The organism is Fibrella forsythiae (genome assembly GCF_017353175.1).
Classification (GTDB): Bacteria; Bacteroidota; Bacteroidia; order Cytophagales; family Spirosomataceae; genus Fibrella; species Fibrella forsythiae.
This window is the reverse complement of the sequence record NZ_JAFMYW010000002.1, coordinates 692058-749728: the sequence shown is the minus strand read 5'-3', so window position 1 is coordinate 749728 and position 57671 is coordinate 692058. Positions and strand designations below refer to the sequence as shown.

Here is a 57671-nt window from a genome sequence, read left to right as displayed (position 1 = left end):
TTCCGATAAGCCCGAGGCCGTGGTAACGATCTCGCCCGTCAGGCGCGCAGCCAGGTAGTCGCCGGGCAGCATGAAGTGAGCCACGTTGGCGTATACGTCGGGCTGATTTTCTTTCACCCAGGCCAGTTTGGCAGCGGTGAAGTTGCCCGGCGAATTAAGCAAATGACGAAGAACCCGATCCTGCCCAAGCGCCTCAAATGCCCGTTGCCCGTAGGGTACGGCCCGGCTATCGCACCAGATAATGGCGGGCCGCAACACGTTCAGATGAGCATCGGTAACAACAAGGCCGTGCATTTGGTAGGAGATCCCAATAGCCAGTACGTCGGTGGCCTTTGCGTTGGCAGCCTGCATAACGGCCCGGATCGCCTGTGTGGTGTTATGCCACCACAGGTCAGGCTGCTGTTCAGCAAAGCCCGGTTGCGGCGCATCAATGGCCATTTCTACGTCGGGGAAAAAGGCTGAAGCAACAGCGGTGTTCGTGTCGGCGTCTACTAAACAGGCTTTAACAGATGAGCTACCGAGGTCTAATCCAAGAAGAAACATGGGGGTGGTTGTATAAGACCATTCATGGTAATTGTGTGGGCATCCATCGCAACAGCAAGAAATAACCACCCAACGACTACAAATGACTACGTCATGACTATAAAATTAAAATGCTATTTTCGGGTGATTATACCCGCTTCATGCACAAACAAGCAGTTTTTATCGGAGATGTTCACGGTCGCCATCACTGGCAGAGCGTGGTAAAAACCTGGCTCAACCACGCCGACCTGATCGTTTTCCTGGGTGATTATCTGGATACGCACGACCCGAACATGACTACCGATCGGATTGACGCTAATTTCAGAGCCATCATTAAACTGAAACAGGCGCATCCCGACAAAATTAGGCTTCATCTGGGTAACCACGACTTTTATTATTTCTATAATAATCCGATGTTCATCGGGTCGGGTTACCGGGAAGATGCCGCCGATAACTGGCATCACTTGCTTCAGAAACATATCGATCTGTTCAGGCTTGCTTCCCGCTTCGACCAGACACTGGCCAGCCATGCCGGCTTCACTAACTGGTGGATCGAGCAATTCCAGAAAGCATACGAACGGAAGACCCGCCAGCCCCTGGAAATGGATAACCTGGTTCCAACGCTGAATAATTGCCTGAAGATTGTGTCGCCGGATGCGTATACCAATCTGATTGCTACGGTTGGTCTGAAACGCGGTGGCATGTCGCCTTCAGGTGGCCCCATCTGGTGCGACCAGCGCGAACTTCAGGCCGATCCGCTTACCGGTTTCAACCAAACCGTAGGACACACGCCGCAGCCGGGTGGGCATTACACCCAGACACATGCGCCCGGTGGCGAGTGGCTCACGTTCAACGACCTCGGCGAAGCGCCCATAACGCAACCGTTCGTTTTGCTCTACGACAAGGCCGACTAGGCACCAGAATTCGTACTTTTGCCCCTTCAATTCAGACTTACTCATGCAGCAATACCACGACCTGCTTCGTCATATCCTGGCCAATGGGGCGCGTAAAACCGACCGAACCGGCACCGGAACCCTCAGCGTATTTGGTTACCAGATGCGGTTCAACCTTCAGGAAGGCTTCCCGCTGTTAACGACCAAGAAAGTCCATACCAAATCGATCATTCATGAACTGCTCTGGTTCATCAAAGGAGACACCAACATTAAGTATCTGAAAGACAACGGTGTTAGTATCTGGGATGAATGGGCCGATGAAAACGGAAACCTGGGACCGGTCTACGGCAAACAATGGCGCAGCTGGCCCGACCCTTCCGGTGGCAGCATCGACCAACTGTCGGACGTGCTTCGGCAATTAAAAAACTCGCCCGACTCGCGGCGCATGATCGTTACGGCCTGGAACCCGGCTGATATTCCAGACATGGCACTCCCGGCTTGTCATGCCCTTTTTCAGTTTTATGTAGCTCCGCCCGATCCGGAAAAAGGCGAAACACGAAGCAAACTCTCCTGCCAGCTCTATCAGCGCAGCGCCGACGTGTTTTTAGGTGTACCCTTCAATATTGCCTCCTACGCCCTGCTGACGATGATGGTAGCGCAGGAATGCGGGTACGAAGCCCACGAGTTCATCTGGACAGGCGGCGATACACATTTATACAGCAACCACTTAGAGCAGGTAGAAACGCAGTTATCCCGCCAGTTCCGCCCCTTGCCGACCATGCGGCTCAACCCCGGGGTTACTTCTATTTTCGATTTCACCTACGCCGATTTCACCCTGGAGAATTATGACCCGTGGCCGGCAATCAAGGCGCCAGTGGCCGTTTAGTGCTTCATTGTTATACTTATGAATATCCTGCTCATCAAGGTTACGCTGATGCCTTTTGTGATTGGTCTGGTAACCCTGGTTAGTCGGAGATGGGGAAATAAAGCGGGTGGGCTCATTGCCAGCCTGCCGTGGATAGCAGGGCCAATTCTGCTCTTTCTGATTCTCGAACAGGGCAAATCGTTTGGTATTCGGGCCGTGCCGGGCATTCTGATTGGCATTGCTTCGCTGATTGGTTTCTGCCTGTGCTATGCCTGGCTAGCCCCGCGCTTAGCTGGTATCTGGACGCTTCTGATTGCCTATATCGTCTTTGTGGCGATCGCGCTGCTGTTCACCAGCATCAACCTCCCGCTGGTTCCCTGCTACGTGCTCATCATGATCAGCGTGGTGCTGGCCCTGCGTTTTTTTCCGGTCCCGGTGATGGGCGAATCAACGGTAAAACGACTACCGTACGATGTGCTTATCCGGATGGTCGTGGCAACACTGTTCGTGATCGGCATTACCGGCCTAGCCACCGCGTTAGGCCCAACCTGGAGCGGTATCCTAACGCCGTTTCCGATCATCACCTCGATTCTGGCCGTTTTTACGCATTACCTCCAGGGTAGTGGTGCTGCCATAACTACCCTACGCGGAATTGTAATGGGGCTATTCGGTTTCACCACCTTCTTATTCCTCCAGGCGTTTCTTCTTCCGGCCTTTTCAATCGGCGAATCTTTTTTTTACGCGTTACTCATCAACGGAGCGATCAATGTACTCGTCAGCAAAACAGTATGACCGAACGTACCTGACAGCTGACTCACGACTTATCTCCCTATGCAGATTCATCTTCATACTACAGCCCCAACAACTACAGCCACGATATGGCCATTACTGAAAGAGCAACCATTACCCGAACAGGTGCAGGCGGCTCAGGGCGACTTCAAGGGCGACCTGAACGAAACCCAACTGGTATATAGTGCCGACGGGCAGAAGCACTGGCTCCTCGGCCTTGGCGAAAAGCCTTCGAGTCACGATTACCTGCGTGCCATCAGAAAGCTGACCTATACCCAGAAAAGTAAATTTCCGGCCGCTGTTTCGCTAAACCTGACCGGCTTGCCAGTAGACGCCATAGAGGCCATTGTGCTGGGTACGTTAGGCGGGGGATACAACCTGAAACTATACCACACCACTACGCCAGAGGTTAGTCCATTTTACAGCCAGCTCGGCCAATTGAACCTGACGGTAGCAGCGGCAGACCGTGAAGCAGCTCAGCAAGCCATTGACCGCGCCACCATTATCTGGGAAGCCCAAAAGGCGATGCTTGACCTGATGAATGCACCGTCGAACTACAAAACGCCGCAGGTACTGGCCGATTGGGCCGTAGCGTCGGGACGTACCTATGGTTACAGTGTCACCGTTATGGATCATGACGAACTGGCCCGTCTGGGATACAATGCCCTGTTGAGCGTTGGGCAAGGCAGCGAAAATCCACCGATGATGCTGGTACTTGATTACAACCCCGCCAACGCCACCGGATCGACGGTAGGCCTGGTGGGCAAAGGCGTAACCTTCGATACTGGCGGTATCTCGATCAAGCAGTCGACGAATATGCACCTGATGAAAAGCGATATGGGTGGAGCTGCCGCTGTACTGGGTACGTTGGAAGTCGCTGCCCGGCTAAAACTTCCCCGGCGTGTGGTAGGGGTGGTACCAACAACCGAAAACGTGGTCGATGGCATGGCCACAAAGCCCGGCGATGTCATCACCTCGTACCTCGGCAAGACCATCGAGATCATCGACACCGACGCCGAAGGCCGCGTTATATTGGCCGATGGACTAGGCCACATGATTCGCCACATTCAGCCCGACGTGTTGATCGATCTGGCCACGCTCACGGGGAATGTTATTGCCGCGCTGGGGTATCAGGCTGGCGGATTATTCACCCAAAACGACGAGTTGTCGGCGCAGTTACAGGCATCGGGCGACCGTACCGGCGAGCGGCTCTGGCGGCTTCCCCTTTGGGACGTCTATAAAGATGATCTGACCTCGGATGTGGCCGACGTGAAGAATTACAGCGGCAAGCCCATCAACGGGGCCATTGCAGCGGCTAAATTCCTGGAAGTATTCACAGAAAAACACCCGGCCTGGGCGCACCTCGATATTGCGGGTATGGCTTTCGCCGACACGGAATTTGGCCAGCAGAAGAACGCCACCGCTTTTGGTATTCGCCTCCTTATCGACTTTTTAACGCGATGAACACGGTACCGTGAATACGTACCTCTATAAATACAACACCCGGTATTTAACGGAGCCGTATAGTCGCCAGAAGACCGATAAAAACGGTATGGCCACTGCCGTGAGCATATCCTCCTTCAACGCCTCCCACGTACCTGATTCTGAACCGGTAGGCCAACGGTTAACAGCCAGCCAAGCCGTCAGGCCCACATAGATGATTGCACTTGTCAGCAAGAGAGGAACGTACCCAACAGCCGCCGCAACCAACACAATAGCCAGGCTGATAATGGTTGTGTAATACCGTAGCACCATCACCTCGTCGCGGGGAATTCGTTGGCGAAACAAGTCAGGATGACGTTTGTAGAGCAGCGCATCGTACCGGTTCTGCCGTTCATTGGTCAATACGGCATACCGATTAGCAACCCGGAATGAACGAACAACAACAGCTTCAGGGCATTTCAGAATCGGTATGCCGATTTCGAGCAATTTAAATTGAAGATCAGCGTCAACGCGCCAGGCCAGATCAAACGATTCTTCGAAACCTCCCGCCCGCTGCAAAGCCCCTGTCTGGCAAAAGCAGTTCGCCGCCAAAAAATCGCTGGATTCAACTATGCGATTTACTACGCGCCGCGCACCTGCCTGCCGAATAGGCAGCGTGGTACGAACCGTACCCGTCACCACCTGTGCGCCGCGCATGAACATTCGTTGAGCCACCAGCAACCAGCCGGGTTGTGGCACGCAGTCATCGTCGGTAAAGGCAATGTATTGTCCCCGTGCGGCTCGCCAGCCCCGGTTTCGAGCGGCAGCCAGCCCCATTGGGTGAGGCTGCGCCAGATAACGGATTTCGATATGGTGGCGATGGGCAAACGAGTGCACCAGTGATGCCGTTTCGGCATTATTGGCGTCGTCAACAACAACAATCTCAAACTGATTACGAGTCAGTTGCTGCTGGGCAATAGCCTCTAAGCAGTTTGGTAACAAAGCAGAATGATTACCTGTGGGAATCACCACAGTAAAATACGGGTTCATAGTGGTTGAGCGGGCATTGGATGTAGCTAAAGCAGGCAATAGGCATGCCGGATTAGTTATCCATAAACGTTTCGCCAATTTACTTCGCCAAAACGTGCGTAAAATCTGAGTCAATGGTTCATCATCGATGAATTTTAACTTGATAACTACTTGGCGGTTTTGCCTAAAACACCTTTCCAGGTAGTAAAAACAAGCGGATCAGGCTACATTATTGACAGACATGATACACAAATAGTACTAGCCAATTACCCAATGAAGAGAAGAACGCGCAGTCGTACTTCATAAAGTGATATTTTTGAGCTAAAATTGCATTGTTATTTTCGCTGGAAACGTGATGGCTGTCTGTCCATTTTTTTGATTGCTCAGATAAACATCTATCCGAACAGCAATGCGTTTCTGCTTTTCCCTAACTAGTCTTCTATGAGCGGCTTGTCCGTAATTATTCTAACGCACAACGAGGAAAAGCACATTGCCCGCTGCTTAGCCAGCCTGCACCCTATCACCAGTCAGGTCTTTATCGTTGACTCGTTCTCAACCGACCGGACGGTAGAAATTGCTCAGGAAATGGGGGCGGTTGTCGTGCAGAACCCCTGGTCAACGTACGCCGTTCAGTTCAACTACGGGATTACCCATACGCCATTCCGCAGCTCATGGCTCATGCGGATGGATGCCGACGAATACATTCTACCCGAGTTGGCTACCGAGATCAACCAACGGCTGGCAACTATTCCTTCAGACGTTAGCGGTGTATACGTAAAACGGCGGGTTATGTTCATGAACCGCTGGATCAAACACGGCGGCTACTACCCTATCTGGCTACTCCGGCTGTGGAGACAAGGACAGGGTATCTGCGAACAAACATGGATGGATGAGCATATTAAGCTGAATGACCAGGATGATTCGGGCAACAACGTACCCGGTCACGGGACCGCTGCCAAAACGATCCGGTTTGATCATGATCTGGTAGACCACAACCTCAATAACCTGACCTGGTGGACGCAAAAGCACAATAATTACGCCACTCGCGAGGTTATCGACCTGTTGAACATCCGGTACAATTTCGACAATACGGTACGGGTAGCTCCCCGTTTATTCGGCGCGCAGGAAGAACGCAAACGCTACCTGAAAGAGCGCTATGCTTCGTTGCCGCTATTTACGCGCCCCATTATTTACTTCCTGTTCAGGTACATTGTCCAGTTCGGCTTTCTGGACGGGCGAAAAGGATTTGTCTGGCATTTTTTGCAGGGCCTCTGGTATCGTTTTCTGGTTGATGCCAAGCTGATGGAGGTCTACAATCGGGCCGGTTATGACAAAGATGCCATTATTGCTTATTTTAAAGATGAGTACGGAAGAGACCTCACCACCGGTGTTCGGTAACCGGCAGGGGCAGACAGACCTGTCGCGGTATAACAACGACTGGTTTCGGCCCGGACCACGCTGGAAAATTCTGCTCTGGCATTTCACCAACGCGTGGCTTTTCAATTCATACGCTCCGCTTCCATCCAGTGTAAAAGTCAGTCTTCTACGGTTATTTGGTGCCAGAGTGGGGGCAGGCGTCATGGTAAAACCGGGCGTTAACATTAAATATCCCTGGTTACTTTCAATTGGTGATCACGTCTGGATTGGCGAAGGTGTCTGGATTGATAATCTAACGAATGTGACTATTGGTAGCCACGTGTGTCTCTCTCAAGGCGCTATGCTACTCACGGGCAATCATGACTACCGATCAGCAACATTCGATCTGAACGTGTCGGCTATTACTCTCGAAGACGGTGCCTGGATCGGAGCTAAAGCTACTGTTTGTCCTGGTGTCTTAGTGAAATCACACGCTGTTCTGGCGGTTGGTTCTGTTGCTGCCCGACCATTAGACGCGTATACCATTTATCAGGGCAACCCGGCGGTGGCCGTCCGTAAACGCCAGATTGATATATGACGGTTTCAATTATCACAGTGGTCTACAACGGAGCCGACACGATTGCTGACGCGATAGACTCGGTACTTGGTCAGACCTACCCGATGATTGAATACATCATCATTGATGGCAATTCAACAGATGGTACACAGGCCATCATAGCTGGATACGGCAACCGGATCAGCCAATTTGTCTCTGAGCCTGATAAAGGATTATATGATGCCATGAACAAAGGCATACAACGGGCAACAGGCGATATCATCGGTATACTGAATGCCGACGATCTGTACCGTCATACCGAAGTCATCAGTCGAATCGTAGATACGTTCAGCCAATATCAGGCAGATGCAGTGTATGGCGACCTTGTTTACTCCCAACGTGAGTCGCCGGAACGGATCATGCGCTATTGGCGGGCAGGTACGTATAGGCCGGGGGCTTTTCTGCGCGGTTGGATGCCCCCTCACCCTACATTTTTTGTTAAGTCTAATGTGTACCAGCAGCATGGCTACTTTACCACCACCCTGCGCTCTGCTGCTGACTATGAATTGATGTTACGCTTTGTGCATAAACACCAGATCCAGATTGCCTACCTCAACGAAGTTGTTGTTGTTATGCGGCTGGGTGGCGTTAGTAACAGTAGTCTGACAAACCGACTGCGCGCCAATCGCGAGGATCGGGTTGCCTGGCAGATGAACGGAATCAGGCCCGGCTGGTTCACATTATGGCTCAAACCACTGCGCAAAATCGGGCAATTCTGGCAACGAAAACACCCGACCGTTCGATAAGCGCCAGTCAAACATTGGTCAGAGCAGCTTGTCATTAACATAAAAAGTACAATTTTTGTAGCTTGAGTACTAGTGATTAAGTACCAACACACAGCCTCCCACTCTACATGAATCCTGATCTACTACTTGCCTACATACAGCAGAAGCTGGCAGAGGCGGCCTTCCAGCAAGGCCTCTACCATGCTATAATGGCTTTCCTGGTGGCTAGTTTCGTTGCTGTTGTGTCTATTCCGGTGATCATCAAAATCACGGAAATGAAATCGCTGATGGAGAGTCCTGACGATGCCCGTCGTGCTCACAAAGTGCCTACCCCCACTTTTGGCGGCGTCGCTATCTTCGCGGCCGTGTTGATTAGCTACTTCATCTGGCCCATAAGCGACCAGCATGACCTATATTGTACAAACCTATCGATCGTTGGTGCGTCTATCCTGTTTTTCATCGGTATGAAAGACGATCTGGTTGGCATAGACCCTAACAAAAAGATCCTTTTCCAGTTATTAAGCGCTTGTAGCCTGATCTTTCTGGGCGATCTGAAGCTGGATTACCTCTACGGTATTTTGGGGTTCCACCACATTGCCGATGTGGTTAGTATAGCCTTGACCTGTTTTGTCTTCATTGCCCTCACCAACGCGATCAACCTGATCGATGGAATCGATGGTCTGGCTGGCGGCATCGCCACAATAGCCAGTCTCACCTTTGGGAGCTGGTTTCTTCTCTCAGAACATTATGCTATGGCTACGATGGCCTTTGCCCTGTCGGGCGGTCTGGTTGGCTTTCTCCGGTTCAACTTCTCAAAAACCAGCAAGATCTTTATGGGCAACACAGGCTCGCTGCTGATCGGCTTTTTCCTGGCCTTCTTTGCGGTGCGTTTTGTAAACCTCAACGCCGCCTACCGGTTTGAGCCACGGGCGTTCTTTAATGCGCCGATCATTGCTATCGTTGTGTTGATTGTGCCCATCTTCGATACGTTGCGGGTGTTTATGGTACGGCTGCTTAATGGCAAATCGCCTTTCTCAGCTGACCGAAACCACATGCATCATATTCTGCTCGATAACGGCCTGACACATGCTGGTGCTACAATGGTTTTGTGCGGCGCCTCACTCCTGAACACGCTATTGTTCCTTTTTCTACATCAAAATATCTCGAACACCTTCTCGCTGATCATTCTGATCGGCTCGTTCTTTATCTACCTGTTCATCGGTTCGATGCTCAAAATGAGGGCGGTGTATGTTTCTACACACCCCCGCCGACGCATTGCCGCACTCCGGCGCGAATTCCAGAGCGCTATTACAGGCCGCGATGGCCGCCGAATCACCGATCTGCTTTAATAGAGTAGTACTCGTTGACTGGTCATTCGCTACACTATCATTCGTGTAGTGATTTACAGCAGCAGCAATGAATGACTTTCGTCTTAACAAAGAAAGCCAGCCCGGATTATCTGGGCTGGCTTTCTTTGTTAAGACGAAAGTCGGATGCTAAACAAGCATCTTCATTGGATCTTCCAGGAAGCCTTTCAACGACTGCAGGAAGGCAGCCCCAGTTGCTCCGTCTACCACGCGGTGGTCGCAGGATAGCGTCACTTTCATTACGTTTGCGGGCTTCGGCGTTTCGCCGTCGAATACGACTGTTTGTTTGATAGCGCCAACAGCCAGAATGCACGAGTCGGGCGGATTGATAATGGCGGTGAATTCTTCGATACCAAACATGCCCAGGTTCGAGATCGAGAAGGTGCTTCCCTCCCAATCTTTAGGCTGTAGTTTCTTGTCTTTCGCTTTACCAGCCAGCACTTTTACTTCGCCCGCAATAGTCGACAGTGTTTTCTGATCCGCATTACGGACAACTGGCACCAGTAGACCTTCATCTACGGCTACAGCAACACCAATGTTCACGTAGCTGTACTTCCGAATTTTATCGCCTAACCACGATGAGTTTACATTCGGGTGCAGTTTCAATGCCAGCGCCGATGCTTTGATCACGAAATCGTTGAACGACACTTTCGCCGTAGCCACCGCATTCACCTGTCCACGTAACGCCATCGCCTTATCCATGTTGATTTCCATGGTCAGGTAGAAGTGCGGTGCGGTGAACAGGCTCTCGCTCAGTCGGCGGGCAATTGTCTTCCGCATTTGGCTCACAGGTACGTCCTCGTACTCGCCAGCCGGTACAGGAGCCGCTGGTTGCGGGGCCGGAGCAGCAGCAGGGGCCGGAGCAGCCTGTGGTTGTGGGGCAGGTTTCGCCGCGGCTGGTGCAGCCTGTGGACTGAACGACTCAACATCTGCTTTAACGATACGTCCCTCAGGGCCAGTACCCTGAACCTGCTGTAGATTGATGCCTTTCTGTTCAGCAATCGCTTTAGCCAGTGGCGACGCTTTCACTCTACCGTTCGCTTCGTGACCATTGGTTGCCGGAGCAGCAGCCTGCGCAGGTGTTTCAGCAGGCGCAGGTACGTTTGCTGGCTGCTCGGCGGGGGCAGCTGCGTTACCATCACCATCAATCAATACTTTGAAATTGGCACCCTTCTCACCAACAACGGCGATAACGGCATCTACGGCAACAGAATCACCTTCCTTAACACCAACATACAGCAGCGTACCTTCTTCGTAAGCCTCAAGGTCCATGGTAGCCTTATCGGTTTCCACTTCAGCCAGTACGTCGCCCGATTTTACGGTATCACCTTCTTTTTTGTGCCAGGCCACGATGGTACCTTCCGTCATGGTGTCACTCATTTTAGGCATCCGGATCACCGTTGCGTTAACGGCCTCGGCGGGGGCAGCTGATATGGCTTTCGGATCAGCCATATTGGTATTTACCTGAGCGGGGTCAGCCTCTTTAGGGGCCGGATTATCGGCAGGCTTAATCGTCTCTTCTGCCTTAGGGGCGGGAGCTGCTTCGACACTGCCACCCGAATTGCCGGATAACAACGCCTGGAAATCTTCGCCCTGCTGCCCAATAACAGCAATGATGCCATCAATCGGAACGGCTTGGCCCTTCTCTACGCCAATAAAGAGTAACGTACCTTCATCATAGGCTTCAAGGTCCATAGTGGCCTTGTCAGTTTCTACTTCAGCCAGTACATCGCCCGATTTTACGGTATCGCCTACTTTTTTATGCCATTCTGCGATCACACCTTCAGTCATGGTGTCGCTCATTTTGGGCATTCGGATTAATTCTGCCATATACAATCAGGGAGATTCAACGTATCAACAACGGAGCGTCAAAATTAGCTGAAAAAAGGGTTTAAAGTTTACTGTCTAAATGGCAAAGACCACGGCAGCCACTTTATATGTGGTAATGCGTGGTCTTTCCTATTCAGACGATAAACGTTGAACCCTTTTTCTTATACCCACTCCCAGCGGTGGCGAGGGCGACGACCCGTTCCGGGTGTTTGGCGGAGGAAGCGGGGGCGGCGGAACCGAAGCACCATCAGGCCAAGCAATTTTGGTACTGGCTGACCTTTTTGTTCGCGTGTCAGGTCTGTTGAGCCCGAAATTGGGTCGGCACTGGCATAGCTTGCCGCAGCCAGCAGAATATCCGCCAGTGAGGGTGCACTCAGAAATGATTCACCTGTACGGGGGCCCCAGGCCGGATCGATATTCTCGATAGCGGCCAGTTCAGAGTCGTCACCAACGGCAGAAACCGATGAATTGGTGGTGCCGGGCAAGGCCTTTAACTTACTGGGCAGCGGGCGAGTTAAATACCCAATCACGTCGCTGGAAAGCAACATTTTATATTGCTGCGGATTTGTCAGCAATTCTTTGTAGGCCAATACCCGATATAGGTACGTACTGGTTTCGCGGTACAGTTTCAGGCTGAAATAATTGTTTTCCCGCTGCTGAATCATACTACGCTGTATGTGGCCAAGCCCACTGTTGTAGGCGGCAGCTACCAACGCCCACGAGCCCAGCTCCTGGTGAAGGTCGCGCAGTAAACGGCAAACAGCGGCCGTTGACTTTGCCAGGTCGTAGCGTTCGTCAATCTCGCCATTGACGATCAGCCCCAGATCGCGGGCTGTTTGTGGCATCATCTGCCAGTAGCCAGATGCACCCTTCGGCGAAACGCAGTCGTTAACCAGTGCGCTTTCGGCAAGTGGAATGTACCGGAAATCGGCGGGAATATTAAACTTACGCAGAATCGGGTCGATAACTGGGAAGAATACAGCTGCCCGTTTCCGGATGATGTACAACTCCTCACGTTGCGACTGGCACTGCATTAATGTACGCATCCATTGGCGCGATACATATGAGTTATCAATGGGAACAGCTTCCCCACAAAAATAGATGGGAACGAACCGACGATTTGTGTCGGCGTTCAGCATGAGGGGCGTATTTAATTGACTCGAAATCGCCACCGAATTGTCGGACTGTCGGCTGGTATCAACGGGCATGCCCGGTTCGTTCAGCGCGGGAGCAAAGGTCGGTTTGACCAGTGCCATCAGAGCAGAGAATCCTACGGTTTTTATCAAAATAGAATGTATTTGTTGACAATCAAAACATTTAGGCAATTACCAATAACTGATATAATGCAAAAATGACAGACTGCAAAAATACCTAATTTTGCGCGATCCTCCTATTCCTTGCTCTACGAATTATCCAATGGCCAATCGGCTCAACCTAAGAAAAACCCAATTTTATTAGTTTCCGGTAGCCAAAACAACGCTTTATCCCCAGCATTAGCCAAATCTGCGACGTGATTATATTGATTTAGCGGATCCGGAAAAATTCCAATTTGGCCACTTAATCTACGCCCTGATCAGTCACAAATTCCTGCTCGCCAATGCGGTCTGTAGTTGGCTGGCCTGATTCGTTTTCGGCCGTCTCATCGTGGCCATTCGTTACCAGATTTGGGTCTAAACCAGCCTCCTGGGTGCCCTCTTTTTCGGTATCGCCGTGTTGCTGATTGCGGGCCATTGTGCCCACTACGCCCTGGTTCTGGTCTTCGCCGGGTTCATAATCCATCGGTTCATTTTCCATAAACATTGAGATTTTGTTTTAGCTATAACTGCAGGTACGTCCAAAGGTTACGGAAACGTAAGAACGTTATGCGGGCTCAATGCCTACCATTGCTGCTACGCGGAAACTGGTCGAGGGGGTTACCCGGCTGTTTGGGAGTGGCCCTGGTGAATCTCAATTTCCGTCGACCTAATATCCGCACGACGACGAAGATTAACAGACATACAATGAGAGCAAAAGCAAACAAAGGCAAGAAGACCGTCAGAATTGATAGCCCCAGCGAAGCCGCGTTTTCGCCCGTTGCTACTACCGGATTAGCCAGTCCGCCTGTAGTAGTAGCGGAACCGAGGCGTAATAAACTGGTACCGGCCTGTATTAAACCGGCGGCCCCGCCTCCCAACATAAGGCTCAGCGCCCAGCGAACCATTTCGTCATTGACCCGCAGGAAAGATGTCGACATTAACGTACCTGCCACAATAGCTACTGGCATGGCAACGGTGTCGAGTAAATTATCGAGCCAGGGAATATAGTAAGCCCCCAACTCAAAAGCAGTAGCGATGCACAAGCCGATGATGGCCGTCCAGCTACCTATAAATTCATAACCGGGCATAGGGCCGATTAAGCCCAATTTTGTACCCAAAGCAGCGATCAGCATGGGGACAAAAACCCGAAATCCGCAGCAGGCTGCCAGCCCCAGGCCCACACATGCACCCATTATCCAGTCTATCATGATCGTATCGTAGAAGTAGTTTCCTGAACTTGATAACTCAATATTGCTGTTAGTGGTGAGACGAACGAGCTGTTATGTCGAAATTTTTTCCCAGTGAGCGACGAAAAGAAGAGTGGCGAATTGCCGGCAGCCGGCCGACTATTTGATATAGCTATCCTGAAACGGCTTTATGCGTTTGTGCGACCTTATCAGGCCCGTTTCTATTTGCTGGTAGGTGTCATCCTGCTTGGCGCTTTGTTAGCGCCGGTTACACCACTGCTCATCCGGCGTACGATTGACACCCAAATTGCCAGTTCCGATTATTGGGGGCTTACCGTTATGCTTAGCCTTATGGTGGGCGTGCTGGTTATTCAGGCCTTTATTCAGTTTGCCAATGCCTACCTTTCCGGCTGGATGGGGCAGCACGTTATCCGTGATATTCGGGTGCAGCTTTACAGCAAAATCCTTGGCCTTCGCCTGAAATTCTTCGACAACACCCCAATTGGCCGGTTAGTAACGCGCACCATCTCTGATATTGAAACCCTGGCCGATGTCTTTACAGAAGGTATGGCGGCTATTGCGGGAGATATTCTTCAGCTCGTTCTGATCATCGGCGTTATGTTTTACACCGATTGGCGGCTGGCAAGCATCAGCCTGTCTATGGTGCCGTTGATGTTGTTCAGCACATACGTTTTCAAAGAGAAAATCAAGGCCTCGTTCAATGAGGTTCGTACGGCCGTAGCCAACCTGAACGCCTTTGTTCAGGAACACATCACAGGCATGAACATCGTACAGATTTTCAACAGTGAACATATTGAAACGCAGAAGTTTCGGGCCATCAATGAGGTTCATCGGAAAGCCAATATCCGTTCAATCTGGTACTACTCCATCTACTTCCCGGTAGCCGATATTCTGGCCGCCGCTGGTACGGGTCTGGTAGTCTGGTATGGAGCGCGTGAGATTCTGAATGAGCAGGTTACTTTTGGTACCGTTACGGCGTTTGTGATGTTCATTAACCTGTTCTTCCGCCCTATTCGTATGCTGGCCGACCGGTTCAATACGCTGCAAATGGGCATTGTCAGCGCCGATCGCATATTAACGCTGCTCGATAGCGACGATTATACCGTTAATGACGGTGATTATGCGCCAGCCAAACTTCGGGGCGATGTATCATTTCAGAACGTATGGTTCGCTTACAACGACGATAATTATGTATTGAAAGACGTATCGTTTGAGGTACGTGCCGGCGAAACAGTGGCTTTTGTTGGTGCCACAGGAGCAGGCAAATCGTCGATTATTAACTTGTTGAGCCGTTTCTACGATATCAATCAAGGGAAGATCACCATTGATGGGCATGATGTTCATGAGTATGAACTGGCCGCATTACGGCGTCAGATTGGCGTGGTATTGCAGGATGTATTTCTCTTCTCAGACACCATCGAAAACAACATCACCCTGGGCGACCCGGCCATTAGCCGCGAACAGATCATTGAGGCAGCCAGGCTGGTGGGTGTTCATGACTTCATTATGCAGTTGCCTGGTGGCTACGATTACAACGTGCAGGAACGGGGCGCAACGCTATCGGTTGGCCAGCGGCAGCTCATCTCGTTTGTCCGGGCTATGGTGCAGAACCCCCGCATTATTGTGCTCGACGAGGCGACTTCGTCGGTAGACACAGAAACGGAAGAAATGATTCAGGACGCAATCAGCAAACTTATGCGCGGCCGTACGGCCATTGTAATTGCCCACCGATTGAGTACGATTCAAAAAGCCAACCAGATTATTGTTGTCGATAAAGGCGAAATTAAAGAGCAGGGAACCCATGAGCAGCTATTGCAACAGGAAGGATTTTACGCCAACCTGTACCGGATGCAGTACAAAGAAATTGCCTAATGTCGCTGACGCGTTAGTTTAGCAGCGATTACCAGCCGTAATTTTACATCATGGGTTTGCTTAAAGTATTGCTGGCGGCAATGGTCGTTTTTGTCCACGCGGGGCAGCTCCCCGGTTTTCCAACCATGGGGGGTAGCATTGCCGTTCAGGCCTTCTACATCATATCAGGCTTTTATATGGCCCTGATCCTGAACGAGAAATACGTTGACCAGCCCCACGCCTACCGCCTCTTCCTGACCAACCGGGTGCTGCGGCTGCTGCCCATCTACTACGTCGTGGTGGGCCTCACCCTGCTGGTGGCCCTGGTGATGACGATCACCTTAGGAGAGCCCAGGATGGAATTCTTCCAGGCTATTCGCACTAATGGTAACCGCCTTGCGCCCTCTACCAGCGCCTTGTTACTAATTACTAACCTGACCCTGGTTGGCCAGGACTGGCTCAGTTTTCTGACTGTCAGCCCGGCCACAGGTACGTTGGTGTTCACCGGCGATTTTAGCCATGCGTGGATCAATTTGAACAGCTTTTTGGTGGCCCACCCCTCCTGGACGGTGGGTCTGGAGCTGACCTTCTACCTGATAGCCCCCCTGCTGGTGCGACGACCCCTCTGGGTCATGGTCCTGGTCATGACCCTCTCCATTGCCATCCGAGCCGCCCTGCGCTACTTCGCCCACCTGGACTCCATGGCCTGGACCTACCGATTCTTCCCCGCCGAGTTGCTCTACTTCCTGGCGGGCGGGCTGGCCTACAAAGCCTACCGGCACCTCAAAAACAGAACACTGCCCGGTTGGCTATGCCCGGCGGCCATCGCCATCGCCCTGCTCTACACGGCCTTCTTCGGGCTGATCCACCAGCAGCTGACCCAGCAGGGAGTGCCCGGCGGGCTCTCCTCGGCCGTCTACCGGCTGGTCATCACCGCCACCCTGCCCCTGGTCTTCATCGGCAGCAAGCACAACAAGTTCGATGCCAGCATCGGGGAGTTGTCTTACCCCCTCTATCTGGTCCATTTCCTGGTCTGGGAGACGCTGGGGGCCTGGCATATCGGGGGGGCCTACATCAACCTCTACACACTGGTCATCGCCACGGGGCTGGCCTACGGCATCAACCAGCTGGTGGGCCAGCCCATCGAACAACTCCGCCAGCGGATATTCAACAAAAATTCACCAAAGAAACCAGTTGCCAGCCGACGTATGGTGGTTTAGCGGTCATTGGTTAGCTGCTCTTCCTCATCTTCAGGGCCAGCGCCGGTAATGCCTTCGCTAGTTAGTTTCTGCGGCTCACCAACGGGCGGAGCTGCGGGCGGAGCGCCAGCCATACCAACGCCACTTCCATCGAGGGCATAGGCCAGGGCATTGGCTAAGTCGTCTTCCGGTCCTGTTCCTTCTTCAGCCGTTGGCTTTTCAAGGCCAGACGGGTTTACGTCATCAGGTACGTTCGTTTCCTGCTCATTGGTTTGGTCAATTACCTGCTCGTCGGCATCAGGATCCTGTTCCATTCCTGTGGGTACGTTGCTCAGGTCTCTATCATTAGTTGGGTGGTTTTCCATAAAAAAAGGCGTTTAGTGTTGACTAAGCGTGCATCAGAAGCACCGTCAATCACTAAACGCCAAACAAAGAGCCAGAATAAAAACCTCTAGCCTACGGTCTTGGTCTATTGGATGTATCGGCCGGGTCGGGCACCACTACCGGTGGCGGAACAAACAGCGAGTCGGTACCACCTTCGCTACCCGCTGTTGAATCTGTGGATTCGCTACCGTCTCCTTCATACTCATCATAATCGCTGGCACAGTCCTGATATTGCTTCTGGATATCGACAGTAGCTTTCGGGAAAGGTCCCTGGAGATCACGGAAACGAGGATCTGCGTATACTTTTTCGAGGAACCCCCCCACCAGTGGTAACGCCGTTTTGGCCCCTTCGCCCATATCCGTTGACCGGAAGTGAATGCTTCGGTCATCGCCACCAACCCACGCGCCTACCACTAGTTTGTCTGAAACGCCGACAAACCAGCCGTCGGAGTTGTTGGACGTAGTGCCGGTTTTGCCGCCCATCTGGTGGTTGTGCTTGAACAGATCGAACGACCATAGGTTTTGTGATGTGCCGCCCCGTTCCTGCAAACCACCCTGAAGCATATACAGCATCAGATAGGCCGATTCAGGGCTAATAGCTGGCCGCCGCTCCTGCTTGAACGATTCGATTTCGGTACCATTCCGGTCTTCAATGCGCTGTACGATCATCGGTTTGGTGTACTGCCCTTCATTGACAAATGAGCAGTAGGCCGATACCAATTCGTATAGAGACACGTCGGATGACCCCAGGCCGATGGATGGCACAGCAGCCAGCTTGCTCGTAATGCCGAGCTTGTGTGCGTATTCGGCAACCCGGTCGGGACCAACCATATCGGTTAGTTGGGCCGTAATTGAGTTGACCGACCGGGCCAGGGCACGGCGCAGGGTCATGTTTGAGTACGTGAAGCCACCGCCCGAGTTTTTGGGTTCCCAGACTTTCTCTTCCCCGTTTTCGCGATACGGTTTGCGGAAAGGCTGATCCCGAATGCGGTCGCAGGGCGTCATGTTGAAGGCCGTATCGTCAATGGCAGTAGCGTATACGAATGGCTTAAACGTTGAGCCCGGCTGGCGTTTGCCCTGCTTTACGTGGTCATATTTGAAATAGTCGTAGTCGAGGCCGCCAACCCAGGCCCGGATATAGCCGGTATGTGGGTCCATGGCCACCATACCCGCCTGCAGGAATTTTTTATAGTACGAAATCGAGTCATACGGCGTCATGTTGGTCCAGCGGGCACCTTCCCAGTCAAAGACTTTCATACGCTGTTTTTTGACCTTCATGTAATACTCAACCGAGTCGGGGTAGAGTTGAAACCGCTTCACCAGGCCCTTGTAACGCTCGGTGCGCCGGGCCACCGAATCGATAAAGCCGGGCAGTTCTTCGCCGTTTTCGTCGGCCCAGGGGTTACGGTCGCGCCAATGGTTGTTGAACGTTTTCTGCAGCTTCTTCATCCGCTCCTTCACGGCATCCTCGGCATATTTCTGCATCCGGGAGTCGATCGTAGTATGGATTTTCAGTCCGTCGGTGTAGAGGTTATAGCCGTTTCGATCTCCCCATTCCGTTACGAATTCAACAACCGCATTTTTCAGGTAACTGGCCGGGCCCGCATAGGGATTTTCCGGGGTGTAATCCGTTTTCAACGGTAATTCGCTGATCGAGTCGGCCTGGGTTTTAGTCAGGAACTTATATTTGGCCATCTGCCCGATAACCACATTACGGCGAGTCAGCGAGTTTTTCGGATTCCGGAGCGGGTTATAACTGGTTGTCGCTTTCTGAAGGCCCACCAGCACGGCTCCTTCCTGCACATTCAGGCTGTCGGGCGATTTGTTGAAGAACGTGCGTGCGGCCGTTTTCAGTCCGAACGAGTTCTGACCAAAATCGACGGTATTGAAATAATACGTAAGAATCTCCTCTTTAGTAAAGTTCCGTTCGAGGGTCATTGCCATCAACCACTCTTTCGATTTATAAATAACCTTCCTGACAAACGGAATTCGGTTCAGAACGCCGTCTCTGGTGCGGCGGCGGGTCTTGAACAGGTTTTTGGCCAGTTGCTGCGTAATAGTTGAGCCGCCGCCATCGCGACCGAAACTAAAGACTGCCCGGCCAATAGCGCGTGGGTCGATACCGCCGTGATCATAAAAACGGGCATCTTCTGTGGCAACAAGGGCCTGGATCAGGTGTTTCGGAATGTTCTTATATTCAATCGGCGTGCGGTTTTCGGCGTAAAACTTGGCGATCATCTGACCGTCGAGCGAATAAATCTCCGACGCCTGATTCAGCTTGGGATTCCGAATATCTTCTACCGTAGGCATAGCCCCGGTGAGGTATAAAAAATTGGTCTGGAGCACAAAGACGTACCCAATCAGGAATAGCAGCAGAAACAGACTATACTTTGCTGCCCCCCGCAGGTACGGATAATACCAGCTTTCGGGATCGATATATTGATGAACGAAACCCCGAAAATCCTCCCGGCGGGCCATTAATTTATCCTTCCAGGTTTCCACGCGCTCTTCGCCTACAAGGCGAACCACGTGGCCTCCCAACTGCTTACGTCGGCTCCGTATCCGTCGCCGAAATTCGCCAAACGCGTGCCGAACCGACCGTAGCCGGTTTATTTCTTCACTCATACATCAACGATTGGTACTAACAGGGCTTATTGGCCACTCTTTCTTGACGGCCAACCATGAGCAAAGATAACGCAAACGAGCCCGATTTTAGTGAAAATGCCCCTCACTTGACCGATATCTACGGACGAAGCGAGGGGCATTTAACTGTTTACTACCTTCTGTTTTCCGTTGCCCTGCTCAGGTACGTTGCTTATCCTGTCAGCGCAACGAAAACTTATTTCTTCTGAAACGTCATGGCTACGCCGTTCATGCAATAACGGAGGCCGGTTGGTTTGGGGCCATCGTTGAACACGTGGCCCAGGTGCCCGTCGCACACGGCGCAAACGACTTCATCGCGTTCCATGCCGTAGCTATTGTCTTTGGCAACTTTCACCGCGTTTTTCGTGATGGGTTCATAAAAGCTGGGCCAGCCGGTACCCGACTCGAACTTGGTCTTCTCGGCAAACAACGGGTTCTTGCAGGCAGCACAGTAGAAGGTGCCGTCTTCATGCACGTTCAGCAACGGGCTTGTTCCTGCGCGTTCGGTACCGTGCTCACGCAAAACAGCATACTGGTCGGGCGTCAGGATTTTCTTCCATTCGGCGTTGGTTTTAACCACCTTTTTTCCACCCGGCGGCGTCTGTCCCTGTTCGTAGAGCGCCGTGTTTTCTTTAGCCGACGAATTGGTCTGGCAAGCCAGTGAAATGAATATAGCAACTGCCGTTAGGCTACTGATGATGAGTTTCATGAATGATTCTGATAAGTCTCTACCTCTATAAACGTAAAATCATCTGTATCAGTTTTTCACCACCAGCCAAACGCCCGCCAGGATCAGCCCGATACCCAGTAAACGCCACGTGTTGGCCGGATGCTGCGTGAACCCCAACAACCCATAATGGTCAAGTACTACTGCCGCAATGAGTTGACCCGCCACGCTCAGGCTTACCAGATTGGCCGTACCGATGCGAGGAACTGACAGAATGACCGTGGTTACGTAAAGGGCACCAATGACCCCACCTGTCCATTTCCACCAGGTTAACGAGCGAAACAAAGCCATTGGTGGTATAGATCCCCTGGTGCTCAGATGCACAACCAGCAGCGTGAAGAACCCCGTTCCGAATGAAATCAGCGAAGCCAGCAACGGATTATTCAGCGCCAGACGCAGGTTCGAGTTTACACCCGCCTGAATGGAAATGGCGATGCCCGTAAGAAAAGCAAGAAAGAGAAAGAGGTACTGCATAACAGAGCGAACATATTTGGCGCAAGTTACAACACCGGCGGCAGCCTTACCCTCTTCGTGTGCGTTCCCACCAGCGTACGTAGTCGTCTTGTTCGAAGGGAGAAAACTGATTGGTTAACAATACCGCCTGCGACGCAGAATTGGTCAGGGCTGTTTCGGCAGTTACCCGATTGATGCCCGGCTGCGAGAGCGCCCAGTCGGTTAACCCGCCAACAATTTCGGTCATGTAGCCCCGCTGCCGAAAAGCGGGGTACGTTCCGTAGCCGATCTCAACGGTCTGTTCGTCATCCGGTGCGCCTTTAAATTTCATATCCGCCACAAACTGGTTCAGTTCCCGGTCGAGCGCCACCCAGATGGTATCGTAGATTGGCTGCCGTTCGGGCTGTTGCAGGAAGGGTATTGTGAATGCCTTGATAATACTCAGTAACGGTTCTGTTACCTCGCGGTGGCCGGGCCGCACGCCAAGTTCATCTTCCAGCCATGTACCGCCAGCGATGTGCAGACGTACCTGATCAAGCGTCAGTGGAAAGAGTGTCAATCGGGTCGTTTCAATCATAGGTGCCTCGTTATAGGACATGGCTACAGGAAAATGATGGTTTTCTGTTACATCATATCGTGCTCTTACAGCCTACCGGATCACCTTCAGCAGTTGATCACTCAGTTGCTGAAACTCTTGCTCCAGCTTATGTTGCGTGGCGAGCGAAGGCTCCAGCAACGCCTCATCGGCACCTAGCGTCCGTTGCTGAGCAATTATCTCTTTGAACTGCCGAATCTTACGTGCCGTCACCACCAGCTTCACCTCATTGGGCGTGAGTTCCTCCAAGTGTTCCATAATCAGTTAATTTTCAGGCTTACAAACCCCTTGGGCAATCCATTTCTGTCACTGTTAAACAAGGCAAACCACTTCATGCGTTCAAGCGCGTTGATGGCAGCTGAATGGGAGTCAGAAGCATCAAGAACGGGAATCCACTTTACATCCAGTTGAACGAAAGAGGTGCCCAATGCGTCAAGGACAGCCCGCATAGGTATATAGGCGGCATGACTTATGAAGATTACGACATCTACATCGTCAGGGTCTGTTTTCTGGCTGATAAAGCTACCATCAATCCAAACCTCAACCACAGGCAGCAGGTAAGATGAAAGAATCTCCATCAACTTTTCTACATCGTTCCATAAACTCCTCCTCAGCACAGACGAACAACCAAACTGGTGGTTGACGCTTGCTTTATCGGCCAATATGGGTTCATCATTCGGGATCAAATAGCCATGGCTATCGAATACAAATTCGGTCATGTTTTACTGGTATTAATAGCCCCACACCAACCAACTACGCTGGCAGGACCTGACTGACGGGCCCCGGGCGATTACCAACAAAGGTAATCGGCTCTCCTCTTGCTTTGCCTTACCTTTGGGTACTGGTTTTGCCGGTTACTCACCACTAACCTGACGCGCCCAACAATTCGATTATGCCCATTATCACCCGGAAAAAGCTGGTTTATCCGATCCGTTCGACCCTGCGGACGTACCTGACGCAGTATAACCGCGAACACAATCTGCCCATTCAATATGCCGATCTGCTGCGGTACGATAACTCGGCGGCCCTATTTGATAAGCGAAACCGCGATACGCTCTGGGAAACGGTGTACTACCCTGCCTCGGAAGCCAACGAGATGCTATCGGCCCTGAAACAGATTTATGCTATTCTGAAAGCCGATGGTGATATGTCGGTCACGGGTCACCTGACCATTGACCGGGTCGATCTGTGCTGCTACGGAAACACCTCGCCCTTTCGGGTGCGGGTGCGTAACCTGGTGAACGACAACTTTGATTATTTCTACATCAAGAACGCCGACGCCTCACGAATCTACGGCCTTGAACTAGAGCACATTCTGTCGCCCAACCGTATCAGCTACCTCACCAGCGGACAAACGCTGATTGAAGAACATATTGCGGGAATTCCGGGCGATATGTTCTTCGAGCAGCGCATGAGCGAAGAAGGCATGAACCCTGTTCGGCTCTGCAAAGAATTTGTGAAGTTCAACGAGCGCTGTTTCGTGCGGCTCCTGGGCGATATGCATTCCAGCAATTTCGTGATCGACGTGACGCCCGATTTTGATGAGGTGTATTATCGAATCAGGGCCATCGATTTCGATCAGCAATCGTACGAAGGGCGCAAATCAGTGTATATGCCGCAATATTACCGACAGAACCAGCCCATAATCGACCTGGGCACTACGGTGCTGACTCCCGAGAGCGTGCGGCAATATCAGATCGAAGAACGGTCATTAATGGCCGGGCGACTTCGCGTTGAACAAACCCGAATTGGCGACCTGATGGCTGCTATGCGCTTCGACCTGATTGCACCGGAAGAAAACGTAGTCCAGTTAATCGACTCGCTTAACCGGCACTATGGCGTCAGAAGTTTCGACGGTTGCCGCACCATGGGCGATATTGTCTGGCGCAGTCTGGAACTAGTCACGATGCATTGATAGGAATGGTCTTTCCAACATCCGCGTCAGAACGACCTCAACTAACTTTCTGAATGCAATTTCTATATAATCTCTCCATTTTTCTTTATTCGGCCCTGATCAGCCTGGCGGCTCCGTTCAACCGGAAAGCGCGGTTGCTAGTCAGCGGACGCAAAAACTGGCGGCAACCGTTTCTGGCGAAACCGCTCGACCCTTCGCGGCCAGTGGCCTGGTTTCATGCGGCGTCGCTGGGCGAATTCGAGCAGGGGCGGCCGGTCATTGAGGCCTTCAGGGCAACGTACCCAGCCTATCAGGTGGTGCTGTCTTTTTTCTCACCATCGGGCTATGAAGTGCGAAAAACCTATGCCGGCGCCGATGTAATAACGTACCTGCCCGCCGACACCACTGCCAACGCCCGCGACTGGATGCAGCAGGTACGTCCTCAACTTGCTTTTTTCATCAAGTACGAATTCTGGTTCCACTACCTCCAGGCTTTGCAGACCGACAACGTACCCACGATCTCATTCTCAGCAATTTTCCGCCCAAATCAGCTTTTCTTCAAGCCATATGGGGGTTTCTACCGAAGCCTGCTGACCTATTTCAATCATATTCTGGTGCAGAACCAGGAATCGGTCGATCTGTTGAGCGGCATCGGCATCAACCGGGTTACGCTCGCCGGCGATACGCGCTTTGACCGGGTTGCGCAGGTGGCCGCTACCAAACGGGCTATCCCCGAAGCGGCCGCGTTTGTTGCGGATCTGCGTACGCTGGTTGTGGGCAGTGCCTGGGCCGCCGACATGGCTGTGCTGATTCCGATGCTCAATGCCTTCACGCAACCGCTGCGCGTCATTATTGCCCCTCACGAAATTCACGATGACGAAATAGAGGGGTGGCGGGCGCAGTTAGCGTCTCCGTCTGTGCGCTTCTCAACGCTAAACACGGCTCCCGTTCCTTCTGACGTGCGGTACCTGTTCATTGATAACATTGGTATGCTGACGTCGCTGTATCAGTATGGCACAGTGGCCTACATTGGCGGGGCATTTGGCAAAGGTCTGCACAACTGCCTAGAAGCAGCCACGTTTGGCTTACCGCTTTTATTCGGTCCCAATCACCAAAAATTTCAGGAAGCCCTCGATCTGGTTCAGCAGGGCGGAGCGTTTCAGGTACGTTCGGTTAAAGAACTGACAACAGCGTTCACCAAGCTATACGCCAGTGAATCGGACCGTGAGCGGGCCGGTGCTGTTTGTCGGAACTATGTACTCAACAATGTGGGCGCTACCGGTTTGGTTATGCATGCGATTGAAGCAGCGATGCATCCGGCATAGCCCTAAGCCGTTCATTCATCACCATGCGCCTCAACGACAGAGGGTGAACCAAGCCCTGTTTAAAACTGTAAAATAACAAACACGAAACCACAGTCAATGATCATTCATGCCACTACCGTTGTGGGCATCCGGCACAATGGCCAGGTTGCCCTCGGTGCCGACGGCCAGGCCACCATGGGCAATACCGTTGCCAAGAGTAACGTAAAAAAAATACGCCGGCTGGCGGGGGGAAAGGTGCTGGCAGGCTTTGCCGGTTCAACGGCCGATGCGTTCACGTTGATCGAGCGCTTCGAGGAGAAGCTGAGTAACTACAACAATAACCTGCGTCGGGCTGCCATTGAATTGGCTAAAGACTGGCGAACTGACCGGTTTCTGCGCAAACTGGAAGCTATGATGATCGTAGCTTCACAGGATGATTTATTGATCATTTCCGGTACGGGCGATGTGCTTGAACCAGATCTCGACGTAGCGGCCATTGGGTCGGGCGGGGTGTACGCGCAGTCAGCGGCACTGGCTCTTAAGAAGCACGCCTCACACCTCTCAGCTGCTGACATGGTGACGGAAAGTTTGCATATTGCCGCCGACGTTTGCATTTACACCAACCATAACCTGGTGATTGAACGGATCGATGCTGTTTAATCGAGGCTGATTCAACAAAGCGGCAGATCGAACGTTATCCAACCACCTATATACGTCTGTTGAATGCGTCTTTTCCCAAACTTATCGGCAGAGAAGATTAACCGCAGAATTGCGTTAAGCTTTATATTGGCTATTCTGCTGATAAGTATGGGGTTTGCCTTGTCATTTTACAGTTATACCCAGTCGCAAGCAGCCAATGAGCGAATTGCGCATACGTTCCGGGTTATCAACTCCCTGGAAGATGTGTTCTCGATGGCTAAAGATATTGAATCGGGTACTCGGGGCTACATGGTAATCAGGGATAGCCTGTTCCTGGAACCCCGAAATGCAGCACTGGTTCAGCTTGGGCCCAAACTAGAGCAGTTCCGCAAGTTGGTGGCCGACAACCCACAGCAGCAACAGGCCGTTGACACACTAACCAAGCTAATCAACGCAAAAATCGAGATATCAGACCGGCAGGTCAGGCTTAGCCCCGAAGCAGACATTTCAATCAGGCTGGCGTATCTGCTGACGGGCAAAGTGCGGATGGATGCCATTCGGCAGCATGTTGCCCATATGACGGCCATTGAACAATCGTTTATGCTCCAGCGTGGCGACGAGGCCCGGCAGTCGTTCAAGAATACACTGGTCATCATTTTTGCCCTGTCGCTGCTGACGTTCGCAGTGCTGCTGATCACCTACAATCTGCTCGACCAGGAGCTTCACCGACGAGCCAAAAATGAATCCCGATTGCGGCAATATGAGTCTGAACTTCAGGCTAAAATTCAGCAACTCGAAGAATCGAACCAGGAACTGGAGCGTTTTGCGTTTGTAGCCAGTCACGACATGCAGGAGCCGCTCCGCAAAATTCAGACGTTCGGCGATCTGCTGAACCAGCAATACCCGCCTCAGGTAGACAACAATGGCCGACTGTATCTCAACAAAATGCTAACCTCGGCCGATCGAATGTCGAAGTTGATTCGCGATCTGCTGAGTTTTTCGAGGCTCAAAAATCAGCCCGATGCATTTCAGCGCATTTCGATTGGCGATGTGCTGGACCGGGTACTGGTAGACCTTGAGCTACCCATTAAGGCCACCAACGCAGCCATTACAGCACCTGAAATGCCTGTACTGGATGCCGTTCCTTCTCAGATCGAGCAACTGTTTACGAACCTGATCAGTAATGCGCTTAAGTATACACAGGCTGGTGTTCCACCAATCGTTAGCATCAGGGCTGAACGCGTATCCGGTTCGTCTTATCCCGGCCTACAGAACAACCAGCCTCATTATCAGCTTTCTATCACGGATAACGGAATTGGTTTTAACGAAAAATACCTCGACCGGATTTTCGATGTATTTCAGCGGTTGCATGCCAAAGCAGATTACGAAGGTACCGGCATTGGCCTGGCCATCTGCAAACGTGTGGTGGCTTACCATCACGGTTATATAACCGCCCGTAGTCAAGAGGGTTCAGGAACGACATTTATCATCGTTTTACCTGAAAATCAGACCAATACGATCATTGGCGATGCTGACCCGGTCAGCATTACAACACAATGACAGTGGTGAGAGGTGTCTGCTTATAAGCTTACCAGCAGCACAAACAGGCGTTCGATCTGAGGGGTCAAGGCGGCATATTTGCCTTCAGCGTATTTGTTGATCATCAACGAAAAAGCCATTAACGTACCGTCGCTGGCGGTGAAATAGCCGGCATAGGCCCGCACACCTTCAATGGTGCCACTCTTGGCCCGCACGTTACCCGCCGCTTTCGTATTTTTTGCCAGCCCCCGAACCGTACCCGTTTGCCCTACTACCGGAATACTGGCGTAGAAAGCCGGGTAAGCACCTTCCCGGGTCATGGCAGTCAGAATAGCCGTCAGGTTATTGGTCGTCAGAGCACCGGTTGTTGACAGACCGCTCCCATCGCGGGGGCGAAAACCGGACAGGTCTACGCCTTTGCTTTTCCAGAAACCCGTAACCGCCGAGATAGACTCCGGCCAGTTAGCTGGTACCTGTCTGATCTGCCTCGCCGCCGACCGCATCAGGGCTTCAGCATACAGATTAATGCTTTGAAAATTGGTCTCACGCACCAGATCACTCAACGGCGGCGATACGTACCTGGCCACTTCTGTACGGGGCAGCGGCTTACTACCCAGCGCATCATTACCTACACCCGATACAATCACGCCCGAAGGTATGGTTCCGGGCCGATACGAAGTGGCTGGCCCGGCAACGCGAACGCTGTCGCGGCGAAGTTGTTCCGTGATGGCATAGGCCGTGAAGTAAGCCGGGTCGGGCATGGCTCCCTTCACCGCAAACTCGGGGCTGTTGGCCGGAATGGTACCGTCGAGCGTTGCCACATTCTGGAAGGGAGCCCCGTAAATGTTCACTTCGTCGCCCGAATTCGACGGCCCGGTGGTCACCCGGTTGTTGAACGTCAGCAGCGGCATATACGGGTCGGTTCGCAAGACGGGGGCCGGGGCAGCCAGGGTTGGGCCCGATTTGAAATAAACCCGGTACAGGTTCTCATTAAAATTCAGGCCAAACAGGCCCGCACCGTAATAATTTCCGAGGTCGCTGAAGGGCCAGCTATCCGGAATAGGCTGGTCATTGTAGAAACTGGCATCACCAATCACGGCACCGTCAATACGCCGAATGCCGGCCTGCCTTACCCGGCCCGATATATCTTTAAGTAACGCGGCCCAGGCGGGATAACCGGCAAAACGGCCGCTTCCCAACGAGGGGTCGCCGGTGCCGCGCAGGTACAGGTTACCCTGCAGGATGCTGTCTTTGATAACGCCATCGTATTCGAGGGTTGTGGTGTAGGAATAGGTACTGCCCAGTGTAGCTAAGGCAGTTGCCGTAGAAACAAGCTTCAGCGTCGACGCCGTTGACAGGCTGGTGAAGTCATTCTGGCCAAAAATAACCCTACCGTCATTAACCCGCCGTACCGAGAGCGCCACAATGCCATTGCTGGCCAGCGGGCCGGTTTGTAACGATGTGGCCCAGGTACGTAGTCGTTGCAGCGCGCTGGAGTCGGGCGATACCTGTACCTGAGCGCTTGCAGAACTGGTAGTTAACGCCCAAATAAAGACAACGACAACTGGCAGAATCAGGCGGCTTGCAGACGCCGAAGCAGGAAAACTGAGCACGAGACGGGGGTTAGGCTGTTCAGGCCTTTTTTGTAGCTTTGCAAAGCTAAGGGAATTCAGCATACCGTATCTGCGTTATAGAAAAGCCCTTTTTAACCGCCCGATGACTAATCGAGCCGACCCGGCACATGGCCTCTCCTGAGGGTACGTACTGCCTGAATGCGTCGGCGATGACATATAAATACGGTAAACACCACGCATGAAATTAACATTTTGGGGAGCCGCCCAGCAGGTAACGGGCAGTATGTACCTGCTGGAATTAGAGGATGACTATCGCATTCTGATCGATTGTGGGTCTGATCTTGAGCGCTCGAACGGATTAACTCCCCCCGTAGAACCATCCACGACTGGTTTCTTCCCTTTCGAAGCTTCCAGTCTTAACGTTGTGCTGCTCACGCACGCCCACATCGACCACTCGGGCAATCTGCCTAATCTGTATCGCGAAGGCTACGAAGGCCAGATTCTCTGTACTGAACCTACGTTTGCCCTCACCGACATTCTGCTAAAAGATGCGGCCTCGTTGAACCAGCGGAAAATAAACGAACTCAACGGCAGCAAGAAGAAGAAAGTCCTCGATAAACAAGTTAAACTTCAGAAAGAGCTTTTCCTCGACAAACAGGTTCGCGAGAGCATGGAAAGCGTAGTGGCGCTTCAGTTTGGCCGTAAATTCCGCCTTACCGAATCATGCAGCGTCACCTTCTTCCCGGCGGGTCACCTGCTCGGGGCGGCTCATATCGTGATCGACGTGTTTGAAAACGGCCAGAAGAAAAGCATCTGTTTCTCGGGCGACATTGGCCGGAAGAACTACCCCCTGCTGGTTGACCCCGCTCCCGTACCGCCCGTCGACTACCTGGTGTGCGAATCGACCTACGGCAACCGGCTTCACGTAGACACAGCCTCGCCCGAAGATGCACTGGCCGATGTCATCCAACGTACCTGCATCGATATTCCCGGCCGGCTGATCATCCCTACCTTTTCCGTAGGACGTACCCAGTCGCTGCTGTATACGCTCAACCGACTTTACACTCAGCGTGGCTTTCAACCCATCAAAGTATTCTCGGATAGCCCAATGGGATTTGAGAGCACCAAGGTCTACGCCAAGAATATCCGGCAGCTAAGCAAAGAAGCCCGCGATTTCTTCGACGAGAACGAGACCCTGTTCGACTTCGAGAACTTCGAGTTTCTGGAATCAAGCAAGGCCAGTAAAGCGGTCTCTGACTACAACGAACCGTGTATCATCATCTCGTCGTCGGGCATGGTACAGGGCGGGCGCGTTGAATACCACGTAGCCGCCAACATTGGCAACCCGTATTGCACCATTCTGCTGATCGGCTACTGCGCCGAAGGGACGCTGGGCTGGCGCTTGCTGAACGGACAGCCCACGCTGACGATCAAGGGCGAAGAAAAGCAGGTGCTGGCCAACATTGAAAAGATTGACGTCTTCAGCGGGCACGGCGACCGCAACGATTTGCTCAATTTCGTGCAGATGCAATCGCCCGACACGTTGAAGAACATTTTCCTGGTACATGGCGACGCCAGTAGCATGGAATCATTTAAAGAAACCTTGGCCGAGGCGGGTTACCCGAACGTACAGATCCCCGCCAAAGGCCAGTCGTATGAACTTTAAAACAGTTTACAGTTTTCCGTTTGCTGTTTACAGTTGCGCTGCTAATCAACCACGCGGTTTGCTAGCAGCGCAACTGTAAACAGCAAACGGAAAACTGTAAACCCCAAAGATGAAGACCTACCTCGACTTTGAGAAGCCTATTGCCGACCTGGAAGGCCGGCTCGATGAGATGAAACGACTGGCCGAGACCAGTAAGATCGACGTCTCAGAGGCAGTACTTACCCTTGAAGAGAGCATTGACCGGCTTCGGCATGACCTGTTCAAGAACCTGACGCGCTGGCAGCGGGTACAGCTCTCGCGCCATCCCGACCGCCCCTACACGCTCGATTACATTGAACGGATGTGCGATCAGTTTATCGAACTCCACGGCGACCGCACCGTACGCGACGACCCGGCAATGGTGGGTGGTTTCGGCGATATCGACGGGCAAACGGTTATGATCATTGGGCAGCAGAAAGGCCGCAATACCAAGCAGCGGCAGCAACGCAATTTCGGCATGGCCAACCCCGAAGGTTACCGGAAGGCGTTACGGCTGATGAAACTGGCCGAGAAATTCAACCGGCCCATCGTTACACTGATCGATACACCGGGTGCGTTTCCGGGCCTCGAAGCCGAAGAGCGCGGACAGGGCGAAGCCATTGCCCGCAATCTGAAAGAGATGTTTATGCTGAAAGTGCCGGTGATCTGCATCGTCATTGGCGAAGGTGCATCGGGCGGAGCTTTGGGCATTGCCATCGGCGACCGCGTGCTGATGCTTGAAAATACCTGGTATTCAGTCATTTCACCCGAATCGTGCTCATCCATCCTGTGGCGTAGCTGGAACTACAAAGAGCAGGCGGCCGAAGCACTGAAACTCACCGCCGCCGATATGGAGGCCTTTCACCTGGTAGATGGTATCGTTGACGAACCACTGGGCGGTGCGCACCACGACCACGCCGCCATGGCCGATATACTGAAGAAAACCATTCTCGATACCCTGGCCGAACTAAACGCGATGACACCCGAACAACGGATCGACAGCCGCATCGACAAGTTCTGCGCGATGGGTGTGGTGGTGGAATAAAAAAAAGTCCTCTGTCCTCCGTCTTATGTTGCTCTGCTAGTCAACCACAATGTTAATCAGAGTAATAGAAAACGGAGGACAGAAGACTGAAAACTTAGTTCAACGCCAATCTGATATGCGCCAGGTGGTGTTGCGCGTGCCAGACAACCATGTCGATCGCCTGCGCCAGCGACACGTTTAACTGCCGGAAGGGATGGTAGTACGCCCGTTGCAGGTCGGCTTCAGGCAAGTGTTCATACAGATAAGCCAGCCGCTCATGCAACCCTTCCAGAATAGCCAATGAAGCCGCCACTGGCAGGTCATGTCCGTCTGGTTGTTTTGCCCAGTTGTTCACGTCACTGAACATCCCCGGCGCGATCTCGGGCAAAGTCAGCGCGTGCTTGATCCGGAAATAATGCCACTGGTGTGTATCGGCCACATGGTGAACCAATTGCCTGACCGTCCAGCTGCCGGGCCGGTAGGTACGTGCCAGTTCATCATCTGATAGCGACTCGGTCAATTGCCTATACTGTCCCGGTAAATCGCGGAGCTGTTGAATACGGACACGGATTTCGTCGGCAGTAAAGTCGGTCTGGCCCGACCAACGGCCAATTGGAAATTGGCGGGATTCGTCTGGTTGCATGGTTAGAGAGCGGAAAAAAGTGAAGAATGCGCAAGTGAATGAGCGCCCTGCAAACTTACAGACTCTGACTGAGGCAACGCAGCGCCATTCACTCTTTGTTGCTTTCCCGCTTTAGTTGGGTGCCGCCAGTTTAAGGCCAACGATCGCTACGGCCAGCAGGCCAACGAAGAACAACTCGGCAAATGACCACGGAGCTTTCAGAAACAGCACATCGGCCAGTTTAATAAATACCAGCGTACCGGCAGTCCAGAGGCCGAAAGCTGTGGTGAGCGGAACGTACCTGAACGCTATATTCAGGAAGTAAACGTTGGCTAGCCCCGATACTATGTTGAGCAGTACCAGCCCAAGAATCGGCAAGGTGATGCGCAGACTTACCAGCGCACCGAAATCGGCATATTTCAGCGAATACGTCCAGACGGTCTGACAGACAGCCGCCAGCAAAAGAGCGATCCAGGCCATGCGATCAAAGTACGAGGTGGCCATCATAAGTCGGTTTGCCAGGTACGTTATCAAATCGTTACTTATCGAGTTACCCTCATCGATACGCCTGTACGTTCTGTCTGATCCTGGAAAAGGTTGACAGTTTCCGTCTCAAACATAACCCAATTTCAGGCGCAGACAATTAATCAAGCTAGTTCAGTGCAATACACTGCGATCAATTCCTTATCTTTTGTTAACGAGTTGAGCCACGCCCCCAGCTGACCTTTGTAGCGTATTCAAACCACAGCTATCTGGCTGTCTATCAAATGAAATCGCTACTAAAACTTGAAGAAGCGGCACAGTTCGCCCTATCGATCATCCTGTTTGCCAAGTTGCCGTTTGTCTGGTGGCTCTACCCCGCTCTGCTCCTGCTGCCCGATGTAAGCATGATTGGTTACGCCATCAATACTGCCGTTGGTGCTTTCACGTATAACCTCTTTCACCACAAAGGAATAGCTATTCTGGTTGGCCTGGCCGGATTCCTACTGGGAAATAGCTATCTCCTGCTGGCAGGCATTATCCTCTTCGGACACTCGGCCATGGACCGCATGATGGGCTACGGATTGAAGTACACGACCGGTTTCAACGTGACTCATTTGGGCGAGATTGGCCCTGAACAGCAGAAAGCGGGTATGCTGGTTTAAGAAGCTAGCGCCACAATAGCGTATTGCTAACGCGGGGCTGCACGTCAGTAATACGCTATTGCGCCAGAGAAATTAGTGAGCGAAAGCCTTGGGACGCCAATTATAGAGCACAGCGAAGCAGGATATAAATGCTAGGTAGTGCTTATTAAGCAAACCTAAGCTTGTTACCCTGCAATGAACCTAAAATCTACTGAAACAGCCTACGAAACCACCCGACCGGCCATTTCCAGCGAAACCCTTATTTTACTTTGTGCCTGCTCGGTGGGGTTTGCGTTTTCATGCAACTACACCAACCACGCGCCGCTGGTGCCCCTACTGATCAAGGAATTTGGCGTTACCAAAGCGATGGCGGGCTTATTGACCACCGGCATTTTCCTGACCCATGCTCTCATGCAGATTCCCGGCGGTCACCTGGCCGATACCTACGGCGGGCGGCGAGTGCTGCTGGGTGCGCTCGGAGTGGTGTGTCTGGGTAATTTCGGCATCTCTTTCGCCACAAGTTATAACCAACTCCTGTTCTGGAAAGTCCTGACGGGCCTGGGAACGGGTAGCAGCTTCGTGGCGGGGGCACGCTACCTGACGCAGGTGTTACCGGCCAATCGCCTGCACATGGCGCAGGGGCTCTACGGCGGTTCGGTGCTGCTGGGGTCAGGCTTTGTTATTTTCGCCGTTCCCCGTCTGGCCGAAGCCTTTGGCTGGCCGGGTGCGTTTATCTCTACCGCACTCGTAGCCCTGAGCGTACTCCTACTCTGCCTGTTTGCTGCGCCCGAAGCGCCCGTACACAAGCACGCGCCGGGAAGCCTGCTGGCTATGCTGTCGCACGGGCAGCTCTGGTTATTGGGCCTGGTGCAGATGGCCTCGTTTGGGCTGGTGATCGTAGTGGGTACGTGGACAACAACACTCCTGAAAGAGCAACTCGGCGAAAAACCGGAGACAAAGTTGCTCATCAGCTTCATTGCCTCGCTCGTGTTGTTGATCGGTATCTTTTCCCGGCCGTGGGGTGGTCGCCTGGTAGGTACGTTAGGTGTTCGAAAACTGTTGCTGATCAGCCTTGCTATGAACGCTACCGGTTGTTTCCTGCTGGCTAGTTCAGGTAGCTCACTCGCTGTGGCCATCCTCGGCATTGCGCTGCTGGGCGTGGGGTGCGGCTTGCCCTATGCGTCGCTGTTCAACCGGGCGGTTGCTCTGTTTCCGGGTCGGGGTGGTGCGGCTATGGGCCTCGTGAACATGCTGGGCATCGTCATGATTCTGGTGGGCGCCCCGCTGGTGGGCAAGATCACTGACCTCACCGGTTCGTTCACCTCCGCGTTTGTCAGCCTCGGTATCTTCGCGCTGATTATCTGTGTTGTTTCGCTCAAAATCAACGATAAATGAATGTAACCCAACTCTTCGACCTGTCTTTATCTGGTCGGCGTGATAAGACCGCCCTGGAATTTGGCGCCGAAAGCTGGACGTTCGGTCAGCTCGACGAACAGGCTAACCAGATGGCCTATGCGCTCATCAGGCGTGGTCTGACCGCTGGCGACCGGCTGGCCGTATATCTCGAAAATAGTCCGTCGTTTATTCAGTTGTATCTAGCCTGTCTGCGGCTGGGCGTCATTTTCGTACCCGTCAATATCCTCTATCGGGAGCGGGAAATCACTCATATTCTATCTGACGCCGAACCAAAAGCACTGGTGGCCTCGGGCAACGTACCTGGCGATTTTCCCTTCTGGGAAGTGGATGATCTGGTGGCAGAAGCCAACGAACAGACGAGTTTGCCCCTGCTGGACAACCCAACAACCGGCGATAGTCCGGCGGCGCTGGTCTACACGTCGGGGACAACGGGAGCCTCGAAAGGCGCTATTTTAACGCATAACAATTTCATTGCCAACGCTGTGAATCTGGTGGCGTGCTGGCAGATCACTGAAGCCGACCGGTTCTGGCTTCCGCTGCCCCTTTTCCACGTGCACGGACTGGGCAACGGCATTCATTGCTGGCTGCTCTCGGGGTGCCGGATGCGCCTGCTCGAACGATTTAATTACCAGACAGCGGCCAACGACCTGATCCAGTTCAAACCCACGCTGTTTTTCGGTGTACCCACGATCTACATCCGCCTGCTCGACTGGCCCGACGAAATGGCCCACGCTCTGCGATCGACCATGCGGTTGTTCGTATCGGGTTCGGCCCCGTTGCCCGCGCAGGTGATGGAGGCGTTCGATACCAAATTTGGCCACGTCATTCTGGAACGCTACGGCATGACCGAAACCCTGATGAACATCAGCAATCCGTACATCGGTGAGCGGCGGCCCGGCACCATCGGCTTCCCACTACCCGGCATTTCGGCCCGTATCCTGGACCCAGAGGGGCAAGAAGTCGCGGTTGATGTTGAGGGCGAAGTACACATCAAAGGTCCCAACGTTTGTGCGGGCTATTGGAAACGCGACGAGGCGACGAAGCAGGCGTTTACGGCCGATGGCTATTTCAAAACAGGCGACATGGGCGTTGTCAGCGCCGACGGGTACGTTACCCTACGCGGCCGGAAAAGCGATCTGATCATTTCGGGCGGCTTCAATATTTACCCGCGCGAAATTGAAGAGTTCCTACTCGAACAGCCCGATGTTTCCGAGGCTGCCGTGGTGGGTGTGCCCCATGCCCGCCGGGGTGAAGTGCCGGTGGCGTACATTGTGCCGAATGGTACGTTCGATGCCGAGTCGTTATCAGCCCGTTGTCAGGCCGGTTTGGCGTCGTTCAAGCTTCCCAAAGCATTTGTAGCCGTCGATAGCCTTCCCCGAACGGCTCTGGGCAAAGTACAGAAGCATCTGCTCCCGCAGCCAGAGTCAATCGGCTGACGCAGCAGCACAAAAACCAATCCGGAATTGGCAGATTGTTCGCCTACATCCTGATTGTATACCGTTATTTTACGCGTTGGCTTAACACATTAAATCGAAATACCCTTTTTTCTTATGGCATTAGAACAAACCTGGCGCTGGTTTGGCCCACAAGACCCCGTTAGTCTGGCCGACGTGCGGCAGGCAGGTGCAACAGGCATCGTGTCCGCGCTGCATCATATTCCAAACGGACAAGTCTGGACTGTAGACGAGATTCAGAAGCGGAAAGACGAGATCGAGCAAGCCGGACTTGCCTGGTCGGTGGTCGAGAGTGTACCCATTCACGAAGACATTAAAAAGGCTTCGGGAAATTACAAGCAGTATATCGAGACCTACAAAGAGTGTCTGGTCAATCTGGCACAGTGCGGTATTGATACGGTCTGCTACAACTTCATGCCGGTACTCGACTGGACCCGCACCGATCTCGACTACCAATTGCCCGACGGTTCGCGCGCCCTCCGATTCGACACCACCGAATTTTGCGCGTTTGAAGTGTATATACTGAAACGGCCAGGAGCCGAAAAAAGCTACTCGACCCAACAGTTGAGTCGGGCCAAAAACTGGCTGGATGGGGCTGATGATGCCGCCGTCCAGAAGCTGACGCGCAACATCATCGCCGGGTTGCCAGGCAGTGAAGAAAGCTTTACCCTCGAAGCCTTCGCCGACGTGCTGACCACCTACGACAACGTAGACGAAGCTGCTTTACGCACCAACCTGTATTCGTTCCTGAAAGAAATTACGCCGGTTGCCGAAGAGGCTGGTATTCTGCTGGCTATTCACCCCGACGATCCACCGTTCCCGATTCTGGGCCTGCCCCGCGTAGTGAGTACGGAAGCCGATGCCCGCCAACTGCTGGCCGCCTATGAGAGCAAGCATAATGGCCTGTGTTTCTGCACGGGTAGTTACGGCGTTCGCGCTGATAATGACCTACCCGGTATGGTTGAACGCCTGGGCAACCGTATCAACTTCATTCACCTGCGCGCCACCCAGCGCGATGCCGACGGTAATTTCCACGAAGCTGATCACCTGGCGGGCGACGTTGACATGTATGGCGTGATGAAGGCCCTACTGCTGGAACAGAAACGCCGACTAGAGGAAGGCCGCCCGGATCTGCGCCTTCCGTTCCGCCCCGACCACGGCCACCGTATGCTCGATGATCTCAATCCGACAAAGCGAACCAACCCAGGCTACACAGCCATTGGTCGCCTACGCGGCCTGGCAGAACTGCGCGGCCTGGAAATGGGGATTGAGCGGGGAATGTAGGCGTTGAATTAGATAGATTGCTGACGCTTTGTTGGTGTGTATTGCTTCGCGCGCGCATCAGCGTCAAACAAAAAAAGGGCAGACATGGAGTTGAACCCGTGTCTACCCTCTTTATATATAAAAGCAGATCCCTTATCCTACCGAACCCTCAAGGCTGATTTCCAGCAATTTCTGGGCTTCGACGGCAAACTCCATCGGGAGTTGGTTCAAGACTTCTTTAGCGTATCCGTTGATGATCAGGGCTACGGCCTGCTCAGTTGGAATACCGCGCTGGTTGCAGTAAAACAACTGATCTTCACCGATTTTCGACGTAGTAGCTTCGTGCTCAACCGTGGCCGACTGGTTTTTCACTTCGATGTACGGGAAGGTATGTGCGCCACACTTATCACCCAGCAACAGCGAATCGCACTGCGAGAAATTCCGGGCGTTATCGGCACGTTTCATTACCTCGACCAGTCCACGGTATGAGTTCTGGCTCTTACCAGCCGAGATGCCTTTCGACACGATCCGGCTCTTCGTATTCTTACCGATATGCACCATTTTGGTACCCGTATCGGCCTGCTGCATGTTGTTGGTCACTGCCACCGAATAGAACTCACCAATCGAATTATCACCTTTCAGGATAACCGATGGGTATTTCCAGGTGATCGATGAACCCGTTTCAACCTGCGTCCACGAAATTTTGGCGTTGGTATCACAGATACCGCGCTTGGTTACGAAGTTATAAACACCACCCAAGCCATTTTTATCGCCGGGATACCAGTTCTGAACGGTCGAGTATTTAATCTCTGCATTATCATGGGCGATCAGCTCTACGCAGGCTGCGTGCAACTGGTTTTCGTCACGCATCGGGGCGGTACAGCCTTCCAGATAACTCACGTATGACCCTTCATCAGCCACGATCAGCGTCCGTTCAAACTGACCGGTACCGGCCGCGTTGATACGGAAGTAAGTCGACAGCTCCATTGGGCAACGTACGCCTTTCGGAATATAACAGAACGAACCGTCGGTAAACACGGCAGCATTCAGGGCCGCGAAGTAATTGTCTTTAGGCGGAATAACGGAGCCAAGGTATTTTTTTACCAGCTCAGGGTGATCGTGAACGGCTTCGGAGATCGACGAGAAAATAATGCCTTTCTCAGCCAGTTCTTTTTTAAACGTCGTGGCTACAGAAACCGAGTCCATTACCGCATCGACCGCTACACGCGGGCGCTCAATGGGGTTTCCATTGGCATCAACGGGTTCATCAACTACACCCGACAGCCGTTTCTGCTCTGACAACGAAATACCCAGCCGCTCAAACGTACGCCGCAGTTCGGGATCAATCTCATCGAGTGAGCCGACCGTTTTCTGCTGCTTTGGCGCCGAGTAATAGATAATGTCCTGATAGTCAATCTTCGGATATTTGACGTTAGGCCAGTGCGGCTCTTCCATCTCCTGCCACATGTGGAACGCCTTCATCCGCCAGTCTAACAGCCATTCGGGCTCGTTTTTCTTGGCCGAGATAAAGCGAATAATATCATCGTTCAGCCCTTTGGGAGCTTCGTCCGCTTCAATCAGGGTTTCAAACCCGTACTTGTACTCGGCGTTGGTAATGCTCTCTAAGAGTTCAACTTCTTTGCTCATGATTGGTTGGCAATTGCCGGTGAAAGCGAGTGTAACGAAGAAACCGCTCGCTACAGTTTAAGAACGTATCGTACAAAATTAACAAAATCGCGCGAGGCTCTGTTCCTGCACCTCGAAATAAGGTTTGCTGGTTAATTGGTGGAATGGTTGATTGGTGAATTGGTTGACTGGTTGACATGTAGGAGCAGCACGAGGGAGTTTCGATCGTCCATACTCATCAACCAGTTAACCAATTCACCAATCAACCAACCCGATACACGCGGCAACCGCTTTCTTCGAAGATTAACATTCCCTGTCCTGCTGGTGACTCCGCTTCACCAACAGCGGCCGTGAACAGGTACGTCTCTCCCACCTTCCACGACAATGCAGTACCACCCGTTGCGTTTACATCGGGTTTCTGGATCCACGTAACCGGCTGTCCGGCAACGTCCTTCCAGATCTGTTCGGCGAAGGTTCGGATTCGGCTAATAGCCACAAACTGATCGGCGTTTTGGCCCCACACAAACGGACCGTGGGTTACCTTGTCGAGTTGGTCCTCATCGGAGATACGAAAAACGTAGAGCTTCGTGTACTCTTCGTTGGCACCGCGCTCGTCGTGCTGATTGCGGATCTCGAAGCCAAGGCCGACATAGCTGGGTAGTTCAGGTAGAAACAGGCTGACAAAATACCGGAACAGGTTACCGGTCCGGTAAAACTCATCGAAGCGCGGGTCATCTTTATCGGCGGTCATGACCGTAAAGTTGGGCGCAAACCGTCGCGTTTCGGCTAGCTCCAGGTACGTGCATAGCTGCTCGTTGAACGTACCTGAACCCACCACCATCGATTGCAGATCACCCAGCGTACTGTCGGCGTCGATGGCTTCGAGGTGATCTACTTCGTTGCCATACGCCATCGTATCCGGCGGGGCCAGGAAAGTCTCGGCAAAGAAGGCGAAGTGCGGCGTTCCCTTTGCCTGCACGTAATGCTTGATGGTGCGTAGTGGGTCGTAATAGGCGTCGGGCGTAGCAGGAACACCTTCGGGGCGCAACTGCACGTGCGCCATATCACCGCGCATGAAGTCGAAGCCGAACCGCTGCTGACAGGCGTGAACGTTCTGGCAGATATAATCCCAGGCAGGCTGATTTGGCCTGTCGAAATCGAGTTGCCAGTCACGGTTATCGTCGAGACTATGGTAGAATTTATACCGCGCCAGGGGGCCAAACACCCGAGAGAATTGCTGCGGTTGATTGAAACTGTACTGATACCAGACCTGACCAAACTCATCTGTCACAAAATCATCAGGAACGATGTGCAGCCCCCGGTATGGCGGGGCCATCGTCATCGGCAGGGTTTCGAATCCCTGCGCCGTCAGGTGTTTAATCAGGTCGAGGCGGCGTTGCAGGCGGCCGCTATAATCGCCGGGGCGACCGAATAGAATCAGGTGGCGCTGCTCGTCGGTCAATAGCGGTATCTGGGTCGAGAAAAATACACTTTTCGAGTAGGTAATCGGGCTTCCGTCGGCGGTGCCGTGCTGGTGCAGGAATTGCCAGATCACCTCTTCTACATGGCGATATACATTCTCGGAATGATCGACCAGCCGGTAATCGTCGCGGTGTACCCATTCGAACAGGGCCGGGTGTACCAGCGCCATTTCAGAAAACCGGTCGGTATGCGGAATCACATCCATACCCACGGTGCGCCCCATGGCATGTATCAGATTCACAACCACTTTCAATTGTTTGTCGACGGTATCGAGCGTAGGAATGAACCGGGCCAGATCGACACTGTAGAATTCGGGGTTGATCTGCCAACTCACCATGCCATAGAGGCTTCCCACCACGCCTGGCTCCCAGATGGGCAACAGGTGTATGCTATCGTGGCAGGCGGGCAGCGTCAGCATGTAATTAATCACATTCCAGAACGAGCCGATGGTGCGCACATTGATGCCTACCATGCGGCTTTGCTTCAGCCATGCGCCATTCTGCTGCCCTAAAACCGGCGAGGCAACGCTCTGCTGCGGGTCCAGCGCCTTCCGCATCAGATCCGTACCCAATCGTTTTTGCAGAATATCGAGCGTTTGATAGACCGAAAACTGCACGGCCGTTTGTGGTAACAGAGTAGGCACGTAACTAGTCTTGCCCGACTGATACTCATTCAGGTACGTTGGATACTGGCGCTGCCAGTTGGCAGAAAGCGTTTGAATAGTGGTTGGCATAGAACAAATGTAAACCGGATTGAGGCTTTACAAAAAGGGTAGTAAACACAGAGTCGCAGAGAACACCGAGAAAAAACAGGTTATCATATGTGCTCTGTGGTAAACCCTTTTTGTAACTCTGGGATGGAAATCCTTGTTTATCAGCCATGCAGGACGTGATCATCATTGGCGGCGGATTAGCTGGCTTAGTCAGCGCGCTCGAACTGGCGCGGGTTGGCTTCGGCGTCACGCTGGTAGAACGGAAGACCTACCCATTCCATAAAGTTTGCGGCGAATACGTCTCCAATGAAGTGCGGCCCTATCTGGAATCGTTGGGCGTTGATCTGGATGGCCTGGATGCTGCCCGAATTAGAGAGTTCTGGCTGTCGGCACCATCGGGTAAGCTACTGAACGCCCCACTCGATCTGGGTGGCTTCGGCATTTCCAGGTACGTTCTCGATTACCAGTTATACCATCTCGGTCTGGCATCGGGTGTCAATTTCCGGCTTGGCCAAAGCGCCGAGAATGTCCATTTTGCCGATGACCAATTTGCGGTCACGCTTTCCAGTGGTGAAACGCTGGTTGCCCGGCTTGTGCTGGGTACGTTCGGAAAACGATCGAAGCTGGATAAAACACTCGATCGGGCGTTTATGCGGCAGGTATCACCGTATGTCGGGGTAAAATACCATATTACCGGCATCGACTTCCCGAAAGACGTCATTGCGTTACACAACTTCCCGGATGGCTATTGCGGCATGTCGGCGATTGAGGCAGACAAATACTGTCTCTGCTACCTGACCACCCGCGCCAACGTGCGCACGCATGGCACCATTCCGGCGATGGAAAAAGCCGCACTATACCAGAATCCGCACCTTCGGGCCGTTTTTGAGTCAGGTACGTTCCTGTACGAACGCCCCGAGGTAATTAACGAGATCTCGTTTGCACCGAAACGGGCGGTTGAAAACCATCTATTAATGGCAGGTGATTCGGCGGGCTTAATTACGCCGCTTTGCGGAAACGGCATGGCGATGGCCATTCACGGGGCCAGGCTAGCCAGCGGGTTAGCCAGCCAATTTCTGCGCCGTAAACTGACCCGGCCCGAACTGGAACGTACCTACCAGACCAACTGGTCAGTCCTGTTCAGCCGTCGGCTTTGGGTAGGTCGAACAGTGCAGAAACTCTTCGGTCATTCGTGGCTGAGCGAAGCAGCGGTAGCTACGTTTGGTGCCGTTAAGCCCGCACTTCGGGCCGTGATGAAACAAACCCACGGGCAGGTAATTCCGGTCGCCAATCGCCCATTCAATAAGGAAACCAGTTGGTAATATGGGTATCCTTCATCAAAACCGGCGACAAACTACGTTTAGTTAGTAGTTCACGTTATCCCGACTGTTGCCATGAAACTATTCCAGACGTCTGTCCTGCTCCTGTTATTAAGCACCTGGGCCTGTCAAAAATCAGTTGACCCAACGGCGGCGGTCACGGCAGCGCTTACTACGCCAGCGAGCAGCACTTCGCCCGTCAGCAATACTACGTCTGTGGTCAGTACCACGGCGACCCTGTCGGCGGCGGTTGATCTGTATGCCCATTTCGCGATGCCTTTCCCGACATCGGCAACACAACGGATTCGCGAGATAAACATCTATAAAGACAGCAGCCTCATTGCCAAATCCGTTTTTCGTTACAATCAGGCGGGGCTGCTGGCTTCGCGTACGTTTACGGAAGGGCAGGCAAACGGCATTGTTAGTCGGGTTGTGTCTTACTCCTACAATGCTGATTCACGACTGGCACGCGAGTTAGTTACCCCACTGGATAACAACGGCTTACCTACAGAAACGCCTGCAGCCGTGATCGACTACACCTACACTGGTGGTTTACTGGCTTCTGTTTCGCGGAAATCAAGGGTATCTATTTATCCGCTCAGCCTGAGCGGCCGAACGACGTACCGCTACACGGGCCAGGCCCTGACCAAAGCCACCTCCATCAACTACTTTAGCCCGCTTTGCGCCTGCAATACGGCCTACCCGAGCGATTCGACCAGGCAGCTTTTTTCAGACAACACCAAACAGGCAACGCGCGTTGATTCTGTCTGGCTCGTTTGCCCGCCAGGCGCCGCGTGTTCAAGCTTGTTTAGCCGACAGATCATCACCCAAACAGAACGAGATGCGAAGGGAAACGCCATGCTGATTCAGACCAATACGAACAACCAGCCAGTAGCAAATTACACATATAGCTACGAGTATCAGGGGCCGGAAGGGCTGATCAGTAGTGCACGCAACCAGACACTGGGCTTACGATATACGTTCGTTTACGAGTCTAAATAGCCCTTTTGTTGAGCTTACAGGCACTTTTTGGGCATTATAAAGCCGCAGTTTGGGCAAATGGGCATACCTTGAAACATGATCAAGTTATGCTGTATTTTTCTCTTGCAGGGGCTTTGCCTGCTTTCCTTCGCCCAACAAAATCTGGTTCCCTACGTGCGTCCGTTGATTGGTACGGAAAAAATGGGGCATACGTATCCGGGTGCTACCACGCCATTCGGTTCCGTTCAACTCAGCCCTGATTCAGATACGTTATCTTATGATGTCAACGGGAAGTATAACGGCGACGTATACCGGTATTGCGCGGGCTATAAGTATGAAGATAAGACCATCGTTGGTTTCAGCCATACGCACTTCAGCGGCACCGGCCATTCTGACCTGGGCGATTTCCTGATTATGCCCACGCAGGGCGCATTGCAACTCAACCCTGGCATTGCCAAAGACCCCAAAACGGGTTACCGATCAGCTTTTTCGCACACCAACGAAGTGGCACAGGCCGGTTATTATAAAGTCAAACTCGACGATCATAACATCACGGCCGAACTAACGGCGTCTGACCGCGTGGGCTTTCACCAGTACACGTTCCCTAAATCCGACCAGTCACATATCATCCTGGACCTGGCCGCGGGTATTTATAATTACGACGACAAAACCGTCTGGACGTTTGTGCGGGTGGTGAACGATACGCTCATCACGGGTTACCGGCAAACCAACGGCTGGGCACGTACCCGGACGGTTTATTTTGCGCTCTCCTTCTCGAAACCATTCAAATCATACGGTCAGAAAAACCTCGACAAAGCGCAGGTGTACCGGGGTTTCTGGCGCAAATTCGACCAGACACGTAATTTTCCGGAGATTGCCGGCAAGCGCATTCGTATGTATTTCGACTTCGACACCAGCGAAGGCGAGCAGGTAAAACTGAAGATGGCACTCTCGCCGGTTAGTCAGGAAAACGCGCTGGCCAACCTGAAGGCCGAGATCCCGCACTGGAACTTCGAGCAGGCCAGAAACAAGGCACAGGCCGCCTGGAATGCAGAACTGAACAAGATTCAGATCGACGCTGCCGATGATGACAAGGTGAATTTCTACACCGCCATGTATCACGCCTTCATCAATCCAACCACCTACATGGACGTAAATGGGCAGTATAAAGGGCTGGATCAGGGTGTGCATCAGGCCAGTGGCTTTACCAATTATACTACGTTCTCACTCTGGGACACGTACCGCGCACTGCACCCATTTTTCAACCTGATACAGCCTGCTCGGAACAATGACATGGTGCAGTCGATGCTGAAACATTATGACCAAAGCACGCTGAAGATGCTGCCGGTCTGGTCGCACTACGCCAATGACAACTGGTGCATGAGCGGCTACCATAGCGTGTCGGTACTGGCCGATGCTGTGGTTAAAGGTGTATTCAAGGGCGACCCGAACCTGGCGCTGGAAGCCTGTATTGCCACGTCGAACCACCGAAGTTATGAAGGCATCGGCGAGTATATCGACCGGGGTTACATTCCGGCAACGGCCAACGGCACGTCAGTATCGAATACACTCGAATATGCCTACGACGACTGGTGTATTGCCCAACTGGCCAAAAAACTGAACCGGCAGGAGGTATACGCAACGTACCTGAAACGCTCAGAGAACTGGAAAAACGTCTTCGATAAATCTATCGGTTTCATGCGGCCGCGCCTCACCGATGGGTCGTTCAAGCAGGCGTTTGACGTATTCAGTACCGACGGTCAGGGCTTTATAGAAGGCAATTCATGGAACTTCAGTTTCTTCGTTCCACAGAACCCAACGGCACTGATTGCGACCATGGGCGGTCCGAAGGCATTCGCCGCCCGGCTGGATACGCTGTTTGCCATGCACCTACCCGATAAATTTTTCGCCGAAACGGAAGACATCACCCGCGAGGGCATCATCGGCGGTTACATTCACGGCAACGAACCAGCCCACCACATTGCCTATCTCTACAACTGGGCCGGTCAGCCCTGGCGCACGCAGGAACGCATCCGGCAGATTCTGCGCATGCAGTATAAACCCACCCCCGACGGACTGGGCGGTAACGACGACTGCGGTCAAATGAGTGCCTGGTACCTGTTTTCTGCCATGGGCTTTTACCCTGTAGCACCCGGTTCATCTGACTATTCATTGGGAAGCCCGCTCGTTAAAAGCGCCAAACTAACTCTGGAAAACGGACAGACGCTAACCATTGAGGCATTGAATCAGAGCGACAAGAATGTTTATGTCTCGAAAGTAGTCTTCAATGGCACAACAGTGACGCAACCGATCATCACCCATGAAGACCTGCTGAAGGGGGGAAAGCTGACGTTTTACATGAGCGCCAAGCCGACGAAGAAGTAGGCGCGGAGCTACGCCGAGAAGCAATACACCCGCCAAACGAAAAAGGCTATCCACGGAAGTAGATAGCCTTTTTCGTTTGGTGAAGTTAAACTCTACCGGTCATAATCGGTATTCTGGGGATTGAAGTTCGTCCAGCCGCTAATCCAGTTATCAGTACCGAAAGCGCCCCGGTAGGTCGTTTGTGTAAAGAACGAGCCGGTCAGTTTACCGCCCGTTACAGCACCACCCAGCAGCGTTGAGCCCGTCTGGGGAAGGAAATTGGGCGCAGACGTGTTAAAATTCGAACCGTTCAGCATCAACGAGGCGATATCGCCCGAACTAACAATCTGGTTCTGGCGCGTGGCCGTTGTCAGGTACGTATTGGCCAGCGCATTAGTGACCGCCCCGCCGCCCACAACAGGCGACAACGTATTGGCAAACACGTTACCGCGCAGGTCAATGGCGCCGCTGGTAGCCGTCAGGCTGGTAGCAATCCCTGTCAATGAGCCTTCAAAACGGACACCTTCCGGATAACCGTAGATGAGCGAGTTATACACGCTGATACCTGTATTGCGGCGTACATAGATACCTGACTGATAATAGCCCGTCAACGAATTAGCCGCCGTTATGGCCACGGGTGTGGTGCTGGTGCCGAAGTTGCTCATGTTGGCAAATACCGGAGCCGTTTGTGGCAACCCGTTCTGGCGCGTTAGTGGCGTACCATCAGCATTCTCACCCGGATCGTAGTTCTGCGATTCAAAGCCATTACTACCCGACGGATCAGCCACGGCGGCATCGCGGAGGGCAACACCAAACTGCACCTGACCAATGTAGCCCCAGTCGGTACTCCAGTCGTCGTCGGTAACGCGGTTGGCAACCAGGTATTTAGCGGGTACGGTACCCCCATACCAGTCGTAGGCATCACCGCTGCTTTGAGTCACCTGCACATGGTTGATCACCGTGCCCGTTCCCACGCCAATCATAGTCAGGCCGGCCAGTTTACCGTTTGGTGTACCGCGCTGACTCGTTCCGGCATACTCGATCCGGACATACTGAAGTGAACCACTGTTATCTTCCGGCTCATTATAGGTCTCGGCCGTTCCACGTATTCCACCCATGTAGGTAGTGGCACCGGGGCGATTAGTCGGCGATTTACCGATCAGGACTATCCCACCCCAATCGCCGGGGAAGCGTTGTCCAGCCGCCTTGTTCGACGTAAACACGATTGGCTCGGTAGCGGTGCCGTTGGCAACCAGCTTCCCAAGGCGCTCAACAACCAACGTACCTGCGTTGCTTTGGCCAGCCGGGTCAAGGTCGGCCCCGCCGCCTTTGATTACAGTACCGGCCTGAATGGTCATGGTATAGTTCGCCGCCACATACACAAACCCCCTCAGCAGATAGATCGTGTCTTTTGACAGGTTCCGGTTACGGAATAGGGTACCCGATAGTTCAACTACCGGCTTCAAAGGCTTAAGCGACACCGTAAACGAGGTGGGACTCTGTACGGTGGTGGTTCCTACCGTTACCGCGATAGCGCCACTTTGCGCACCCGTTGGAACCGTAACCACCAGCCGCGTAGCAGAAGCCGATACCACGGTAGCCACTACACCGCCCACCAGCACCGTATTGCTTCCGGGCGTTGTACTGAAGTTTGTTCCGTTAATGGCAATGGTACTTCCCACCGGTGCCGAAGCCGGATCAACGCTGGTAATCGTCGTCACTGCCGGCGCAGGCGGAGCGGGATCTGGATTTTTACAGGCTGCAAAAAAGGCGATGAGACCCACAATCAGCCAGCAGGCATGAAGCCAGCGTGGAGAATTTTTCATGAAAAGAAGCATAACGTAGATGAGTGTTCCGGCCATTATCCTGTGGCCTCTCTGAACTCAATTTACGACAAACGCCTGGTTCTAGTATGTAGACACGTTCATAATATTATTAAACGCTCCATTTCCCCCATAGGTGAATATCCTTTCCCTGAATTAGCCAATTATAGAAGGCGGCACTGGCAAGTAAGGCCTGATAATCAAGGCCTACCAAAGGCTACAACCTGGTGTCTGATAGCAATTCTTTCAGGTTTCACCTCCCTCCGTTGGCTGTTTAAGCTGCTCGTTTAGTCTCTAACCAGTCAGATAGGAACCGCCGTTGTATTTTTCACCTCCGCCATCACAAAAAAGCTGCTGATGTGCACGATCCCGGAAATCACCGATAGTCGTTCGCGATAAAACTGGTTGTAGGCGTCCATATCCGGCACGATAACGTGGATCAGGTAATCGAACGTACCTGACACCAGATGACAACTCAGCACTTCGGGCAGGTCGAGCACGGCGCGGTCAAAACCAGCAAAATTATCAGCGGTCTGTTTATCGAGCGTGATCTGGCAGAAAACCGCCAGCGGATTGCCAATCTTCCTTTTGTCAAGTACCGTAACGTATCGCGCAATAACGCCTTCCCGCTCCAGGCGCTTGATCCGCTCATGAACGGGCGTCTTTGATAAACTGATTTGTTGCCCTATTTCCTGGATGGTCAGGTGAGCGTTGGTTTGCAAAAGGGTCAGTATTGCCCTATCAATTTTGTCCAGTTCCATAGTACAGCAGCCTAGCGGAAAAATGAATGGATAAACATGTTAAAACCGTCAGCAAAAAGAATTATATTCTATAAAACTGCACTAATCAACCGAAATTTCCCAAATATATAGCACACCATAGAAAACAGTAGTTGATTTTTTAGTTTTGTAAGTATAAACACAACGCATTCTCAACTCCAGAAATCGCATGGTAATCGGCGTCCCTAAAGAGATCAAAAACAATGAGAACCGTGTGGCATTGACGCCAGCGGGTGTGGCCGAACTGCGTAAGCATGGTCATACGATCTATGTACAGGTCAATGCCGGGGTGGGCAGCGGCTTCAACGATGAGGAGTACATCGGGGCCGGCGCTACCATGTTGCCTACCATTGATGAGGTATACGGCATTGCCGAGATGATCATCAAGGTGAAAGAACCCATTGCGCAGGAGTATCCGCTGATCAAGGAAAACCAACTGCTGTTTACTTATTTCCACTTCGCTTCGTCGGAAGAACTGACGCATGCGATGATTGAGAAAGGAGCAATTTGCCTGGCCTACGAAACCGTTGAAAAAACAGATCGTAGCCTGCCTTTGCTGGTTCCCATGTCGGAAGTAGCTGGTCGGATGGCCATTCAGGAAGGGGCTAAATATCTTGAGAAACCACAGCAGGGTCGCGGTATTCTGCTGGGCGGCGTACCAGGTGTGAAACCAGCGAAAGTACTTGTTTTGGGTGGTGGCATCGTAGGTACACAGGCGGCGCGCATGGCAGCTGGCCTGGGTGCCCACGTCACGCTGATGGACGTTAGCCTGCCTCGTTTACGGTACCTGGCCGACGTAATGCCTGCCAACGTCGACACGATGATGTCGAACGAATACAGCATCCGGGAAGAAATCAAAACGGCTGACCTCATCGTTGGTGCCGTGCTGATTCCAGGCGCGAAAGCTCCGCACCTGATCACCCGCGACATGCTGAAACTGATGCGTCCCGGTACGGTGCTGGTCGATGTAGCTGTTGATCAGGGTGGTTGCATCGAAACGTGCCGCCCTACTACGCACGAAAACCCGACGTTTATCATCGACGACGTGGTGCATTATTGCGTTGCCAACATGCCCGGCGCCGTTCCGTACACGAGTACGCTGGCCCTGACGAATGCTACCCTACCGTATGCACTTCAGCTGGCAAACAAAGGCTGGCTGAAAGCTTGCCGCGATAACGCCGAGCTGAAAGTGGGCCTCAACGTGGTTGAAGGCAAAGTGGTCTATAAAGGCGTTGCCGATGCCTGGGGTCTGCCACTGGTCAATGTAGAAGACTTATTGACAGAAGAAGTTCTGAACTAACGATATTACTAATTCATCGACGAACGCGGGCCGTTCCCTTCTGGGAGCGGCCTTTTTTTCTGGCTGGATATTACCTGTAGCGCCGAAGCTGGAGCTTCGGCGCTAATCCTTACAGATAGGTACCTACCAATTCCTGCCATTCGTCTTTCAACGAACCTTTGAAGGTGGGTTTGCCAGCCCGGCGATACCAATAGCTGGCATTAAATGAATCGCCTTCTTTCCGATGAAGGTAGGCATGAAGATGATCGTACGAAGGCGTCCCTTCTTTCAGTTGGGCAATGTTGTGGGCCGCTGCCCATTCGCCCCGCGCGTCATGCCAGAGCGCAGTCAAAATTGGGTTCAGATCGGCAGGGGGTGTTTTATCCTGCAGTGAGGCGGTAAATTGATCGAGGTTCATAAGCAAAAAACGAAATGGTACTGAATACGTTCTCAGCACTTGGCGGATTTACATAGCTTGCGTCACGAATACGTGTCTGGTACTCAATCAGGTACGTTCCTGAAAACCCGCAATAACATGCAAACCATCCTTGGTGCTGGCGGGGCCATTGGCATCGAAGTAGCCAAAGCCCTTACCAAATATACCGATACCGTTCGGCTCGTGAGCCGTACCCCAAAAAAAGTCAATGCTACCGACAGCCTCTTTCCGGCCAACCTGGACGATCCGGCGCAGGTACTGAAAGCAGTAGCAGGTAGCGAAGTAGCCTATCTGACGGTTGGTTATGAATACAAGACAAAACTCTGGCAGGAAAAATGGCCGGTATTGATCAAAAACGTAGTCGACGCCTGTAGCCAGCATCAGTGCAAACTGGTGTTCTTCGATAATATCTACGCTATCGGGGGCGATAATGTCACGCACATTACGGAGTCGTCGCCGATAAGCCCTTGCAGTAAAAAAGGAGACGTTCGGGCTGCTGTCGACCGGAATGTGCTGGAAGCCGTGGAAAAGGGAAAGCTCGACGCCATCATTGCCCGTGCGCCTGATTTTTTCGGCCCCACCAGCCGCCAGACCAGTATCACCATGAACCTGATCTATGATAATCTGGTGAAAGGCAAAAAAGCGCAGTGGTTCTGCGATGCCAGCCGTATTCATTCAACCGGCTACACGCCCGACCTGGGCCTTGGTACTGCCATGCTTGGTAACACCCCAACGGCATACAACCAGATCTGGAACCTACCTGTTGATCCTCAGGCGCCAACCGGTGCTGAATGGGCTGGTCTATTTGCGCAGGAAATGCCCAGATCGAACGCACCGGCAGGCGTTCAGGTATTACCGGGCTGGGGCCTCTGGACGCTGGGGCTGTTCATTCATGTTTTGAAGGAGATGTACGAAATGCGTTACCAGTACGACCGTGACTACTTCTTCGACGCTGCTAAATTCAACACGGCCTTTAACTACCTACCCACCACCAACGTTGCGGCGGTGAAAGAAACAGTAGCGGCGCTGAGAGAGCCAGGCCTATAAATTTTTCAAAAATGCGGCACCTTGTAAGACCTAAAAACGCTCCCTGTCATCTTTTTATAGCATAGCGCATGCTCAATTGTGCCGTTCGATTAAGCGATGACAGAAGCACATTATTGCTGGAGGCAGATCGCACCAGACTTTGGCTATAGCGGAGGTCAACCCCAATACGATGAGTCAGCTCATAGGCAAGTCCCGTAGTAAGCCCAAAGTCAAACGTGTTGAACTGGCTGGACTGTAGGTCAAAATAAGTGATGGAAGTGTACGCATTGTTAATTAAAAGCTGGTAATTACCCTTCTGGTGCTCGACCAGTTTCAGTCTCAGATACGGCCCGCCCAATAATGAGATCTTACCTAAGCGGTAACTGACCAATATGGGCAAGGTAAGGTACGTTAAGCGTGCGGTAGCCTGACCAATGGCAGAAATCGACGTTGGAGGGTGATAAATAATTCCACAATTACCACTAGTGCAATAGGTAACAAGCCTATCTGTAGTAGCCCGTGCGCCTTTTTGCTCCACGTTTAATTCAGCACCAATGGTAAAATGCTTGCTCACATCAATTGACAACCCCGCACCCACATTAGGTGTTATTAAGGCATTGCCGGTTCCCGTTAGCAGCAAGTCTGTTTCATATTGAAATTGCTGGCTCAACGTAACTACGCCCTGTCCAGTTGAACTCATCTGGCTAGCGCCTATCCCCGCCCGCACGTATACCTGGGTACGTATTGGTGTTTGGGCTACCAACGTAGAGGCAGTAATCAACAAAAGAAGAAGCGTGTAGCTGTTCTTCATTGGTCATTTAGTTGCTTTTGAAGTAGACCACTAAACAAGCGATTCCGTTGCAACGCCAGAAATAACCTAAACTGATAAAATCTCAATTTAAGCTGACAAGCAATGTGTCTGATTCACTGGATTTTTGGGCTTCACTATAACCGTTCCCAGCGAAGTCAATCAAATGAATGCACACGAACAACTCCTGAACGAGTCTTACCTGAATTTCAATCAACGCACTATCGACGGTGCCTTAGCCTTGATGCACCCTAATGTTGACTGGCCAAATGGCATGGAAGGTGGCTTTGTGCACGGTCATCAGGAAATACGGGACTACTGGACCAGGCAGTGGGGTCTCATCAACCCCCGTGTTGAGCCGCTATCCTTTACAATCGATAGCGACGGCCGTGTGCGCACAGAAGTTCATCAGTTCATTAAGGACTTAAACGGCACAACGCTTATTGATGAGACTGTCTATCACATCTACCAAATCGAAAACGGCTTGATTCGCCGGATGGATATTGAGCGAATCGAGCTATAGTGCGGAATGAATAATTTGGCACTTGTTTCGCGCGAGAGGCAGGCCTTTCGACAGGCTCACGTGCGAAACAAGAGCCAAAATCAACCAATTTCCCAGTCAACCAACCTAACAACCCTGACCGTAATAGGCATTCGCGCCGTGCTTGCGCTCGTAGTGCTTCATGCGGAGGGTGTCTTTCAGGCGCGGCGTGTTGGGGTTGATCTGGAGCGTGAGGTACGCCATGCGAGCCAGCTCTTCGAGGACCGCCGCGTTATACACAGCTTTTTCAGCGGTTTTTCCCCACGTAAATGGGCCGTGGTTCTGCAGCAGCACCATCTCCATCTCCTTGTGGTTCAGGCCTTTTTCGGCGAAAATACCAAAAATCTGATTGCCCGTTTCGTGCTCGTAATCGCCTTCGATCATCTCGTCGGTGAGGGCGGGGGCGCAGGGAATATCGCGGTGGGTATGGTCGGCGTGGGTAGTTCCGAAGATCGGGATGTCCATACCAGCTTGTGCCCAGGCTACAGCGTGGGTGCTGTGCGTATGCACAATGCCGCCTATATCATCCCAGGTTTTGTAGAGCAGCGCGTGCGTTTTCGTATCCGACGAAGGCCGGAACGTACCTGCCACCACCTTTGCGTCATAATCACAGATCACGATGTCGGCGGGGGTCAGTTTGGCGTAATCGACGCCGCTGGGTTTGATGGCAAACACCGCCCGGTCACGATCGACCGCGCTGACGTTACCAAACGTAAAGAGTACCAACCCCAGCTTCGGGAGCTGCATGTTGGCCTCGTAACATTCTTCTTGCAGGGATTTATACATAAGGAGGAAAGGAGGAAAGGGAGAACGGAGGAAAGGGAGGAAGAAATCACTTTCACGTGTAGCTTACCGTGCGAAAGCAACCCTTTTCTCCGTTCCTCCTTTCTCCCGTTCCTCCCTCTTTTTACATTTCTAATACAACTACTGACACCGCTGGCAGGGTGACGGTTAGTTCGTCGCCGTTCAGTTTGGCACCGTTGAATACGGCGGGCTTGATTTTCGTTAAATTTTCGAACGTGTTGTGATCCTGTATTTTCGCCGACGTTAGAATGCGCCCTGTTACGGCTTTGGCGGTCAGCCCTTTCAGATTCACCGTTATTTCCTGTGGCTTGTTTGGGTTCAGGTTCACCAGCGATACATGGACTTTACCCGCTTTGTCACGCGAGGCCGAGGCCGACACGGCTGGCAGTTTGTCTTTACCTACTTCATAATCGTCCGACTTGATATCGATCGGCAATAACGTAGCGTCCTGGTGTACGTTGTACATTTCCAGCACATGGTAGGTCGGCGTCAGGATCAGCTTCTCCCCTTTCGTCAGAATTACCGCCTGCAACACGTTGATGGCCTGCGCGAGGTTGGCCATACGTACCCGTTCGGCGTGCTTGTGAAAGATGTTGAGCGTGGCCCCGGCCAGGATGGCGTCGCGCATGGTGTTCTGCTGGTACAGGAAACCCGGATTGGTACCCGGCTCTACTTCGTACCACGCCCCCCACTCGTCGACAACCAGCGCTACTTTTTTCTGGGGGTCATATTTGTCCATAATAGCCGAGTGCTTCTGGATGAATTCATCCATTTTCAGCGCCTGCTGCATGGTACGGAAGTACTGGGCTTCGGTGAAATCAGTAGCTGATCCTTTCACGCCAGGGTCCCAGCCGAATGTCGAGTAGTGGTGCATGGCTACACCTTCAACCATACTGACCGGAATATTTTTCATCAGCGTTTCCGTCCAGTTGAAATCGTCTGAGCTAGCCCCCGAGGCAATTCGGAAGATCTTTTCCTTGCCCACCTGCGGGTTCATGAACGTGCTGTACTGCCGGTAGATGTTGGCGTAGTACTCGGGTTTCATGTTACCGCCACAGCCCCAGGCTTCGTTGCCAACACCCCAGTATTTCACGTTCCAGGGGGTAGCGCGGCCGTTCTGCTGCCGCAGGTTCGACATCGGGCTATTCTTCTCGAAATTGACGTACTGCACCCACTCGGTCAGGTCCTGCACGGTGCCACTGCCTACGTTACCAGCCAGATAGGGCTCGGTGCCCAGCAGTTCGCACATGTTCAGGAAGTCGTGCGTACCAAAGCTGTTGTTCTCCGTTACGCCACCCCACCAGGTGTTTACGATCGACGGGCGTTTCGCTTTCGGACCAATCCCATCTTTCCAGTGATACGTATCGGCAAAGCAACCGCCCGGCCAGCGCAGGTTCGGGATTTTCATCTTCTTCAGCGCATCGACCACATCGAGACGTACCCCGTTCTTGTTCGGAATAGTCTTGTTGTTTTCGCCTACATAGAAGCCGTCGTAGATACACCGGCCAAGGTGCTCGGCGAAGTGGCCGTAGATGTGCTTGTTGATGATCGTTTTACCGTCACCAGCATTAATCGTCACCTTATTCTGGGCCGCTGCCAGCAGTGACAGACCGACCAGGGAAATGGTTAGGAGTTGTTTTTTCATGAGAAGTTTGGGATGTAGGTACGTGCCTGAGAGGGTATTTTTGTCATCCCTCCTGTCGTCGGGATGACAAAAAACTCTAAATCATTTATAGTATCCTTCGCTCCAGCGGAGCTCGTTTTTGAGTTGGCGCAGATTTGTACTGCCATCGATCACGACGAGTTCAACGCCGAAGATGTCGGCGAAATCTTCGATCTGGTCGGTGGTCAGGTTTTGGCTGAATACCGTATGGTGGGCTCCACCGGCCAGAATCCAGGCAGCGCAACCCGTAGCCATGTCGGGTTTCGGTTTCCAAAGCGCACGGGCAACGGGCAGCTTAGGCAGGGCTTCGGCCACCTCAACGGCATCCACTTCGTTGACCAGCAGCCGGAACCGGTTGCCCATATCGATCAGCGACACGTTGATGGCCGGGCCAGCGGGCGCGTTGAACACCAGCCTGACGGGGTCAGCTTTGCCACCGATGCCCAGCGGGTGAATCTCGCAGGTAGGCTTACCCACCGCAATACTGGGGCAGATTTCGAGCATATGTGACCCCAACACCAGTGGATTCGACGGATCGAAATGGTAGGTGTAGTCTTCCATGAACGAGTTACCGCCCGGTAAACCGGCCGCCATCACTTTCATCACGCGCACCATCGCCGACGTTTTCCAGTCGCCTTCGCCACCGAAACCGTAGCCCTCGGCCATCAGGCGTTGCGACGGAATGCCGGGCAGTTGTTTCATACCGTGCAGATCCTCGAACGTATCGGTGTAGGCGCCGTAGCCACCGTCCTGCAAAAATGCCCGCATACCAATTTCAATCTTGGCAGCATCGCGCAGAGATTCATGTTGAGCACCGCCTTTCAGCAGCGAGTTCATCAGCGTATAGCTGTCGGCGTACTCTGTCACCAGCTTGTCAACCTCCGCGTCGGTCACCTGATTGATCACCGCCACCAGATCGCCAATACCGTGCGTGTTGACCGACATACCGAAGGTCATTTCGGCAGCTACTTTGTCGCCATCTGTTACGGCCACCTGCCGCATATTGTCGCCAAAGCGAACGACTTTCAGTGTCTTCAGTTCGTGCGCACCTACAGCCACCCGCGCCCATGATCCAATTTTCTGGACTACGGCTTCCTCCTGCCAGAAACCCACCACGATTTTACGGTTCAACCGCATCCGCGACATGATGAAGCCAAACTCCCGGTCGCCGTGTGCCGACTGGTTGAGGTTCATGAAGTCCATGTCGATCTCGCCCCAGGGAATGTCGCGGTTGAATTGCGTGTGCAGATGCAGCAGCGGCTTTTTCAGGATGTTCAGCCCCCGGATCCACATTTTGGCGGGTGAGAAGGTGTGCATCCAGGTAACGATGCCTACACAGTTGGGCGCGACGTTGGCTTCCTGACAAATCGCGTAAATCTCATCGGGTGTTTTCACCACGGGTTTAAACACGACCCGCACCGGCATTGGGGCGGCCTTGTCGAGGAAATCGGCGATGACCTGCGAGTGGGCATCTACCTGCCGCAGGGTTTCTTCCCCGTATAAATGTTGGCTGCCTGTAACAAACCAAATTTCGAACTGCTTCAGATTAAGCATTGATCAAGGAGTATTGTAGAATGAAAAATATTGTGTGTTGTGTTGGTGCTTTTTGTCATCCCGACGACAGGAGCGGTCCGCCATTGCGGGATGACAAAACAACGTACCTACGCCGACTAAATCACTTCAGCCAATGCCTTCGCGCCAGGTACGTTCTCTACAAAAGCCCCTAGTTTCAGGTATTTCTGGTAGAGTGTTTCGTAGATCGCCACCTTATCAGGGCGCGGGGCGTAAGATGCGTCAAAACCGGAGCCCATTGCTTTTTGCGCATCAGACAGCGTTGGATGCACGCCTGCCGCTACCGCCGCGCACATGGCCGCACCTAGGGCACAGGCCTGATCAGACTGCGCCACCTGAATAGGTTTGTTCAGCACATCGGCCAGGGTTTGCATCACGAACGGTGATTTTTTGGCCACACCGCCAATAGCGATCACGTTCTTGATTTGAACACCTTCCTGAATAAACCGGTCGACGATACTGCGCGAGCCAAAAGCCGTAGCCTCTACCAGCGCCTTGAACACCTGCGCGGCATCGGTACCCAGGTTTAGCCCCGAAATAGCCGCTTTCAGCGTGTGGTTCGCATCGGGCGTGCGGCGACCGTTGATCCAGTCGAGGGCAATGAGGTCAGTTGGCGTGACGGGCAATTGAGCGGCTTGCTCCGACAGGTGCGGAATCAGTTTGCTCATCATCGAGTCGGCTGCTTCATCACCCAGCAGTTCGCGAACCGGGCCGGTCAGCAGGCGGGCGAACCAGGCGTACAGATCACCGAAGGCCGATTGCCCCGCTTCCATGCCCAGCATTCCCGGTGCTACCGACCCATCGACCTGGCCGCAGATACCCCGGATAAGCCGATGACCGATCTCTTCGTTCGGTGCCATCAGAATATCGCAGGTCGACGTACCCATGATCCGGACGAAGGTGTATGGCTCAATTTCAGCGCCAACCGCGCCCATGTGCGCATCAAAAGCGCCAACGCCAATGACCACGTTAGTTGATAGGCCCAGCTTGTCGGCCCATTCAGCCGACAGGTTACCCATCGGCTCGTCGGCGGTGTAGGTATCGGTAAACAGCCGATCACGCAGGCCGGATAGTAAGGGATCTAGTTTGGTCAGGAATTCGTCGGAGGGCAAACCATCGAACTCGCTATGCCAGAGCGCTTTGTGGCCCG

General features: G+C 52.8%; 52 protein-coding genes (2 of these 52 cut by a window edge). 26 read left to right on the top strand and 26 right to left on the bottom strand.

The window, feature by feature from the left end; genetic code table 11:
• Window positions 1–543 carry the beginning of a xylulokinase gene (locus J2I46_RS09135; protein WP_207328694.1) on the bottom strand. The gene continues 939 nt to the left of window position 1, outside the view, so the window shows 543 of its 1482 coding nt (coding positions 1–543); the start codon lies at window positions 541–543; the stop codon falls past the left edge of the window.
• A 140-nt stretch (window positions 544–683) separates the two neighbouring features.
• On the opposite strand from J2I46_RS09135, the gene J2I46_RS09130 reads away from it, so the two are divergent.
• The 4 genes from J2I46_RS09130 to J2I46_RS09115 are packed head-to-tail and all read left to right on the top strand — an operon-like array spanning window position 684 to window position 4533.
• Window positions 684–1436 (top strand): metallophosphoesterase, encoded by a 753-nt coding sequence (locus J2I46_RS09130; protein ID WP_207328693.1) that lies wholly within the window; start codon window positions 684–686, stop codon window positions 1434–1436.
• A gap of 43 nt (window positions 1437–1479) precedes the next feature.
• Complete coding sequence (locus J2I46_RS09125) at window positions 1480–2301, top strand: thymidylate synthase (protein WP_207328692.1); 822 nt, start codon at window positions 1480–1482, stop codon at window positions 2299–2301.
• An 18-nt stretch (window positions 2302–2319) separates the two neighbouring features.
• Window positions 2320–3072 (top strand): hypothetical protein, encoded by a 753-nt coding sequence (locus J2I46_RS09120; protein WP_207328691.1) that lies wholly within the window; start codon window positions 2320–2322, stop codon window positions 3070–3072.
• 39 nt (window positions 3073–3111) lie between these two features.
• Window positions 3112–4533, top strand: coding sequence for a leucyl aminopeptidase family protein (locus J2I46_RS09115; protein ID WP_207328690.1), 1422 nt, complete (start codon window positions 3112–3114; stop codon window positions 4531–4533).
• A gap of 24 nt (window positions 4534–4557) precedes the next feature.
• Here the strand turns inward: J2I46_RS09115 and J2I46_RS09110 are convergent, their stop codons facing one another.
• Entirely contained in the window at window positions 4558–5541 is a 984-nt protein-coding gene (locus J2I46_RS09110; RefSeq protein ID WP_207328689.1) for a glycosyltransferase family 2 protein, read from the bottom strand.
• 420 nt (window positions 5542–5961) lie between these two features.
• Here J2I46_RS09110 and J2I46_RS09105 point away from each other — a divergent pair, with 420 nt between their 5' ends.
• The 4 genes from J2I46_RS09105 (at window position 5962) to J2I46_RS09090 (ending at window position 9566) form a co-directional block, all read left to right on the top strand.
• Window positions 5962–6918 (top strand): glycosyltransferase family 2 protein, encoded by a 957-nt coding sequence (locus J2I46_RS09105; RefSeq protein ID WP_207328688.1) that lies wholly within the window; start codon window positions 5962–5964, stop codon window positions 6916–6918.
• Complete coding sequence (locus J2I46_RS09100; protein WP_207328687.1) at window positions 6881–7474, top strand: WcaF family extracellular polysaccharide biosynthesis acetyltransferase; 594 nt, start codon at window positions 6881–6883, stop codon at window positions 7472–7474. Before J2I46_RS09105 ends, J2I46_RS09100 begins: the two co-directional genes overlap by 38 nt.
• Complete coding sequence (locus tag J2I46_RS09095) at window positions 7471–8238, top strand: glycosyltransferase family 2 protein (RefSeq protein ID WP_207328686.1); 768 nt, start codon at window positions 7471–7473, stop codon at window positions 8236–8238. The genes J2I46_RS09100 and J2I46_RS09095 overlap by 4 nt, the downstream gene beginning before the upstream one ends.
• Window positions 8239–8345: 107 nt before the next feature.
• Entirely contained in the window at window positions 8346–9566 is a 1221-nt protein-coding gene (locus J2I46_RS09090; protein WP_207328685.1) for a glycosyltransferase family 4 protein, read from the top strand.
• A gap of 147 nt (window positions 9567–9713) precedes the next feature.
• On the opposite strand, the gene J2I46_RS09085 is transcribed toward J2I46_RS09090, so the two are convergent.
• The 4 genes from J2I46_RS09085 to J2I46_RS09070 all read right to left on the bottom strand — a co-directional run bounded on the left by J2I46_RS09085 (window position 9714) and on the right by J2I46_RS09070 (window position 13917).
• Window positions 9714–11414, bottom strand: a complete 1701-nt coding sequence (locus J2I46_RS09085; protein WP_207328684.1) for a pyruvate dehydrogenase complex dihydrolipoamide acetyltransferase — start codon at window positions 11412–11414, stop codon at window positions 9714–9716.
• Window positions 11415–11575: 161 nt separating this feature from the next.
• Window positions 11576–12700 carry a lytic transglycosylase domain-containing protein gene (locus J2I46_RS09080; RefSeq protein WP_207328683.1) on the bottom strand — a complete coding sequence of 375 codons (1125 nt, stop codon included), beginning with the start codon at window positions 12698–12700 and terminating at the stop codon, window positions 11576–11578.
• Window positions 12701–12971: 271 nt separating this feature from the next.
• A complete protein-coding gene (locus J2I46_RS09075) occupies window positions 12972–13208 on the bottom strand; it encodes a hypothetical protein (RefSeq protein ID WP_207328682.1) in 237 nt (78 codons plus the stop codon).
• A 76-nt stretch (window positions 13209–13284) separates the two neighbouring features.
• Entirely contained in the window at window positions 13285–13917 is a 633-nt protein-coding gene (locus J2I46_RS09070) for a DUF4126 domain-containing protein (protein WP_229379664.1), read from the bottom strand.
• A gap of 93 nt (window positions 13918–14010) precedes the next feature.
• Between J2I46_RS09070 and J2I46_RS09065 the strand changes: the two genes are divergently transcribed.
• Together J2I46_RS09065 and J2I46_RS09060 are read left to right on the top strand one after the other, a co-directional pair.
• Complete coding sequence (locus J2I46_RS09065; RefSeq protein ID WP_207328681.1) at window positions 14011–15789, top strand: ABC transporter ATP-binding protein; 1779 nt, start codon at window positions 14011–14013, stop codon at window positions 15787–15789.
• A gap of 50 nt (window positions 15790–15839) precedes the next feature.
• Window positions 15840–16988 carry an acyltransferase family protein gene (locus J2I46_RS09060; protein ID WP_207328680.1) on the top strand — a complete coding sequence of 383 codons (1149 nt, stop codon included), beginning with the start codon at window positions 15840–15842 and terminating at the stop codon, window positions 16986–16988.
• Here J2I46_RS09060 and J2I46_RS09055 read toward each other — a convergent pair.
• The 7 genes from J2I46_RS09055 to J2I46_RS09025 form a co-directional block, all read right to left on the bottom strand.
• A complete protein-coding gene (locus J2I46_RS09055) occupies window positions 16985–17332 on the bottom strand; it encodes a hypothetical protein (RefSeq protein ID WP_207328679.1) in 348 nt (115 codons plus the stop codon). The two genes, J2I46_RS09060 and J2I46_RS09055, sit on opposite strands and share 4 nt — an antisense overlap.
• Window positions 17333–17423: 91 nt before the next feature.
• Window positions 17424–19976: a penicillin-binding protein 1A gene (locus J2I46_RS09050; RefSeq protein ID WP_207328678.1), complete on the bottom strand. Its 2553-nt coding sequence runs from the start codon at window positions 19974–19976 to the stop codon at window positions 17424–17426.
• Window positions 19977–20190: 214 nt separating this feature from the next.
• Window positions 20191–20703 carry a peptide-methionine (R)-S-oxide reductase MsrB gene (msrB, locus tag J2I46_RS09045; RefSeq protein WP_207328677.1) on the bottom strand — a complete coding sequence of 171 codons (513 nt, stop codon included), beginning with the start codon at window positions 20701–20703 and terminating at the stop codon, window positions 20191–20193.
• 48 nt (window positions 20704–20751) lie between these two features.
• Complete coding sequence (locus tag J2I46_RS09040; protein ID WP_207328676.1) at window positions 20752–21195, bottom strand: DMT family transporter; 444 nt, start codon at window positions 21193–21195, stop codon at window positions 20752–20754.
• A gap of 46 nt (window positions 21196–21241) precedes the next feature.
• Window positions 21242–21772, bottom strand: a complete 531-nt coding sequence (locus J2I46_RS09035; protein WP_229379663.1) for a GNAT family N-acetyltransferase — start codon at window positions 21770–21772, stop codon at window positions 21242–21244.
• A 51-nt stretch (window positions 21773–21823) separates the two neighbouring features.
• The gene (locus J2I46_RS09030) at window positions 21824–22027 is read right to left on the bottom strand and encodes a hypothetical protein (RefSeq protein WP_207328675.1); all 204 of its coding nucleotides are present in this window, start codon (window positions 22025–22027) and stop codon (window positions 21824–21826) included.
• A gap of 2 nt (window positions 22028–22029) precedes the next feature.
• Window positions 22030–22488, bottom strand: coding sequence for a DUF6932 family protein (locus J2I46_RS09025; protein WP_207328674.1), 459 nt, complete (start codon window positions 22486–22488; stop codon window positions 22030–22032).
• A gap of 173 nt (window positions 22489–22661) precedes the next feature.
• On the opposite strand from J2I46_RS09025, the gene J2I46_RS09020 reads away from it, so the two are divergent.
• The 4 genes from J2I46_RS09020 (at window position 22662) to J2I46_RS09005 (ending at window position 27166) form a co-directional block, all read left to right on the top strand.
• The gene (locus J2I46_RS09020; RefSeq protein WP_207328673.1) at window positions 22662–23684 is read left to right on the top strand and encodes a hypothetical protein; all 1023 of its coding nucleotides are present in this window, start codon (window positions 22662–22664) and stop codon (window positions 23682–23684) included.
• A gap of 53 nt (window positions 23685–23737) precedes the next feature.
• Window positions 23738–24988, top strand: coding sequence for a 3-deoxy-D-manno-octulosonic acid transferase (locus tag J2I46_RS09015; RefSeq protein ID WP_207328672.1), 1251 nt, complete (start codon window positions 23738–23740; stop codon window positions 24986–24988).
• Between the two features lie 96 nt (window positions 24989–25084).
• Window positions 25085–25627: an ATP-dependent protease subunit HslV gene (hslV, locus tag J2I46_RS09010; RefSeq protein WP_207328671.1), complete on the top strand. Its 543-nt coding sequence runs from the start codon at window positions 25085–25087 to the stop codon at window positions 25625–25627.
• 63 nt (window positions 25628–25690) lie between these two features.
• The gene (locus J2I46_RS09005) at window positions 25691–27166 is read left to right on the top strand and encodes a sensor histidine kinase (RefSeq protein WP_229379662.1); all 1476 of its coding nucleotides are present in this window, start codon (window positions 25691–25693) and stop codon (window positions 27164–27166) included.
• A 20-nt stretch (window positions 27167–27186) separates the two neighbouring features.
• Here the strand turns inward: J2I46_RS09005 and dacB are convergent, their stop codons facing one another.
• Window positions 27187–28758 carry a D-alanyl-D-alanine carboxypeptidase/D-alanyl-D-alanine endopeptidase gene (gene dacB, locus J2I46_RS09000; RefSeq protein WP_310589006.1) on the bottom strand — a complete coding sequence of 524 codons (1572 nt, stop codon included), beginning with the start codon at window positions 28756–28758 and terminating at the stop codon, window positions 27187–27189.
• 199 nt (window positions 28759–28957) lie between these two features.
• Here dacB and J2I46_RS08995 point away from each other — a divergent pair, with 199 nt between their 5' ends.
• Window positions 28958–30385 carry an MBL fold metallo-hydrolase RNA specificity domain-containing protein gene (locus J2I46_RS08995; protein ID WP_207328669.1) on the top strand — a complete coding sequence of 476 codons (1428 nt, stop codon included), beginning with the start codon at window positions 28958–28960 and terminating at the stop codon, window positions 30383–30385.
• Between the two features lie 109 nt (window positions 30386–30494).
• A complete protein-coding gene (locus J2I46_RS08990) occupies window positions 30495–31448 on the top strand; it encodes an acetyl-CoA carboxylase carboxyltransferase subunit alpha (RefSeq protein ID WP_207328668.1) in 954 nt (317 codons plus the stop codon).
• Between the two features lie 94 nt (window positions 31449–31542).
• Here the strand turns inward: J2I46_RS08990 and J2I46_RS08985 are convergent, their stop codons facing one another.
• Both J2I46_RS08985 and J2I46_RS08980 read right to left on the bottom strand, forming a co-directional pair.
• Window positions 31543–32070 (bottom strand): YfiT family bacillithiol transferase, encoded by a 528-nt coding sequence (locus tag J2I46_RS08985; RefSeq protein WP_207328667.1) that lies wholly within the window; start codon window positions 32068–32070, stop codon window positions 31543–31545.
• 111 nt (window positions 32071–32181) lie between these two features.
• On the bottom strand, window positions 32182–32529 hold the full coding sequence (locus J2I46_RS08980) for a DMT family transporter (RefSeq protein WP_207328666.1): 348 nt from the start codon (window positions 32527–32529) through the stop codon (window positions 32182–32184).
• A 287-nt stretch (window positions 32530–32816) separates the two neighbouring features.
• On the opposite strand from J2I46_RS08980, the gene J2I46_RS08975 reads away from it, so the two are divergent.
• The 4 genes from J2I46_RS08975 to uxuA all read left to right on the top strand — a co-directional run bounded on the left by J2I46_RS08975 (window position 32817) and on the right by uxuA (window position 37327).
• Window positions 32817–33194 (top strand): DUF4260 domain-containing protein, encoded by a 378-nt coding sequence (locus J2I46_RS08975; protein ID WP_207328665.1) that lies wholly within the window; start codon window positions 32817–32819, stop codon window positions 33192–33194.
• A gap of 174 nt (window positions 33195–33368) precedes the next feature.
• Window positions 33369–34568 carry an MFS transporter gene (locus J2I46_RS08970; RefSeq protein ID WP_207328664.1) on the top strand — a complete coding sequence of 400 codons (1200 nt, stop codon included), beginning with the start codon at window positions 33369–33371 and terminating at the stop codon, window positions 34566–34568.
• Window positions 34565–36025, top strand: coding sequence for a class I adenylate-forming enzyme family protein (locus tag J2I46_RS08965; RefSeq protein ID WP_207328663.1), 1461 nt, complete (start codon window positions 34565–34567; stop codon window positions 36023–36025). The genes J2I46_RS08970 and J2I46_RS08965 overlap by 4 nt, the downstream gene beginning before the upstream one ends.
• A 114-nt stretch (window positions 36026–36139) precedes the next feature.
• Entirely contained in the window at window positions 36140–37327 is a 1188-nt protein-coding gene (uxuA, locus tag J2I46_RS08960; RefSeq protein WP_207328662.1) for a mannonate dehydratase, read from the top strand.
• A 132-nt stretch (window positions 37328–37459) separates the two neighbouring features.
• Here the strand turns inward: uxuA and sufB are convergent, their stop codons facing one another.
• Both sufB and J2I46_RS08950 read right to left on the bottom strand, forming a co-directional pair.
• On the bottom strand, window positions 37460–38953 hold the full coding sequence (sufB, locus tag J2I46_RS08955) for a Fe-S cluster assembly protein SufB (RefSeq protein WP_207328661.1): 1494 nt from the start codon (window positions 38951–38953) through the stop codon (window positions 37460–37462).
• 241 nt (window positions 38954–39194) lie between these two features.
• Window positions 39195–41147, bottom strand: a complete 1953-nt coding sequence (locus J2I46_RS08950; RefSeq protein WP_207328660.1) for an alpha-amylase family protein — start codon at window positions 41145–41147, stop codon at window positions 39195–39197.
• Between the two features lie 146 nt (window positions 41148–41293).
• On the opposite strand from J2I46_RS08950, the gene J2I46_RS08945 reads away from it, so the two are divergent.
• The 3 genes from J2I46_RS08945 (at window position 41294) to J2I46_RS08935 (ending at window position 45811) form a co-directional block, all read left to right on the top strand.
• Window positions 41294–42448, top strand: coding sequence for an NAD(P)/FAD-dependent oxidoreductase (locus J2I46_RS08945; protein ID WP_207328659.1), 1155 nt, complete (start codon window positions 41294–41296; stop codon window positions 42446–42448).
• 72 nt (window positions 42449–42520) lie between these two features.
• Window positions 42521–43447, top strand: a complete 927-nt coding sequence (locus J2I46_RS08940; protein WP_207328658.1) for a hypothetical protein — start codon at window positions 42521–42523, stop codon at window positions 43445–43447.
• A gap of 75 nt (window positions 43448–43522) precedes the next feature.
• Window positions 43523–45811, top strand: coding sequence for a GH92 family glycosyl hydrolase (locus J2I46_RS08935; RefSeq protein ID WP_207328657.1), 2289 nt, complete (start codon window positions 43523–43525; stop codon window positions 45809–45811).
• Between the two features lie 92 nt (window positions 45812–45903).
• On the opposite strand, the gene J2I46_RS08930 is transcribed toward J2I46_RS08935, so the two are convergent.
• Both J2I46_RS08930 and J2I46_RS08925 read right to left on the bottom strand, forming a co-directional pair.
• A complete protein-coding gene (locus tag J2I46_RS08930) occupies window positions 45904–47616 on the bottom strand; it encodes an IPT/TIG domain-containing protein (protein WP_207328656.1) in 1713 nt (570 codons plus the stop codon).
• Between the two features lie 299 nt (window positions 47617–47915).
• Complete coding sequence (locus J2I46_RS08925) at window positions 47916–48374, bottom strand: Lrp/AsnC family transcriptional regulator (RefSeq protein ID WP_207328655.1); 459 nt, start codon at window positions 48372–48374, stop codon at window positions 47916–47918.
• 187 nt (window positions 48375–48561) lie between these two features.
• Between J2I46_RS08925 and ald the strand changes: the two genes are divergently transcribed.
• Entirely contained in the window at window positions 48562–49692 is a 1131-nt protein-coding gene (gene ald / locus J2I46_RS08920; protein WP_207328654.1) for an alanine dehydrogenase, read from the top strand.
• Window positions 49693–49801: 109 nt separating this feature from the next.
• On the opposite strand, the gene J2I46_RS08915 is transcribed toward ald, so the two are convergent.
• Window positions 49802–50089, bottom strand: coding sequence for a hypothetical protein (locus tag J2I46_RS08915; protein ID WP_207328653.1), 288 nt, complete (start codon window positions 50087–50089; stop codon window positions 49802–49804).
• Window positions 50090–50146: 57 nt separating this feature from the next.
• Between J2I46_RS08915 and J2I46_RS08910 the strand changes: the two genes are divergently transcribed.
• Window positions 50147–51154 (top strand): NAD-dependent epimerase/dehydratase family protein, encoded by a 1008-nt coding sequence (locus tag J2I46_RS08910; protein WP_229379661.1) that lies wholly within the window; start codon window positions 50147–50149, stop codon window positions 51152–51154.
• A 46-nt stretch (window positions 51155–51200) separates the two neighbouring features.
• Here J2I46_RS08910 and J2I46_RS08905 read toward each other — a convergent pair whose 3' ends face one another.
• Entirely contained in the window at window positions 51201–51944 is a 744-nt protein-coding gene (locus tag J2I46_RS08905) for a porin family protein (RefSeq protein ID WP_207328652.1), read from the bottom strand.
• A 163-nt stretch (window positions 51945–52107) separates the two neighbouring features.
• Between J2I46_RS08905 and J2I46_RS08900 the strand changes: the two genes are divergently transcribed.
• Complete coding sequence (locus J2I46_RS08900; protein WP_207328651.1) at window positions 52108–52464, top strand: nuclear transport factor 2 family protein; 357 nt, start codon at window positions 52108–52110, stop codon at window positions 52462–52464.
• Between the two features lie 105 nt (window positions 52465–52569).
• Here the strand turns inward: J2I46_RS08900 and J2I46_RS08895 are convergent, their stop codons facing one another.
• The 4 genes from J2I46_RS08895 to J2I46_RS08880 form a co-directional block, all read right to left on the bottom strand.
• Complete coding sequence (locus J2I46_RS08895) at window positions 52570–53268, bottom strand: L-ribulose-5-phosphate 4-epimerase (protein WP_207328650.1); 699 nt, start codon at window positions 53266–53268, stop codon at window positions 52570–52572.
• A gap of 121 nt (window positions 53269–53389) precedes the next feature.
• Complete coding sequence (locus J2I46_RS08890; protein ID WP_207328649.1) at window positions 53390–54931, bottom strand: alpha-N-arabinofuranosidase; 1542 nt, start codon at window positions 54929–54931, stop codon at window positions 53390–53392.
• A gap of 81 nt (window positions 54932–55012) precedes the next feature.
• Window positions 55013–56503, bottom strand: coding sequence for an L-arabinose isomerase (gene araA, locus J2I46_RS08885; RefSeq protein WP_207328648.1), 1491 nt, complete (start codon window positions 56501–56503; stop codon window positions 55013–55015).
• Window positions 56504–56619: 116 nt separating this feature from the next.
• Window positions 56620–57671 carry the 3' portion of a ribulokinase gene (locus J2I46_RS08880; protein WP_207328647.1) on the bottom strand. Its footprint extends 613 nt past the window's final position, so 1052 of the gene's 1665 nt are visible here — the last part of the coding sequence; its start codon lies off the right edge, out of view; it ends in the stop codon at window positions 56620–56622.

What these genes read in the sequence shown, in the direction of transcription:
- J2I46_RS09015 (WP_207328672.1), top strand. Translation starts at nt 23,738, where the DNA reads ATGCAATTTCTATATAATCTCTCCATTTTTCTTTATTCGGCCCTGATC.
- J2I46_RS08995 (WP_207328669.1), top strand. Translation starts at nt 28,958, where the DNA reads ATGAAATTAACATTTTGGGGAGCCGCCCAGCAGGTAACGGGCAGTATG.
- J2I46_RS08925 (WP_207328655.1), bottom strand. Translation starts at nt 48,374, where the DNA reads ATGGAACTGGACAAAATTGATAGGGCAATACTGACCCTTTTGCAAACC.
- J2I46_RS08935 (WP_207328657.1), top strand. Translation starts at nt 43,523, where the DNA reads ATGATCAAGTTATGCTGTATTTTTCTCTTGCAGGGGCTTTGCCTGCTT.
- J2I46_RS08970 (WP_207328664.1), top strand. Translation starts at nt 33,369, where the DNA reads ATGAACCTAAAATCTACTGAAACAGCCTACGAAACCACCCGACCGGCC.
- J2I46_RS09075 (WP_207328682.1), bottom strand. Translation starts at nt 13,208, where the DNA reads ATGGAAAATGAACCGATGGATTATGAACCCGGCGAAGACCAGAACCAG.
- J2I46_RS09095 (WP_207328686.1), top strand. Translation starts at nt 7,471, where the DNA reads ATGACGGTTTCAATTATCACAGTGGTCTACAACGGAGCCGACACGATT.
- sufB (WP_207328661.1), bottom strand. Translation starts at nt 38,953, where the DNA reads ATGAGCAAAGAAGTTGAACTCTTAGAGAGCATTACCAACGCCGAGTAC.
- J2I46_RS09060 (WP_207328680.1), top strand. Translation starts at nt 15,840, where the DNA reads ATGGGTTTGCTTAAAGTATTGCTGGCGGCAATGGTCGTTTTTGTCCAC.
- J2I46_RS08975 (WP_207328665.1), top strand. Translation starts at nt 32,817, where the DNA reads ATGAAATCGCTACTAAAACTTGAAGAAGCGGCACAGTTCGCCCTATCG.
- J2I46_RS08895 (WP_207328650.1), bottom strand. Translation starts at nt 53,268, where the DNA reads ATGTATAAATCCCTGCAAGAAGAATGTTACGAGGCCAACATGCAGCTC.
- J2I46_RS09085 (WP_207328684.1), bottom strand. Translation starts at nt 11,414, where the DNA reads ATGGCAGAATTAATCCGAATGCCCAAAATGAGCGACACCATGACTGAA.
- J2I46_RS08915 (WP_207328653.1), bottom strand. Translation starts at nt 50,089, where the DNA reads ATGAACCTCGATCAATTTACCGCCTCACTGCAGGATAAAACACCCCCT.
- araA (WP_207328648.1), bottom strand. Translation starts at nt 56,503, where the DNA reads ATGCTTAATCTGAAGCAGTTCGAAATTTGGTTTGTTACAGGCAGCCAA.
- J2I46_RS08990 (WP_207328668.1), top strand. Translation starts at nt 30,495, where the DNA reads ATGAAGACCTACCTCGACTTTGAGAAGCCTATTGCCGACCTGGAAGGC.
- ald (WP_207328654.1), top strand. Translation starts at nt 48,562, where the DNA reads ATGGTAATCGGCGTCCCTAAAGAGATCAAAAACAATGAGAACCGTGTG.
- J2I46_RS08940 (WP_207328658.1), top strand. Translation starts at nt 42,521, where the DNA reads ATGAAACTATTCCAGACGTCTGTCCTGCTCCTGTTATTAAGCACCTGG.
- J2I46_RS08930 (WP_207328656.1), bottom strand. Translation starts at nt 47,616, where the DNA reads ATGAAAAATTCTCCACGCTGGCTTCATGCCTGCTGGCTGATTGTGGGT.
- J2I46_RS09125 (WP_207328692.1), top strand. Translation starts at nt 1,480, where the DNA reads ATGCAGCAATACCACGACCTGCTTCGTCATATCCTGGCCAATGGGGCG.
- J2I46_RS08950 (WP_207328660.1), bottom strand. Translation starts at nt 41,147, where the DNA reads ATGCCAACCACTATTCAAACGCTTTCTGCCAACTGGCAGCGCCAGTAT.
- J2I46_RS09050 (WP_207328678.1), bottom strand. Translation starts at nt 19,976, where the DNA reads ATGAGTGAAGAAATAAACCGGCTACGGTCGGTTCGGCACGCGTTTGGC.
- J2I46_RS09090 (WP_207328685.1), top strand. Translation starts at nt 8,346, where the DNA reads ATGAATCCTGATCTACTACTTGCCTACATACAGCAGAAGCTGGCAGAG.
- J2I46_RS09120 (WP_207328691.1), top strand. Translation starts at nt 2,320, where the DNA reads ATGAATATCCTGCTCATCAAGGTTACGCTGATGCCTTTTGTGATTGGT.
- J2I46_RS09020 (WP_207328673.1), top strand. Translation starts at nt 22,662, where the DNA reads ATGCCCATTATCACCCGGAAAAAGCTGGTTTATCCGATCCGTTCGACC.
- J2I46_RS09005 (WP_229379662.1), top strand. Translation starts at nt 25,691, where the DNA reads ATGCGTCTTTTCCCAAACTTATCGGCAGAGAAGATTAACCGCAGAATT.
- J2I46_RS09040 (WP_207328676.1), bottom strand. Translation starts at nt 21,195, where the DNA reads ATGCAGTACCTCTTTCTCTTTCTTGCTTTTCTTACGGGCATCGCCATT.
- J2I46_RS09025 (WP_207328674.1), bottom strand. Translation starts at nt 22,488, where the DNA reads ATGACCGAATTTGTATTCGATAGCCATGGCTATTTGATCCCGAATGAT.
- J2I46_RS09070 (WP_229379664.1), bottom strand. Translation starts at nt 13,917, where the DNA reads ATGATAGACTGGATAATGGGTGCATGTGTGGGCCTGGGGCTGGCAGCC.
- J2I46_RS09130 (WP_207328693.1), top strand. Translation starts at nt 684, where the DNA reads ATGCACAAACAAGCAGTTTTTATCGGAGATGTTCACGGTCGCCATCAC.
- J2I46_RS09030 (WP_207328675.1), bottom strand. Translation starts at nt 22,027, where the DNA reads ATGGAACACTTGGAGGAACTCACGCCCAATGAGGTGAAGCTGGTGGTG.
- J2I46_RS09115 (WP_207328690.1), top strand. Translation starts at nt 3,112, where the DNA reads ATGCAGATTCATCTTCATACTACAGCCCCAACAACTACAGCCACGATA.
- J2I46_RS08890 (WP_207328649.1), bottom strand. Translation starts at nt 54,931, where the DNA reads ATGAAAAAACAACTCCTAACCATTTCCCTGGTCGGTCTGTCACTGCTG.
- J2I46_RS08985 (WP_207328667.1), bottom strand. Translation starts at nt 32,070, where the DNA reads ATGCAACCAGACGAATCCCGCCAATTTCCAATTGGCCGTTGGTCGGGC.
- J2I46_RS08905 (WP_207328652.1), bottom strand. Translation starts at nt 51,944, where the DNA reads ATGAAGAACAGCTACACGCTTCTTCTTTTGTTGATTACTGCCTCTACG.
- J2I46_RS08900 (WP_207328651.1), top strand. Translation starts at nt 52,108, where the DNA reads ATGAATGCACACGAACAACTCCTGAACGAGTCTTACCTGAATTTCAAT.
- J2I46_RS09035 (WP_229379663.1), bottom strand. Translation starts at nt 21,772, where the DNA reads ATGTCCTATAACGAGGCACCTATGATTGAAACGACCCGATTGACACTC.
- msrB (WP_207328677.1), bottom strand. Translation starts at nt 20,703, where the DNA reads ATGAAACTCATCATCAGTAGCCTAACGGCAGTTGCTATATTCATTTCA.
- J2I46_RS09110 (WP_207328689.1), bottom strand. Translation starts at nt 5,541, where the DNA reads ATGAACCCGTATTTTACTGTGGTGATTCCCACAGGTAATCATTCTGCT.
- J2I46_RS08945 (WP_207328659.1), top strand. Translation starts at nt 41,294, where the DNA reads ATGCAGGACGTGATCATCATTGGCGGCGGATTAGCTGGCTTAGTCAGC.
- J2I46_RS08965 (WP_207328663.1), top strand. Translation starts at nt 34,565, where the DNA reads ATGAATGTAACCCAACTCTTCGACCTGTCTTTATCTGGTCGGCGTGAT.
- J2I46_RS09055 (WP_207328679.1), bottom strand. Translation starts at nt 17,332, where the DNA reads ATGGAAAACCACCCAACTAATGATAGAGACCTGAGCAACGTACCCACA.
- J2I46_RS09105 (WP_207328688.1), top strand. Translation starts at nt 5,962, where the DNA reads ATGAGCGGCTTGTCCGTAATTATTCTAACGCACAACGAGGAAAAGCAC.
- uxuA (WP_207328662.1), top strand. Translation starts at nt 36,140, where the DNA reads ATGGCATTAGAACAAACCTGGCGCTGGTTTGGCCCACAAGACCCCGTT.
- J2I46_RS08980 (WP_207328666.1), bottom strand. Translation starts at nt 32,529, where the DNA reads ATGGCCTGGATCGCTCTTTTGCTGGCGGCTGTCTGTCAGACCGTCTGG.
- hslV (WP_207328671.1), top strand. Translation starts at nt 25,085, where the DNA reads ATGATCATTCATGCCACTACCGTTGTGGGCATCCGGCACAATGGCCAG.
- J2I46_RS09100 (WP_207328687.1), top strand. Translation starts at nt 6,881, where the DNA reads ATGAGTACGGAAGAGACCTCACCACCGGTGTTCGGTAACCGGCAGGGG.